56 protein-coding genes, 1 tRNA gene, 1 pseudogene and 1 riboswitch (2 of these 59 cut by a window edge) are annotated in these 54,761 nt (G+C 72.3%); of the genes and pseudogenes, 32 read left to right on the top strand and 26 right to left on the bottom strand.

Going from position 1 to position 54,761, the window contains the following annotated elements; genetic code table 11:
* Both AMK26_RS03800 and AMK26_RS03795 read right to left on the bottom strand, forming a co-directional pair.
* Positions 1 to 642, bottom strand: partial view of a class I SAM-dependent methyltransferase gene (locus AMK26_RS03800; protein ID WP_073751870.1) — the 5' portion only. 99 nt of this gene lie to the left of the window's left edge; the window shows 642 of its 741 coding nt (coding positions 1-642); the start codon lies at positions 640 to 642; its stop codon lies beyond the left edge, outside the window.
* Positions 643 to 688: 46 nt separating this feature from the next.
* A complete protein-coding gene (locus AMK26_RS03795) occupies positions 689 to 1,999 on the bottom strand; it encodes a glycosyltransferase family 4 protein (RefSeq protein ID WP_073751868.1) in 1,311 nt (436 codons plus the stop codon).
* A gap of 224 nt (positions 2,000 to 2,223) precedes the next feature.
* Here AMK26_RS03795 and AMK26_RS03790 point away from each other — a divergent pair, with 224 nt between their 5' ends.
* Positions 2,224 to 2,853 (top strand): TetR family transcriptional regulator, encoded by a 630-nt coding sequence (locus AMK26_RS03790; RefSeq protein WP_073751866.1) that lies wholly within the window; start codon positions 2,224 to 2,226, stop codon positions 2,851 to 2,853.
* 447 nt (positions 2,854 to 3,300) lie between these two features.
* Here AMK26_RS03790 and AMK26_RS03785 read toward each other — a convergent pair whose 3' ends face one another.
* From AMK26_RS03785 to AMK26_RS03775, 3 genes are all read right to left on the bottom strand, one after another.
* A complete protein-coding gene (locus AMK26_RS03785; protein ID WP_073751864.1) occupies positions 3,301 to 3,828 on the bottom strand; it encodes a hypothetical protein in 528 nt (175 codons plus the stop codon).
* A 123-nt stretch (positions 3,829 to 3,951) separates the two neighbouring features.
* Complete coding sequence (locus AMK26_RS03780) at positions 3,952 to 4,188, bottom strand: ferredoxin (protein ID WP_079277432.1); 237 nt, start codon at positions 4,186 to 4,188, stop codon at positions 3,952 to 3,954.
* Entirely contained in the window at positions 4,188 to 5,648 is a 1,461-nt protein-coding gene (locus tag AMK26_RS03775; RefSeq protein ID WP_073751860.1) for an aldehyde dehydrogenase, read from the bottom strand. Before AMK26_RS03775 ends, AMK26_RS03780 begins: the two co-directional genes overlap by 1 nt.
* 99 nt (positions 5,649 to 5,747) lie before the next feature.
* Here AMK26_RS03775 and AMK26_RS03770 point away from each other — a divergent pair, with 99 nt between their 5' ends.
* From AMK26_RS03770 to AMK26_RS03740, 7 genes are all read left to right on the top strand, one after another.
* The gene (locus AMK26_RS03770) at positions 5,748 to 6,782 is read left to right on the top strand and encodes an MBL fold metallo-hydrolase (protein ID WP_073751858.1); all 1,035 of its coding nucleotides are present in this window, start codon (positions 5,748 to 5,750) and stop codon (positions 6,780 to 6,782) included.
* 42 nt (positions 6,783 to 6,824) lie between these two features.
* Positions 6,825 to 6,950: riboswitch (cobalamin riboswitch) on the top strand.
* Positions 6,951 to 7,033: 83 nt separating this feature from the next.
* On the top strand, positions 7,034 to 8,311 hold the full coding sequence (locus AMK26_RS03765) for a prenyltransferase/squalene oxidase repeat-containing protein (RefSeq protein ID WP_073751856.1): 1,278 nt from the start codon (positions 7,034 to 7,036) through the stop codon (positions 8,309 to 8,311).
* On the top strand, positions 8,311 to 8,994 hold the full coding sequence (locus AMK26_RS38665; RefSeq protein WP_073751854.1) for an SCO2322 family protein: 684 nt from the start codon (positions 8,311 to 8,313) through the stop codon (positions 8,992 to 8,994). Before AMK26_RS03765 ends, AMK26_RS38665 begins: the two co-directional genes overlap by 1 nt.
* Complete coding sequence (locus AMK26_RS03755) at positions 8,991 to 10,112, top strand: energy-coupling factor transporter transmembrane component T (RefSeq protein WP_241837809.1); 1,122 nt, start codon at positions 8,991 to 8,993, stop codon at positions 10,110 to 10,112. Before AMK26_RS38665 ends, AMK26_RS03755 begins: the two co-directional genes overlap by 4 nt.
* Complete coding sequence (locus tag AMK26_RS03750) at positions 10,109 to 11,839, top strand: ABC transporter ATP-binding protein (RefSeq protein WP_073751851.1); 1,731 nt, start codon at positions 10,109 to 10,111, stop codon at positions 11,837 to 11,839. Before AMK26_RS03755 ends, AMK26_RS03750 begins: the two co-directional genes overlap by 4 nt.
* A complete protein-coding gene (locus AMK26_RS03745) occupies positions 11,803 to 12,651 on the top strand; it encodes an ECF transporter S component (RefSeq protein ID WP_079277431.1) in 849 nt (282 codons plus the stop codon). Before AMK26_RS03750 ends, AMK26_RS03745 begins: the two co-directional genes overlap by 37 nt.
* Before the next feature lie 324 nt (positions 12,652 to 12,975).
* On the top strand, positions 12,976 to 13,377 hold the full coding sequence (locus tag AMK26_RS03740) for a transglycosylase SLT domain-containing protein (RefSeq protein WP_073751847.1): 402 nt from the start codon (positions 12,976 to 12,978) through the stop codon (positions 13,375 to 13,377).
* A 90-nt stretch (positions 13,378 to 13,467) separates the two neighbouring features.
* Here the strand turns inward: AMK26_RS03740 and AMK26_RS03735 are convergent, their stop codons facing one another.
* Positions 13,468 to 14,637: a steroid 3-ketoacyl-CoA thiolase gene (locus AMK26_RS03735; protein ID WP_073751845.1), complete on the bottom strand. Its 1,170-nt coding sequence runs from the start codon at positions 14,635 to 14,637 to the stop codon at positions 13,468 to 13,470.
* 253 nt (positions 14,638 to 14,890) lie between these two features.
* Here AMK26_RS03735 and AMK26_RS03730 point away from each other — a divergent pair, with 253 nt between their 5' ends.
* From AMK26_RS03730 to AMK26_RS03720, 3 genes are all read left to right on the top strand, one after another.
* Entirely contained in the window at positions 14,891 to 16,156 is a 1,266-nt protein-coding gene (locus tag AMK26_RS03730) for a cytochrome P450 (protein ID WP_073751843.1), read from the top strand.
* Between the two features lie 64 nt (positions 16,157 to 16,220).
* Positions 16,221 to 16,922 carry a pyridoxamine 5'-phosphate oxidase family protein gene (locus tag AMK26_RS03725; protein ID WP_073751841.1) on the top strand — a complete coding sequence of 234 codons (702 nt, stop codon included), beginning with the start codon at positions 16,221 to 16,223 and terminating at the stop codon, positions 16,920 to 16,922.
* 37 nt (positions 16,923 to 16,959) lie between these two features.
* The gene (locus AMK26_RS03720) at positions 16,960 to 17,628 is read left to right on the top strand and encodes an O-methyltransferase (protein ID WP_073751839.1); all 669 of its coding nucleotides are present in this window, start codon (positions 16,960 to 16,962) and stop codon (positions 17,626 to 17,628) included.
* A gap of 7 nt (positions 17,629 to 17,635) precedes the next feature.
* Here AMK26_RS03720 and AMK26_RS03715 read toward each other — a convergent pair whose 3' ends face one another.
* Both AMK26_RS03715 and AMK26_RS03710 read right to left on the bottom strand, forming a co-directional pair.
* Positions 17,636 to 18,418, bottom strand: coding sequence for a hypothetical protein (locus AMK26_RS03715; protein ID WP_073751837.1), 783 nt, complete (start codon positions 18,416 to 18,418; stop codon positions 17,636 to 17,638).
* Positions 18,418 to 19,068, bottom strand: coding sequence for a hypothetical protein (locus tag AMK26_RS03710; RefSeq protein WP_073751835.1), 651 nt, complete (start codon positions 19,066 to 19,068; stop codon positions 18,418 to 18,420). The genes AMK26_RS03715 and AMK26_RS03710 overlap by 1 nt, the downstream gene beginning before the upstream one ends.
* Positions 19,069 to 19,176: 108 nt before the next feature.
* Here AMK26_RS03710 and AMK26_RS03705 point away from each other — a divergent pair, with 108 nt between their 5' ends.
* On the top strand, positions 19,177 to 19,671 hold the full coding sequence (locus AMK26_RS03705) for a GNAT family N-acetyltransferase (RefSeq protein WP_073751833.1): 495 nt from the start codon (positions 19,177 to 19,179) through the stop codon (positions 19,669 to 19,671).
* On the opposite strand, the gene AMK26_RS03700 is transcribed toward AMK26_RS03705, so the two are convergent.
* Entirely contained in the window at positions 19,668 to 21,716 is a 2,049-nt protein-coding gene (locus tag AMK26_RS03700) for an MFS transporter (RefSeq protein ID WP_073751831.1), read from the bottom strand. The genes AMK26_RS03705 and AMK26_RS03700 overlap by 4 nt on opposite strands.
* 486 nt (positions 21,717 to 22,202) lie before the next feature.
* Here AMK26_RS03700 and AMK26_RS03695 point away from each other — a divergent pair, with 486 nt between their 5' ends.
* Positions 22,203 to 22,976 carry a peptidoglycan-binding domain-containing protein gene (locus tag AMK26_RS03695; protein ID WP_073751829.1) on the top strand — a complete coding sequence of 258 codons (774 nt, stop codon included), beginning with the start codon at positions 22,203 to 22,205 and terminating at the stop codon, positions 22,974 to 22,976.
* A 142-nt stretch (positions 22,977 to 23,118) separates the two neighbouring features.
* Positions 23,119 to 23,787, top strand: coding sequence for an HAD-IA family hydrolase (locus AMK26_RS03690; protein ID WP_073751827.1), 669 nt, complete (start codon positions 23,119 to 23,121; stop codon positions 23,785 to 23,787).
* A 6-nt stretch (positions 23,788 to 23,793) separates the two neighbouring features.
* On the opposite strand, the gene AMK26_RS03685 is transcribed toward AMK26_RS03690, so the two are convergent.
* Positions 23,794 to 24,378 carry a TMEM165/GDT1 family protein gene (locus tag AMK26_RS03685; protein ID WP_073751825.1) on the bottom strand — a complete coding sequence of 195 codons (585 nt, stop codon included), beginning with the start codon at positions 24,376 to 24,378 and terminating at the stop codon, positions 23,794 to 23,796.
* Positions 24,379 to 24,638: 260 nt separating this feature from the next.
* Positions 24,639 to 25,382: an ABC transporter permease gene (locus tag AMK26_RS03680; RefSeq protein ID WP_073751823.1), complete on the bottom strand. Its 744-nt coding sequence runs from the start codon at positions 25,380 to 25,382 to the stop codon at positions 24,639 to 24,641.
* A 189-nt stretch (positions 25,383 to 25,571) separates the two neighbouring features.
* Here AMK26_RS03680 and AMK26_RS03675 point away from each other — a divergent pair, with 189 nt between their 5' ends.
* The 5 genes from AMK26_RS03675 (at position 25,572) to AMK26_RS03655 (ending at position 31,551) form a co-directional block, all read left to right on the top strand.
* Positions 25,572 to 26,228: an HNH endonuclease family protein gene (locus AMK26_RS03675; protein ID WP_073751821.1), complete on the top strand. Its 657-nt coding sequence runs from the start codon at positions 25,572 to 25,574 to the stop codon at positions 26,226 to 26,228.
* A gap of 66 nt (positions 26,229 to 26,294) precedes the next feature.
* Positions 26,295 to 28,088, top strand: coding sequence for an alkaline phosphatase D family protein (locus AMK26_RS03670; protein WP_073751819.1), 1,794 nt, complete (start codon positions 26,295 to 26,297; stop codon positions 28,086 to 28,088).
* Between the two features lie 269 nt (positions 28,089 to 28,357).
* Positions 28,358 to 30,217: an FAD/NAD(P)-binding protein gene (locus AMK26_RS03665; RefSeq protein WP_073751817.1), complete on the top strand. Its 1,860-nt coding sequence runs from the start codon at positions 28,358 to 28,360 to the stop codon at positions 30,215 to 30,217.
* A 52-nt stretch (positions 30,218 to 30,269) separates the two neighbouring features.
* A complete protein-coding gene (locus AMK26_RS03660) occupies positions 30,270 to 30,719 on the top strand; it encodes a DoxX family protein (protein ID WP_073751815.1) in 450 nt (149 codons plus the stop codon).
* Positions 30,720 to 30,942: 223 nt separating this feature from the next.
* Positions 30,943 to 31,551: a DedA family protein gene (locus tag AMK26_RS03655; RefSeq protein ID WP_073752998.1), complete on the top strand. Its 609-nt coding sequence runs from the start codon at positions 30,943 to 30,945 to the stop codon at positions 31,549 to 31,551.
* Between the two features lie 68 nt (positions 31,552 to 31,619).
* On the opposite strand, the gene AMK26_RS03650 is transcribed toward AMK26_RS03655, so the two are convergent.
* From AMK26_RS03650 to AMK26_RS37190, 4 genes are all read right to left on the bottom strand, one after another.
* The gene (locus AMK26_RS03650; RefSeq protein ID WP_073751813.1) at positions 31,620 to 32,528 is read right to left on the bottom strand and encodes a GlxA family transcriptional regulator; all 909 of its coding nucleotides are present in this window, start codon (positions 32,526 to 32,528) and stop codon (positions 31,620 to 31,622) included.
* 10 nt (positions 32,529 to 32,538) lie between these two features.
* The gene (locus tag AMK26_RS03645) at positions 32,539 to 33,138 is read right to left on the bottom strand and encodes a cysteine hydrolase family protein (RefSeq protein WP_073751811.1); all 600 of its coding nucleotides are present in this window, start codon (positions 33,136 to 33,138) and stop codon (positions 32,539 to 32,541) included.
* 136 nt (positions 33,139 to 33,274) lie between these two features.
* Positions 33,275 to 33,508: a DUF2277 domain-containing protein gene (locus AMK26_RS03640; RefSeq protein WP_073751809.1), complete on the bottom strand. Its 234-nt coding sequence runs from the start codon at positions 33,506 to 33,508 to the stop codon at positions 33,275 to 33,277.
* A gap of 41 nt (positions 33,509 to 33,549) precedes the next feature.
* Positions 33,550 to 33,726: a hypothetical protein gene (locus tag AMK26_RS37190; RefSeq protein WP_198943983.1), complete on the bottom strand. Its 177-nt coding sequence runs from the start codon at positions 33,724 to 33,726 to the stop codon at positions 33,550 to 33,552.
* A gap of 171 nt (positions 33,727 to 33,897) precedes the next feature.
* On the opposite strand from AMK26_RS37190, the gene AMK26_RS38660 reads away from it, so the two are divergent.
* Together AMK26_RS38660 and AMK26_RS03635 are read left to right on the top strand one after the other, a co-directional pair.
* Complete coding sequence (locus AMK26_RS38660) at positions 33,898 to 33,972, top strand: 50S ribosomal protein bL37 (protein WP_373297613.1); 75 nt, start codon at positions 33,898 to 33,900, stop codon at positions 33,970 to 33,972.
* Positions 33,973 to 34,102: 130 nt separating this feature from the next.
* Positions 34,103 to 34,513 carry a VOC family protein gene (locus AMK26_RS03635; RefSeq protein WP_073751807.1) on the top strand — a complete coding sequence of 137 codons (411 nt, stop codon included), beginning with the start codon at positions 34,103 to 34,105 and terminating at the stop codon, positions 34,511 to 34,513.
* A 244-nt stretch (positions 34,514 to 34,757) separates the two neighbouring features.
* Here AMK26_RS03635 and AMK26_RS03630 read toward each other — a convergent pair whose 3' ends face one another.
* Positions 34,758 to 35,600, bottom strand: coding sequence for an SUKH-4 family immunity protein (locus AMK26_RS03630; RefSeq protein ID WP_241837784.1), 843 nt, complete (start codon positions 35,598 to 35,600; stop codon positions 34,758 to 34,760).
* 79 nt (positions 35,601 to 35,679) lie between these two features.
* Here AMK26_RS03630 and AMK26_RS03625 point away from each other — a divergent pair, with 79 nt between their 5' ends.
* Positions 35,680 to 36,501: an SAM-dependent methyltransferase gene (locus AMK26_RS03625; RefSeq protein WP_073751803.1), complete on the top strand. Its 822-nt coding sequence runs from the start codon at positions 35,680 to 35,682 to the stop codon at positions 36,499 to 36,501.
* Here the strand turns inward: AMK26_RS03625 and AMK26_RS03620 are convergent.
* Positions 36,474 to 37,028 (bottom strand): flavoprotein, encoded by a 555-nt coding sequence (locus AMK26_RS03620; RefSeq protein ID WP_073751801.1) that lies wholly within the window; start codon positions 37,026 to 37,028, stop codon positions 36,474 to 36,476. The two genes, AMK26_RS03625 and AMK26_RS03620, sit on opposite strands and share 28 nt — an antisense overlap.
* A 280-nt stretch (positions 37,029 to 37,308) precedes the next feature.
* Here AMK26_RS03620 and AMK26_RS03615 point away from each other — a divergent pair, with 280 nt between their 5' ends.
* Entirely contained in the window at positions 37,309 to 38,112 is an 804-nt protein-coding gene (locus tag AMK26_RS03615) for a DUF1963 domain-containing protein (protein WP_073751799.1), read from the top strand.
* Between the two features lie 153 nt (positions 38,113 to 38,265).
* Complete coding sequence (locus tag AMK26_RS03610; RefSeq protein WP_073751797.1) at positions 38,266 to 38,661, top strand: DUF6188 family protein; 396 nt, start codon at positions 38,266 to 38,268, stop codon at positions 38,659 to 38,661.
* Between the two features lie 108 nt (positions 38,662 to 38,769).
* Here the strand turns inward: AMK26_RS03610 and AMK26_RS37585 are convergent.
* Positions 38,770 to 39,068 (bottom strand): annotated as a pseudogene (locus AMK26_RS37585) (flavoprotein); the annotation flags it as partial.
* Positions 39,069 to 39,089: 21 nt separating this feature from the next.
* Between AMK26_RS37585 and AMK26_RS03605 the strand changes: the two are divergent.
* The 3 genes from AMK26_RS03605 to AMK26_RS03590 all read left to right on the top strand — a co-directional run bounded on the left by AMK26_RS03605 (position 39,090) and on the right by AMK26_RS03590 (position 41,895).
* On the top strand, positions 39,090 to 39,440 hold the full coding sequence (locus tag AMK26_RS03605; RefSeq protein WP_073751795.1) for a hypothetical protein: 351 nt from the start codon (positions 39,090 to 39,092) through the stop codon (positions 39,438 to 39,440).
* A gap of 965 nt (positions 39,441 to 40,405) precedes the next feature.
* Entirely contained in the window at positions 40,406 to 41,167 is a 762-nt protein-coding gene (locus tag AMK26_RS03595) for a transcriptional regulator (protein ID WP_073751791.1), read from the top strand.
* A gap of 143 nt (positions 41,168 to 41,310) precedes the next feature.
* Positions 41,311 to 41,895 carry a DinB family protein gene (locus tag AMK26_RS03590; RefSeq protein ID WP_073751789.1) on the top strand — a complete coding sequence of 195 codons (585 nt, stop codon included), beginning with the start codon at positions 41,311 to 41,313 and terminating at the stop codon, positions 41,893 to 41,895.
* 411 nt (positions 41,896 to 42,306) lie between these two features.
* Here the strand turns inward: AMK26_RS03590 and AMK26_RS03585 are convergent.
* Positions 42,307 to 42,378 (bottom strand) — tRNA-Val (locus AMK26_RS03585).
* A gap of 183 nt (positions 42,379 to 42,561) precedes the next feature.
* Here AMK26_RS03585 and AMK26_RS03580 point away from each other — a divergent pair.
* The 3 genes from AMK26_RS03580 to AMK26_RS03570 all read left to right on the top strand — a co-directional run bounded on the left by AMK26_RS03580 (position 42,562) and on the right by AMK26_RS03570 (position 44,977).
* Positions 42,562 to 43,320, top strand: a complete 759-nt coding sequence (locus tag AMK26_RS03580; protein ID WP_073751787.1) for a DUF4097 family beta strand repeat-containing protein — start codon at positions 42,562 to 42,564, stop codon at positions 43,318 to 43,320.
* 73 nt (positions 43,321 to 43,393) lie between these two features.
* Positions 43,394 to 44,737 carry a hypothetical protein gene (locus AMK26_RS03575; RefSeq protein WP_073751785.1) on the top strand — a complete coding sequence of 448 codons (1,344 nt, stop codon included), beginning with the start codon at positions 43,394 to 43,396 and terminating at the stop codon, positions 44,735 to 44,737.
* A gap of 21 nt (positions 44,738 to 44,758) precedes the next feature.
* Entirely contained in the window at positions 44,759 to 44,977 is a 219-nt protein-coding gene (locus AMK26_RS03570) for an FmdB family zinc ribbon protein (RefSeq protein ID WP_073751783.1), read from the top strand.
* Between the two features lie 107 nt (positions 44,978 to 45,084).
* Here the strand turns inward: AMK26_RS03570 and AMK26_RS03565 are convergent, their stop codons facing one another.
* The 3 genes from AMK26_RS03565 to AMK26_RS03555 all read right to left on the bottom strand — a co-directional run bounded on the left by AMK26_RS03565 (position 45,085) and on the right by AMK26_RS03555 (position 47,653).
* Positions 45,085 to 45,876, bottom strand: a complete 792-nt coding sequence (locus AMK26_RS03565; RefSeq protein ID WP_198943982.1) for a hypothetical protein — start codon at positions 45,874 to 45,876, stop codon at positions 45,085 to 45,087.
* A 119-nt stretch (positions 45,877 to 45,995) separates the two neighbouring features.
* Entirely contained in the window at positions 45,996 to 46,769 is a 774-nt protein-coding gene (locus AMK26_RS03560) for a hypothetical protein (protein WP_073751779.1), read from the bottom strand.
* On the bottom strand, positions 46,766 to 47,653 hold the full coding sequence (locus AMK26_RS03555) for a hypothetical protein (RefSeq protein ID WP_241837783.1): 888 nt from the start codon (positions 47,651 to 47,653) through the stop codon (positions 46,766 to 46,768). The genes AMK26_RS03560 and AMK26_RS03555 overlap by 4 nt, the downstream gene beginning before the upstream one ends.
* 146 nt (positions 47,654 to 47,799) lie before the next feature.
* Here AMK26_RS03555 and AMK26_RS03550 point away from each other — a divergent pair, with 146 nt between their 5' ends.
* Positions 47,800 to 48,411: a DedA family protein gene (locus tag AMK26_RS03550; protein ID WP_073751777.1), complete on the top strand. Its 612-nt coding sequence runs from the start codon at positions 47,800 to 47,802 to the stop codon at positions 48,409 to 48,411.
* On the opposite strand, the gene AMK26_RS03545 is transcribed toward AMK26_RS03550, so the two are convergent.
* Genes AMK26_RS03545 through AMK26_RS03535 form a run of 3 tightly spaced genes read right to left on the bottom strand, consistent with a single transcriptional unit; the run spans position 48,380 to position 53,120 of the window.
* The gene (locus tag AMK26_RS03545; RefSeq protein WP_073751775.1) at positions 48,380 to 49,201 is read right to left on the bottom strand and encodes an HAD family hydrolase; all 822 of its coding nucleotides are present in this window, start codon (positions 49,199 to 49,201) and stop codon (positions 48,380 to 48,382) included. The two genes, AMK26_RS03550 and AMK26_RS03545, sit on opposite strands and share 32 nt — an antisense overlap.
* Positions 49,198 to 51,942 carry a phosphoribosyltransferase gene (locus tag AMK26_RS03540; protein ID WP_241837782.1) on the bottom strand — a complete coding sequence of 915 codons (2,745 nt, stop codon included), beginning with the start codon at positions 51,940 to 51,942 and terminating at the stop codon, positions 49,198 to 49,200. Before AMK26_RS03540 ends, AMK26_RS03545 begins: the two co-directional genes overlap by 4 nt.
* A gap of 14 nt (positions 51,943 to 51,956) precedes the next feature.
* Positions 51,957 to 53,120 (bottom strand): HpcH/HpaI aldolase/citrate lyase family protein, encoded by a 1,164-nt coding sequence (locus AMK26_RS03535; RefSeq protein ID WP_073751771.1) that lies wholly within the window; start codon positions 53,118 to 53,120, stop codon positions 51,957 to 51,959.
* A 176-nt stretch (positions 53,121 to 53,296) separates the two neighbouring features.
* Here AMK26_RS03535 and AMK26_RS03530 point away from each other — a divergent pair, with 176 nt between their 5' ends.
* Positions 53,297 to 54,214, top strand: coding sequence for a TerD family protein (locus tag AMK26_RS03530; protein WP_073751769.1), 918 nt, complete (start codon positions 53,297 to 53,299; stop codon positions 54,212 to 54,214).
* Between the two features lie 5 nt (positions 54,215 to 54,219).
* On the opposite strand, the gene AMK26_RS03525 is transcribed toward AMK26_RS03530, so the two are convergent.
* Positions 54,220 to 54,761, bottom strand: partial view of a TerD family protein gene (locus AMK26_RS03525; protein WP_073752994.1) — the 3' portion only. The gene runs 199 nt beyond the window's last position; only the last 542 of its 741 coding nucleotides appear in the window; its start codon lies beyond the right edge, outside the window; it ends in the stop codon at positions 54,220 to 54,222.

Here is a 54,761-nt window from a genome sequence, read left to right as displayed (position 1 = left end):
GGTGGCCAGGGGCTTCTTCATGATGTCCCAGACCAGCAGCTTGTGGTACGCGCGCACCGGCAGGGCCTTGTCGTTGTCGACGCCGAACGCGCACTTGAGCCACCAGTACGGCGAGTGCAGCGCGTGCGCGTGGTGGGTGCCGTACGGCTTGAGGCCGGCCTCGCGGATCTTGGCGAGGAGTTCGTCGGCCTTGTAGATACGGATGTGGCCGCCCTCGACCTCGTGGTACGCGTCGGAGAGTGCCCAGCAGACCTTCTCGGGGCCGTAGCGGGGGACGGTGACGGCGATGCGGCCGCCCGGCTTGAGGACGCGGACCATCTCGGCGAGGACGCCCTTGTCGTCCGGGATGTGCTCCATGACCTCGGAGATGATCACGACGTCGAACGACTCGTCGGGGAAGGGCAGGTTGAGCGCGTCGCCCTCCATGGCGGTGGCGGTCGCTCCGGCGGGCGCCTCACCGGCCTCCTTCATGGCGGCGAACCACTTGGCGACCTCGCGGATCTCCTCGCCGTTCTGGTCGAGGGCGACGACCTGGGCTCCGCGCCGGTAGCACTCGAAGGCGTGCCGCCCGGCACCGCAGCCCAGGTCGAGGACGCGGTCGCCGGGGGCGAGCGGGAAGCGGGTGAAGTCGACGGTCAGCACGGGGACGGCCTGCTTTCACGGAGGGGGGAAGGTGTACGGGGGTGGGTCACCGGCGGGCTCCGCGCGCCGCGATCGCCTCGCGGTACAGCTCCGCCGTGCCCTGGGCCGCGCGGGCCCAGGTGAACCTGTCCAGCACCCGGGCGCGGCCGGCCGTGCCGAGGCGGGTGCGCAGTTCGGCGCCGGCGTCGCCGAGGAGTCGGCCGAGGGCCGCCGCGAGGGCGCCGGCGTCGCTGGGCGGGACGGCCAGGCAGGTCTCGCCGTCGGGGCCTGCGACCTCGGGGATCGCGCCGCCCGTGGTGGCGACCAGGGGCGTCCCGGTGGCCATGGCTTCGGCGGCGGGCAGCGAGAACCCCTCGTACAGCGAAGGTACGCACGCCACTTGGGCGCCCCGGTACAGGTCCACGAGCTCGGCGTCCGTGATGCCCTTGACGAACCGGACGGCGCCGTCGAGCCCGTACCGCTCGATGGCCTGGGCGACCGGCCCGTCCTCGGCGCGCTTGCCGACGACGACGAGGTGGGCGTCGGGGTTCTCGGTGCGGAGCTTGGCGAGTGCCTCGACGAGGTGGACGAGGCCCTTGAGCGGGACGTCCGCGCTGGAGGTGGTGACGATCCGGCCGGGCACCTCGGGGACGGCCGGGTCGGGGGACCACAGGTCGGTGTCGGCGCCGATGTGGACGACGCGGATGCGGTCCTGCCGTACGCCGAGGTGCTCGACGATCTCGTCGCGGGAGGTGCCGGAGACGGTGAGTACGGAGGGGAGGCGGCGCGCGACGCGCTTCTGCATGCGCGTGAAGGCGTACCAGCGGCGGACGGAGGCGCGGCGCTTCCAGTCGGGCGCGGCGTCGAGTTCCAGCTGCCGGTCCACCGTGATGGGGTGGTGGATGGTGGTAACGAGCGGGGCGCCGAGGTCGCCGAGGAGGCCGTAGCCGAGGGTCTGGTTGTCGTGGACGACGTCGAAGTCGCCGCGCCGGGCGGCCAGGTGGCGGCGGGCGCGCAGCGAGAAGGTGAGCGGCTCGGGGAAGCCGCCGGTCCACATGGTGGCGACTTCGAGGGCGTCGATCCAGTCGCGGTACTCGTCGCGCTTCGGCGTGCGGAAGGGGTCGGGCTGCCGGTAGAGGTCGAGGCTGGCGAGCTCGGTGAGGGGGACGCCGTCGTCCAGTACGGGGTAGGGCTGGGAGCCGATCACCTCGACGCGGTGCCCGAGGCGGGCGAGTTCGCGGGAGAGGTGACGTACGTAGACGCCTTGTCCGCCGCAGAACGGGTTCCCCTTGTACGTAAGGAGCGCGATGCGCAGCGGGAGGTCGTCGCCCCCGGTGACACCGCCGCGGGGGCCTGCCTCTATGGCCTCAGCGGTCACTCGCGGCCCCCTTCTTGCCTGCGTTTCGCCGGAGCCTAACCGGTCGCGCTAATCTAGAACAAGTTTCAGACTTGATCGTCCAAGGAGCTTCGAATCTACCGGCAGGTAGCGCCGCTGTGAGGGCCGGAACAGGTGATTCACGCCACGACGGGCGCCGCCGGGCGGTACCGGCCCGTGGGCACACCGGTACGCCATGGAACGGAACGAACGACGGAACGGGACAGATGACAGCGGAAGACAGACCGGCGTCGCCGCCGCTCACCGAGCGCCAGGAGGCGCGCCGCCGCCGGATCCTCCACGCCAGCGCGCAGCTGGCCGGCCGGGGCGGCTTCGACGCGGTCCAGATGCGCGAGGTCGCCGAGGCCGCCGGGGTCGCGCTGGGCACGCTGTACCGGTACTTCCCGTCCAAGATCCACCTGCTGGTCGCCACCATGCAGGACCAGCTGGACCACCTGCACACGACGCTGCGCAAGCGCCCGCCGGCCGGGGAGTCCGCCTCCCAGCGGGTGGCCGAGACGCTGATGCGCGCCTTCCGCGCCCTCCAGCGCGAGCCGCACCTCGCGGACGCGATGGTGCGGGCGCTGACGTTCGCGGACCGCAGCGTGAGCCCGGAGGTGGACACGGTGTCCCGGCAGACGACGGCGATCATCCTGGACGCGATGGGTCTGGAGCACCCGACGCCGCAGCAGCTCTCCGCGGTGCGGGTGATCGAGCACACCTGGCACTCGGCGCTGATCACCTGGCTGTCGGGCCGGGCGTCGATCGCCCAGGTGAAGATCGACATCGAGACGGCGTGCCGTCTGATCGACCTGACGACCCCGGACGCCACCCCGGGGCCCGGACCCACAGCCTGACGCCCCGCCCACTTGGGCGGCCCCCGCCGGGATCCCGCCCGCCCGTTGCGGGCGGCTCGCCCCGCACGTCGTGGGCGGCTCGCCCCGCAGGGCGGTGCCTCGACCCGTTGTGGGCAGTCGCCCCCGCAGGGCCCCGCCCTTCCTTCCCGTTGTGGGCAGTCCTTCCGCAAGGCGGAACGGGTGGGCACAACGGAACGGCACGGCGCCCTTTCTCGGTTCCCCCCGGGGCGGTGCGGGTCGGCGGCCTGCCGGGGGGTGGGGGGCGTGGCCCCTCCGGGCTCGTCTCTCCCCCAGAGGGGGCACCCCTCGAGGCCGGCGGCCTTGGGTACGGAACAAGGGAACCCATCAGACGCCGCCAACCTCTGCGGGGACGACCCTGCACGGCCCCGCCCCGGCCGTCGGCCGACTGCGGGGCGGTGGGGGGCACGGCCCCGCACTGGGTGGGTGTTACTGGGTGTTCTTGTTCTTCTCCAGGTCTTCCCGGAAGGCCTTCTCGCACGCCGGGCTGTTGTCCGTGGCGATGAACATCACGGTGACGAAGCCGCCCTGCCCGTGGTGGCTCGCCTTCAGCGTCCAGCCGCTCTTGGCCAGCGACTTGATCACCGAGCCCTTCTGGTCGAAGCTCTGCGACTCCTTCCAGCCGTTCTTGGCGAGGGCCGCGACCGTGTCGTCGTAGGACTTCTTCGTGTCGGTGGCCTTCTCGCCGTCGACCGCCCAGTCGACCATGCAGGACGCGAGGGCCGGCGGGACGTCGTCCGAGGGCTTCTTGGTGAAGCCCGCCGCCGTCGCCGCGTCGCCGATCTCCTTGGTCACCGCCGCCGCGTCCAGGCTGCCGCCCTCCGCCTCCGCGCCCGCACCGGCCGGGGCCGGGGAGCCGGACGTGGGGCCCGTTCCCTTGTCCGTACCACCGCCGCCGCAGCCCGCGACCAGCAGCACCACACCGGCGGCCGCGGCCGCCAACTTCGCCTTGCGCACGAATCTCCCGATCCCGCGTGCACGTGGGCCCCTTGCCCTCGTGATCAAGGGAGAAGTTTCGCATGGTCGTGGTGGGCGGGCCGGGCAACGACGGGCACCGCGCGCCGTTCCTTCGCGGCTCCTTCACTCTTCGTCAGGGGGGAAGACCTGCTCGCCGCCGTCCGCCAGTGCGATCGTGATCGCCTCCACCGGGCAGCCCTCGGCCGCGGCGAGGATCCGCTCGTCGGCGTCGGTCCGGGCGGCCCGTGGGCGGGACTGCCGGGCGGTGTCCAGGGCGAAGCCGTGCGGGGCGTGGTGCGCGCACATGCCGGAGCCGATGCAGACGTTGCGGTCGACCTCCACGTGCCAGCGGTCGCCCATCACCGTGCCTCGTGGCCGGCGGGGAGGTGGATCATCTTGTACTCCAGGTACGCGTCGTAGCCCTCGGGTCCGAACTCCCGGCCCAGGCCCGAGTTCTTGTAGCCGCCGAACGGGCCCAGCATGTCCAGGCTGAAGGTGTTGACGTTGAAGGTGCCGGTGCGGACCTGGCGGGCGAAGTCGATGCCGTGGTCGACGTCGGCGGTCCACACGCTGCCGCTGAGGCCGTACTCCGAGTCGTTGGCGATCTTGAGGGCCTCGGCCTCGTCCCCGTACGGCAGCAGGCAGATCACCGGGCCGAAGATCTCCTCGCGGGCGAGGCGCATGTCGTTGTGGACGTCGCCGAAGAGGGTCGGCTCGACGTACCAGCCGCGCTCGTGGCCGGCCGGGCGGCCACCGCCCGCGAGGATCTTGGCGCCCTCCTCCTGGCCGATGCGGATGTAGTCGAGGGACCGCTGCTGCTGGCGCCGGGCGACGAGCGGGCCGACCTGGGTGGCCGGGTCGAGCGGGTCGCCGACCACCAGGGCGCCGGCCGCCGCGGCGAGGGCTTCGGCGAACTCGTCGTACCGGGAGCGCGGGGCGAGGATCCGCGTCTGGGCCACGCACGCCTGGCCGTTGTTCATCCAGGCGGCCGGGACGATCCCGGCGACGGCGGCCTCCAGGTCGGCGTCCGGCAGGACGACGGCCGCGGACTTGCCGCCCAGCTCCAGGGTGACGCGCGTGAGGTTGCGCGAGGCGACCTCCATCACGCGCTTGCCCGCCGCGACGGAGCCGGTGAAGGACACCTTGTCGACGCCGGGGTGGCCGACCAGGTACTCGCTGACCTCCCGGTCGGCGGGCAGGATCGACAGCACGCCCTCCGGCAGCCCGGCCTCCCGTGCGATGTCGGCCAGGATGTACGCGTCCAGGGGTGTCTCCGGCGACGGCTTGAGCACCACCGTGCAGCCGGCCAGCAATGCCGGGCCCAGCTTCGCCGCGGCTGTGAACTGCGGGACGTTCCACGGCACCACCGCCGCGACCACCCCGACCGGCTCGCGCCGCACCAGGATCGGGCCGAGGACGCCGGCGCGCTCCACTTCGTACGGGTGGTCGCGGGCGACCGTGATCGCCGCGTCCCACACCATCATCGCGCCGAGCGCCTGCGCGAGGACGCTCCACGAGTAGGGGGAGCCGTTCTGCGCGCTGACCGTCCGGGCGATCTCCTCGTGCCGTACGGCGATGGCGTCCTTGATACGGGTGACGACGGCGATCCGCTCGTCCAGGGACATCCGGGGCCAGGGGCCCTCGTCGAAGGCCCGGCGCGCCGCCGCGACCGCGCGGTCGACGTCGGCCCGGGAAGCGTGCGGCACCCGGCCGATGACCTGCTCGGTGTGCGGCGAGGTCACTTCGATGACGTCGTCGCCGAGGGGGTCGGCGAACTCGCCGCCGATGAACAGCTTTCCGTGCTCGACCAGCTCGGTCATGGCGCGCCGCCTCCCGCAGTTTCTGACACTGTCTCAGAACTGATACCAGTTCTAGTTATACTGGGCAATGGCCGTACCGCCGTGGGGAGATGAGGGCTCATGCCACCAGGACCGCAGGTGCACGACCACGGGGGCGGCGTATCGAGCATCGCGGTCACCATCCCGGACAACCCCCTCGGCCACACCCTCGTCCACGTCGTCGACACCGACCGGGGCCCCGTTCTCGTCGACACCGGCTGGGACGACCCCGGCTCCTGGACCGAGCTGTGCGAGGGGCTCACCGCGCTGGGCACCTCCGTCCGGGACGTCCACGGCGTCCTCGTCACCCACCACCACCCCGACCACCACGGCCTGTGCGGCCGGGTCCGGGAGGCGTCCGGCGCCTGGATCGCCATGCACGCCGCCGACATCGCCGTCGTACGCCGCACCCGTGACGCCGAGCCGGGCGCCTGGCTCGACTACCTGCTGGCGAAGCTCACCGCCTCCGGCGCGCCCGACGAGCACACCGCCCCGCTGCGGTCCGCACGCGCCGGTGCCCTCCCTCTGCCGCAGCCCGTCCTGCCCGACCGGGAGATCGCGCCCGGGGAGCTGCTCGACCTGCCGGGGCGGCGGCTGCGCGCCATCTGGACGCCCGGCCACACGCCCGGTCACGTCTGCCTGCACCTGGAGGAGGAGCACCCGGCTCGCCGGCCCGGCCATGGGCGGCTGTTCTCCGGCGACCACCTGCTGCCCGGGATCAGCCCGCACATCGGGCTGTACGAGGACCCCGACGACGCGACCGTGACGGATCCTCTCGGGGACTACCTGGACTCGCTGGAGCGGGTCGGCCGGCTCGGTGTCGCCGAGGTGCTCCCCGCCCACCAGCACGCCTTCACCGGCGCCGAGGAGCGGGTGCGGGAGCTGCTCGCCCACCACGAGGAGCGGCTGACCGGCCTGGCCGGCCTGCTCACCACCCCGCTCACCCCCTGGCAGCTCGCCGAGCGCATGGAGTGGAACCGCCCCTGGGACCGCATCCCGTACGGCTCGCGCACCATCGCCGTCTCGGAGGCGGAGGCGCACCTGCGGCGGCTGGTGAAGCTGGGGCGCGTGGAGCCGGTGCCGGGCAGCGACCCCGTGACGTACCTGGCTGTATGACCCACCGGTAGAGTGAGCGGGTCGTCATCATGCCCGTACGGGGGGAAGCCGGTGCGAATCCGGCGCTGACCCCGCAACCGTGAACCGCCGTCTTCCCGGCGGTGAGCCGGATCGCCCCGTACGCGCACGTGTTCGGCTCGCGTCACCGGGATCGACCGCCCGGTGACCGGCACCGTCGAGGAGTACGGGGCCGGAGCCTGGTGCCTTTCGCGTGCCGGTGCCCGGCTCCCGCAGGAGAGGCCACCGAAGCCATGACCACCGTTCGCGTCCGCCACGGCGCCGCGGCGCTCGCCGCCGCCGTGCTGCTGTCCGGGACCGCGACCCTCGCGTACGCGGCCCCCTCTCCCGCGCCGTCGCCGGTGATCCCCGCCGGCCTGTACGGCACGAAGGACCCCACGTACGACGGGGTGTGGCGGCAGTCGCTCGCCTTCATGGCCCAGCAGGTGTCCGGCGTCGAGCCGAACCGCAAGGCCGTGGACTGGCTGCTGAAGCAGCAGTGCGACAGCGGCGGCTTCGCCTCCTACCGCCCCGACCCGGCCAGGACCTGCGACCCGAAGACGCTGCTGGACACCAACGCCACCGCCGTCGCCGTACAGGCGCTGTCCGGCGTCGACAGGCCCGAGGCGGCGGAGCCCGGGACCGACCCGGTCAGCAAGGCCATGGGCGCGGGCGCGGCCTGGCTGAAGGGCGTCCAGAACGAGGACGGCGGCTGGGGCTACAACCCCGGCGCGCCCAGCGACGCCAATTCCACGTCCCTCGTCGTCAGCGCGCTCGCCGCGACCGGCCACCGGCCCGGCGAGATCCGGTCGAGCGGTGGGAAGACGCCGTACGACGCGCTGCTCGGCTTCGCGATCCCCTGCGACGCCAAGGAGGGCGCGGGCGCCTTCGCCTACCAGCCCGACCCGAAGACCGGCGCGCTCGTCGCGAACGGTGACGCCACCGCCGCCGCCGTGCTCGCCGGGCTGGGCAAGGACCTCCAGACGCGGGGGGCGAGGCCGGAGCAGAAGCCGACCTGCGCCACCGGGGGTAAACCGAGCGTGGAGCGTGCCGCCCGCAACGGCGCCGCCTACCTGGTCAACAGCCTGGCCGGCACCGGCCACCTCGATCTGCCGCCCATGCCCGGCGCCGCCACCACCGCGCCCCAGCCGGACATCGGCAACACGGCCGACGCCGTCATCGCCCTCGGCGCGGCCGGGCACATCGGCATGGCGACCGGTGCCCTGGAATGGCTGAAGCAGAACTCCGCCGCGTGGGCCAGGGAGAACGGCCCCGCCGCCTGGGCCCAGCTGGTCCTCGCCGCCCACACGGTGGGCGCGGACGCCCGTGACTTCGGCGGCGTCGACCTCGTACAGCAGCTCAACGCGACCGGTCCGGCGCCGAAGTCGCTGCCTCTGGAGGAGGGGACGCAACAGCGGGAGACGGAAGAGGAGCCGGGCTTCAACGTCTGGCTCGCCGTCGCCGTCTTCCTGGTCGCCGGCATGGGCATCGGGTTCCTGCTCAGCGGCCGCAAGCGGGACCGGCAGCGGTGATGCGCGCCCGGATCCTGGTCCCGCTGCTCGCCGCCTGTGCCGTGCTGCTCGGCCTCGCCGGACCCGCGCAGGCGGCCGGTTACCGCTACTGGTCGTTCTGGGAGAGCAGCGGGGGTGGTTGGACGTACGCCACGCAGGGTCCGGGCACCGCCCGGCCCGCCGACGGTGACGTGACGGGCTTCCGGTTCGCGGTGAGCCCCGACTCCCAGAACGCGCCCCGGCCGCGCCGGGCGCCCGACTTCGCCGCGATCTGCGGTGCGACGCCCGCCGAGGACGGCACCAAACGGATCGGCCTGGTCATCGACTTCGGTACGCCGGCCGACGCCTCGGAGTACGAGCCAAAGCCGCCGCCCGCGCTGCGCACCGCCTGCGCGCGGGTGCGTACGGACGCGACGACCGCTGACGCGCTCGCGGCGGTCGCCGAGCCGCTGCGGTACAACAACCAGGGCCTGCTGTGCGCGATCGCCGACTATCCCAGGACGGGGTGCGGTGAGCTGGTGTCGTGGAACCCCCGGCCGGAGGCCTCCACGCCGGACCCGGCCCGGTCGCCGTCCGGGTCGCCCGAGTCCCACCCCGTCATGGACCTCGAACCCGGCCCGTCGATCGGACTCGTCGCCGGTCTGGCCGCCGTCGCCGTCCTGGGCGCCGCCGCCGTGTGGCAGGCCCGCCGTCGTCGCCGGTGAACCTCCGCGCACCGGAGGCGAACCGCTCCAACGCGCTGCACGCGGGCGCGTGGTGGCTGTGGGCGCTGGGCCTGGCCGTCGCCGCGTCCCGCACGACCAACCCGCTGCTGCTGGGGCTGCTGGTCGGCGTGGCGGGGTATGTGGTGGCGGCCCGCCGCACCGATGCGCCGTGGGCGCGCTCGTACGGCGCGTTCGTGAAGCTGGGCCTGGCCGTGCTGGTGATCCGGCTGGTGTTCTCGGTGGTCCTCGGTTCGCCCATCCCCGGTACGCGTCTGCTGGTGACGCTCCCCGAAGTGCCGCTGCCCGCCTGGGCGCAGGGCGTGCGGATCGGGGGCCCGGTGACCGCCGAGCAGCTGGTGTTCGCGCTGTACGACGGGGCGAAGCTGGCGACGCTGCTGATCTGCGTGGGCGCCGCGAACGCGCTCGCGAACCCGGCGCGGCTGCTGAAGTCGCTGCCGGGTGCGCTGTACGAGGTGGGAGTGGCCGTGGTCGTCGCGATGACGTTCGCGCCGAACATGGTCGCCGATGTGGTGCGGCTGCGCACCGCGCGGCGGCTGCGGGGGCGGCCGGCGGGCGGGGTGAAGGCGGTGCTCCAGGTGGGGCTGCCGGTGCTGGAGGGTGCTTTGGAGCGGTCGGTGGCGGTCGCCGCGTCGATGGACGCGCGGGGGTACGGGCGGACGGCGCCGGTGCCGCGCGGGGTGCGGCACGCGACGACGGTGCTGACGCTGGGCGGTCTGCTCGGGGTGTGCGTCGGGGCGTACGGGCTGCTGGCGGCTTCCGGGGGCGCGTACGCCGTGCCGCTGGTCGGGGCGGGGGTGGTCATGGTGCTGGCGGGGCTGCGGCTGGGCGGCCGCCGTTCGGTACGTACCCGGTACCGGCCGGACCGGTGGGGTGCGCGGGCCTGGCTGGTGGCGGGGTCGGGGGCGGTGGTGGCGGCGCTGGTGGTCGCCTTCGACGCGGCGGCGCTGCACCCCGGTGTCGTCCCGCTCGCCGCGCCGGAGCTCCCGGTGTGGCCGGCGCTGTCCGTTCTGGTGGGCCTGCTGCCCGCGTTCGTGGCCCCGTTGCCGACCTCGCTGCCGACCTCGCTGCCGACCTCGTTGCCGAAGGAGTCCGTGTGATCCGGTTCGAGAACGTGACGGTGACGTACGCCGACGCCGGCGCGCCCACGCTGGTGGGTGTCGACCTGGCCGTCCCGGAGGGCGAGCTGGTGCTGCTGGTGGGCCCGTCCGGGGTGGGCAAGTCGACGCTGCTGAACGCGGTGTCGGGCCTGGTGCCGCACTTCACGGGCGGCACTCTGCGCGGCCGGGTCACCGTCGACGGCCGTGACACCCGTACCCACAAGCCGCGTGAGCTGGCGGATGTCGTCGGCACGGTGGGCCAGGACCCCCTCGCGCACTTCGTCACCGACACGGTGGAGGACGAGCTGGCGTACGGCATGGAGTCGCTGGGCCTCGCGCCCGAGGTGATGCGGCGCCGGGTGGAGGAGACCCTGGACCTGCTGGGCCTGGCGTCGTTGCGGGACCGGCCGATCGCGACGCTGTCGGGCGGCCAGCGGCAGCGGGTCGCGATCGGCTCCGTGCTGACCCCGCACCCGAAGGTGCTCGTGCTCGACGAGCCGACGTCGGCGCTGGACCCGGCTGCCGCGGAGGAGGTCCTCGCGGTCCTGCAGCGCCTGGTCCACGACCTGGGCACCACGGTGCTGATGGCCGAGCACCGCCTGGAGCGGGTGGTCCAGTACGCCGACCAGGTGGCGCTGCTGGGCGCCCCCGGCGCCCCGGTGGTCCTCGGGCCTCCGGCCGAGGTGATGGCCGTCTCCCCCGTCCACCCCCCGGTGGTCGCCCTCGGCCGCCTGGCGGGCTGGGACCCGCTTGCGCTGTCGGTCCGCGACGCGCGTCGCCGCGCGGGCGGGCTGCGGGAACGGCTGGTGGGGCTTTCCCCGGTACGTGGGGATACGACGGGGTACCCCCAGGCTCCCGCCTCGCGCGAGCGGTCGGCCCCGGAGGCGCCGTCCGGTGTGCGGGCGGTGCTGAGCCGCCTGCTGCGCGGCGACGCGGCCGCCCCCGCCGGGAGCGCCGGGAACGCCGGGAACGCCGGGGGTCCCGTCGCCCAGGTGCGGGGGCTGGACGTGCGGCGCGGGCGGGTCGAGGCGCTGCGGGACGTCGGGCTGGACGTGCGGGCCGGGGAGACCGTGGCGGTCATGGGGCGCAACGGGGCCGGGAAGTCGACCCTGCTCGGGGCGCTGGCCGGGATGGTCGAGCCGGCGGGCGGCAGCGTGCTCGTGGGTGGCCGGGTTCCGCACCGGACGCCACCGAGGGAGCTGGTCCGGCAGGTGGGGCTCGTACCGCAGGAGCCACGTGACCTGCTGTACGCGGACACCGTGGCCGCCGAGTGCGCGGCCGCCGACGCCGACGCGGGTGCCGGGCCGGGGGCCTGCCGGGCCCTGGTGTCGGAGCTGCTGCCGGGCGTGGCCGACGGCACGCATCCCCGGGACCTGTCGGAGGGGCAGCGGCTCGCCCTGGCGCTGGCAGTCGTGCTGACCGCCCGGCCCCCGCTGCTGCTGCTCGACGAACCGACGCGGGGGCTGGACTACGCGGCGAAGGCCCGGCTGGCCGGCGTGCTGAAGGGTCTGGCCGCCGACGGGCACGCCATCGTCATGGCGACGCACGACGTGGAGCTGGCCGCCGAGCTGGCGCACCGGGTGGTCGTCCTGGCCGAGGGGGAGGTCGTCGCGGACGGGCCGACGCATGAGGTCGTCGTCTCCTCGCCCGCCTTCGCCCCGCAGGTGGCGAAAATCCTGGCGCCGCAGCCGTGGCTGACCGTCTCGCAGGTGGAGGCGGCCCTGTGACCGCGCGTCCGGTGCGGCTCGGGCCCCGCTCGGTTGCCGCCCTCGTACTGATCAGCGCCATCGGGGTGGTCGCCTTCGGCTGGCCGCTCCTCGCGGACGGCTCGTCGGTGCTGGCGGGCCGGTCCCAGGACGCGCCGTGGCTGCTGGCCGTGCTGCTGCCGCTGCTGGTGGCCGTGGTGGTGGCGACGATCGCCGACTGCGGGATGGACGCCAAGGCGGTGGCGATGCTGGGGGTGCTGGCGGCGGTCGGCGCGGCGCTGCGCCCGCTGGGCGCGGGCACGGCGGGCCTGGAGCCGATGTTCTTCCTGATGGTGCTGAGCGGCCGTGTCCTCGGCCCGGGGTTCGGTTTCGTGCTGGGCGCGGTGACGATGTTCGCGTCGGCGCTGCTGACCGGCGGGGTGGGCCCGTGGATGCCGTTCCAGATGCTGTCGATGGGCTGGTTCACGATGGGCGCGGGGCTGTTGCCGGGGCCGGCCCGGCTGCGGGGGCGGGGTGAGCTGCTGATGCTGTCGCTGTACGGGGCGGTGGCGGCGTTCGCGTACGGGACCGTGATGAACCTGCAGGGCTGGGTGACGCTGCAGGGGATGGGCAGCGGGATCTCGTTCCATCCCGGTGATCCGGTGCACGAGAACCTGGTCCGGTTCGTGGCGTACTGCGCGGCGACGTCGCTCGGCTGGGACCTGGGGCGGGCGGCGCTCACCGTCGTCCTGGTGCTGACCATCGGATCGACGGTTCTGAAGGCGCTGCGCCGTGCGACACGGCGGGCGGCCTTCGAGGCGCAGGTCACATTCGAAGGCGCCGAGAGGGCCTGAAAGGGTCCTTCGAGGGTGAGCCGCCCCACAGGACCTAGGTCACATACGAGGGACGATAGTGGGGCAGAACGGACAGCCGTCCGGCCCGTATCCTCCCGTGGCGACCTGCACTGATCGCCCTCGGGGGCGGCGAGACCTTCCGCCCCCGAGTCCGGCTTCGCCTAGTAACAGAGGTCCTTGCAGCGGCGGAACCGCCCTGTTTCTCTGGTGATGTCGCCGGGCGCAGCTCGCATCGCAGCGCTCCTGGCAGCCCCGTCCCCCCGCCCCTGGCGTGGTCCGGCATGCCTGTGCGACGTCCCGTGTCCCCGACGTTAGGTCACCCACGTGTTCCGCTCGCTCGTCAGCCGTTTCTCCGCCCGTCCCAAGTCCCTCGCCGCCGGCGCCGCCGTGCTGCTGGGCGCCACCGGCGCCGTGCTGGGCACCACCGCTCCGGCTCAGGCGGCCTCCGCGCAGGACATCGCGAAGAAGATGGTCCCGGCGGGCCAGTACCAGTGCTTCAGCAACATCGTGGAGCACGAGTCCAGCTGGAACCCGACCGCCACGAACTCCTCGTCCGGCGCCTACGGCCTGGTGCAGGCCCTGCCGGCCTCGAAGATGTCGTCGGCCGGTTCGGACTGGAAGACCAACCCCGCCACTCAGATCGAGTGGGGCCTGGACTACATGAACGACCGCTACGGCAGCCCGTGCGGCGCCTGGAACTTCTGGCAGGCCAACGGCTGGTACTGAGCCACACCCGGCAGATGACGACGCAGGCCCCGGTGAACGACGTTCACCGGGGCTTTCCCGTTTCACCGGGGCTTCCCGTTTCCAGGGGCGTCACAGCCGCTGGATGATCGTGCCCGTCGCCAGCCCGCCGCCCGCGCACATCGTGACGAGCGCGAACTCCTGGTCGGCCCGCTCCAGTTCGTGCAGCGCGGTGGTGATGAGCCGCGCGCCCGTCGCGCCCACCGGGTGACCGAGGGCGATGGCTCCGCCGTTGACGTTGACCTTCTCCAGGTCCTGGTCGAAGACCCGCGCCCAGCTGAGCACCACGGACGCGAAGGCCTCGTTGATCTCGACGAGGTCGATGTCCTTGAGCGACATTCCGGCCTTGCCCAGGACCGCGCGGGTGGCGTCGATGGGCCCGTCGAGGTGGAAGTGCGGGTCGGAGCCGACGAGGGCCTGGGCGACGATCCGGGCGCGGGGTTTCAGTTTCAGCGCCCGGGCCATGCGCTTGGACGCCCACATCAGGGCGGCGGCGCCGTCGGATATCTGGGAGGAGTTCCCGGCGGTGTGGACGGCGGTCGGCATGATGGGCTTGAGCCGGGCGAGCGCTTCCATGCTGGTGTCGCGCAGCCCTTCGTCGCGGTCGACGAGCCGCCACATGCCCTGCCCCTCGCGCTGCTCCTCCTCCGTGGTCGGCACCTGGACGGCGAACGTCTCACGCTTGAAGCGCTCCTCCGCCCACGCGGTGGCGGCGCGCGCCTGCGACAGCAGCCCGAGCTCGTCGACGCAGCCGCGCGTCAGGCCCCGGTGGCGGGCGATGCGCTCGGCGGCCTCGAACTGGTTGGGCAGGTCGACGTTCCACTCGTCGGGGAAGGGCTTTCCGGGCCCGTGCTTGGAGCCACTGCCGAGCGGTACGCGGGACATGGCCTCGACGCCGCAGCTGATGCCGACGTCGATGACCCCGCAGGCGATCATGTTGGCGACCATGTGGGAGGCCTGCTGCGAGGAGCCGCACTGGCAGTCGACGGTGGTGGCGGCGGTCTCGTAGGGCAGGCCCATGGCCAGCCAGGCGGTGCGGGCGGGGTTCATGGACTGTTCGCCGGCGTGGGTGACCGTACCGCCGACGATCTGTTCGACGCAGTCGGCGTGGATGCCGGTGCGGCCGAGGAGTTCGCGGTAGGTCTCACCCAGGAGGTAGGCGGGGTGGAGGTTGGCGAGTGCGCCTCCACGCTTCCCGATGGGGGTGCGTACGGCTTCGACGATGACGGGTTCCGCGGCCATGAGCTCGTCCTCTCCTCGCCCGCCCGCGAGGCGTCCCGGCGCCCGCGCGGGGGGCTGTGTGTGGTCGGGGACACCCCCCAGCCCCCGGACTCGAACTAGTACGCGTTCTAGTTCTTCCCTCAGTCTTATGAGGGCTACCGCCGGTACGCAAGGGTCGTGCACACAACGGAAGGCCCCATGGCTCTTGCCACTTGTGGAACCCGTTACTACCTTTCGGACAATTCTGATGGGCCGTCAGACATGGAGATCGCCGATGACCTGCCCCCATCTCCCCCCGCTGCCCCAAGGGTTCGACTTCACCGACCCCGACCTCCTCCAAGCCCGCGTCCCGCTGCCCGAGTTCGCCGAGATGCGGCGGACAGCCCCGGTCTGGTGGTGCGCGCAGCCGCGCGGCATCTCCGGGTTCGACGACGAGGGGTACTGGGCGGTGACCCGGCACGCCGACGTCAAGTACGTATCGACGCACCCGGAGCTGTTCTCGTCGAACACCAACACCGCGATCATCCGGTTCAACGAGAGGATCAGCCGCGACCAGATCGACGCCCAGAAGCTGATCATGATCAACATGGACCCGCCCGAGCACACCCGGGTCCGCCAGATCGTCCAGCGCGGCTTCACGCCCCGCGCGATCCGGTCCCTGGAGACCGCCCTGCGCGACCGGGCCCGCTCCATCGTGGAGACGGCGGTCGCGAACGCGGGCGACGACGGCTCCTTCGACTTCGTCACCAACATCGCCGTCGAACTGCCGCTCCAGGCCATCGCCGAGCTGATCGGCGTGCCCCAGGAGGACCGCGTCAAGATATTCGACTGGTCCAACAAGATGGCGGCGTACGACGACCCCGAGTACGCCATCACCGAGGAGGTCGGCACCGAGGCGGCCATGGAGATCGTCTCGTACGCGATGAACCTGGCCGCCGCGCGCAAGGAGTGTCCGGCCAAGGACATCGTCTCCACGCTGGTCGCGGCGGAGGACGAGGGCAACCTCGCGGGCGACGAGTTCGGCTTCTTCGTCATCCTCCTCGCGGTGGCGGGCAACGAGACCACCCGTAACGCCATCAGCCACGGCATGCACGCCTTCCTCACCCACCCCGAACAGTGGGATCTGTACAAGCGGGAGCGCCCCTCGACGGCGGCCGAGGAGATCGTCCGCTGGGCCACCCCCGTCGTCTCCTTCCAGCGCACCGCCACCCGCGACCTGGAACTCGGCGGCCAGAAGATCAAGGCGGGCGACCGGGTCGGCCTGTTCTACTCCTCCGCCAACAACGACCCCGACGTCTTCGACCACCCCGAACGCTTCGACATCACCCGCGACCCCAACCCCCACATCGGCTTCGGCGGCGGAGGCCCGCACTTCTGCCTCGGCAAGTCGCTCGCCGTCCTGGAGATCGACCTGATCTTCAACGCCATCGCCGACGGTCTGCCCGGCCTCCGCCTCGCCGGCGACCCGCGCCGGCTGCGCGCGGCCTGGCTGAACGGCATCAAGGAGCTCCAGGTCAGCCTCGGCCCCCGTACCTCTTGAGTCCTGCCCATACCCACTGAAAAGGTGGGTGCGACCAGTACGTCGCAACGGGAACGGTGGGCACATGGGTGAGGAACAACTGAATCAGCAGCACGGGGAGTGTCCGGAGCGTCTGGCGGTCACCGAGCGGACCCGGCACCGGAGGCTGCGGGAGAAGGGCAGCACCCTGCGCTCGGACCTCGACGACATCCTGCGCGCCGGATTCGTCTGCCACCTCGCCGTGGTCGTCGACGGGGCACCGCTGGCCGTACCGACCGTCTACGGCGTGGACTTCGAGGCCCGTGTGCTCTACCTGCACGGCTCCGTCGCCAGCCGCAGCCTCGTCCAGTCCCCCGGCGCCCCCGTGTGCGTCACCGTCACCCACGTCGACGGGCTGGTCCTCGCCCGTTCCGTCTTCGAGCACGGCGTCAACTACCGCTGCGCCATGGTCCACGGCACCCCGCGCCGCGTCACCGACCGCGAGGAGCTGCTGCACGGGCTGCGCGTGCTGACCGAGAACTGCGCACCCGGGCAGTGGGAGTACGCGCGTACGCCCAGCAGGAAGGAGCTGGCGGCCACCTCGCTGCTCGCCCTGCCGCTCGACGAGGCGTCGGTGAAGATCGCGGTGGGCCCGCCGGACGACGGGGAGGGCCCGGACGCCGAGCTGGGCCTGTGGGCCGGGGTCGTTCCGTACCGGCCGGTCTTCGGCGCCCCCGAGCCCGACCCGCTGCTGCCCGCCGGCCTGCCGGTACCCGCGCACATCGCGGCCCTCGCCGGGCGTGGATGACCCCGTGGACGTGGTGGTGTGACGTACGTTCGGTTCCATGAGCCTGGAGCGATGGACCGCCGTGGACGACTACCTCACCGACATGCTCGCGCCCGCCGACGAGGCACTGGCCGCCGCGCTCGCCGACAGCGACGCGGCGGGCCTGCCGGCGATCGGCGTGACGCCACCGCAGGGCAAACTGCTGCACCTGCTGGCCCGCACGCAAGGCGCGCGCACGATCCTGGAGATCGGCACGCTCGGCGGCTACAGCACCATGTGGCTGGCCCGCGCGCTGCCGGCGGACGGCAGGCTGATCTCGCTGGAGTACAACCCGGAGCACGCCGGCGTCGCCCGCGCGAACCTCGCCCGGGCGGGGCTGGACAAGGTGGCCGAGGTACGGACGGGCGCGGCCCTCGACACGCTGCCGAAGCTGGCCGAGGAGGGCGCCGGCCCGTTCGACCTGGTCTTCATCGACGCCGACAAGCCCAACAACCCGCGGTACGTGGAGTGGTCGCTGCGGCTGACCCGGCCGGGCAGCCTGATCATCGTCGACAACGTGGTACGCGGCGGCGCGATCACCGACGAGACGTCGGCGGACCCGTCGGTGATCGCGACGCGCGAGATGTTCGACCTCGTCGCCCGCGACCCCCGCCTGGACGCCACGGCGCTCCAGACGGTGGGCGGAAAGGGCTACGACGGAATGCTGCTGGCCCGCGTGGCGGCCTGAGCGGCCGTCACACCCGCAGCAGCCGCTCGGCCATGGCGCGGTAGGCCTGGAGCGTGACGCGCAACTGCTCGGTGTCCGGCTCGTGTTCGCCGTCCCCGTCCCAGTCGGCGCGAAGGGCGCGGCGGTGCTCGGTCAGGGCTTCCGTGAGGCGGTCGGCAGCCGCGTCCAGCACGGCGGCGGCCTCCTCCACGGACCGGTGCGGGCTCTCGACGAAGCCGGTCAGCGCCTGCTGCATGCGCGAGCCGAGCTCGTCCCGTGCCTCGTCCGGCACCAGCGGCGCGGAAACGCCCGCCACGTCCCCCGTCCGACGCGTGGCGCCGGACCCGGACCCGGACCCGGCGCCGGCCGGGGCGTGGGCCGTGTGCGACGTACTGGTCCCTTCGTCGGCGGTGGCCCCTGCGGAGGCTGCCGCTCCGGTCGGAGCGCCGGACGCGGCGGTCCGGTCCGAGGCACCCGCCCCGGTGGGGGCGGCGGGGTCGGTGGGCAGAGCCGACCCGGCGGGAGCGGCCGAACCGACCGGAGCGGCCGAACCGGTGGGGCCGGTGGGGCCGGTGGGTGGCGGGGCGGCGGCACCGTCCCGGGCGGCGGCTTCGTTCAGGGTGCCGACCCGGTACGAGGTACCGGAGCGGTGCGGGGTGTCGGGACCCGCCGGAGCGGTGGGTTCCGGGGGCACACGGGTGCCGGTGCCGGGCAGGTCGCCCGCGGGGGGCGCGGTGCCCGGGGTGTCGGCTCCGTGAGGGGGACGGGCCCCGGCGGGGATGTCGGGTCCGGTCGGCTTCTGCGGGGGCATCAGGCGCCACTCCCCTTCGGCCAGGGCGCGTGGACCCGGTGGCCGCGGGCGGCCGGGCGGCGCGGGGCGTGGCGGGCGTGGTCCTCGGGCTGCGCGGTGACCAGCGCCTCGAACAGCCGCCGCGCGTCGATCATCGCGGCACGCAACTCCTCGGTGCCGGCGCCGGTGCCGGTACCTGTACCGGCGTCCGCTCGGGCGGTGCGGTGCACGCGCCGGTAGCCGTCGACGTGGTGGGCGTGGTGCACGGACAGCGCGGCCACCTGCTCCTCGTACGCGGAGGCCGCCGGGAAGCCGCGGTCCTCCGCCAGCCGGGCCAGCAGCCGGTCCGCCTCGGCGACGGCCTGGCGCGGCGCGTCGACGAACTGCTCCTGGAGGCCCGCCCACAGGGCCACGTACTGTTCGCGGGCCTCACGCGACAGCGGCCGCGGCCGCAGGTCGCCGTGGCGCGTGACGCGCTCGGCGAGTTCGCGTTCGGCGGCCTTGGTGTCGCCGTCGTGCAGGGCGACCGTCCGCTCGTACTCGGGGCCGAACCGCCGCTTCAGCCCGCGGCCGCGCCTGCCGCCCGCCTTGCCGGGGCCCACGTACAGGACCGCGGCGACCACGGCGGCGAAGACGACGACCAGAGCGACGACGATCAGGACAGTGGACATGACTGTCTCCCCTCGATCCGGGGGTCGGGGTTTCTTCATGACTGTTCGACGGGCGTGTTGCCGCTATCCCATTGGCCAAACGGTCCGCCCGTCGGGTAGAGACGCACCATGACGAGCACCAACTGGACCATCCGCCCCGAGCGTTACGACACGCCCGACGCCACCGCGCTGCGCCGCGACTACTACGACGACGTCGCGAGCCGCTACTGGCACCGGCCCGCGACGGCGGCGGAGGTCGAGGAGGGGCTCACCAACGACGGTGTGGAGCACCTCACGCCGCCCACCGGCCAGTTCGTGGTGGGCAGGGCGGACGGCAAGCCCGCGGCCTGCGGCGGGGTGCTCATGCTGGACGCGGAGCGGGCGGAGGTCACCCGCGTGTTCATACGCCACGCCTTCCGCGGCACCGGCGGTGCCGCGCTCCTGATGGACGCCCTGGAGTCGGCCGCCGCCGAGCTGGGCGCCCGGCGCATGGTGCTCAACACCCGGCTGGACCTGGTCGAGGCGCGCGCCCTGTACACCCGGTGCGGCTACCGGGAGATCCCGGCGTACTGCGAGGGCCCGTACAAGGAGATCTGGTACGGCAAGGAGCTGAGCGCCCGCTAGAGCGCGTGGTTGCGGCGGGGTTCGGGGGTCCGTGGCCGTTCCTGGTCGGAGCCGCACAGCTCGGCCGTCAGCTCGTGCACCAACTGGATCAGGTCGGTCGGCCGCTCCGGCCCCCACCAGTCGCCGAGCAGTTCGGCGAGGGACTCCTCGCGGGCGTGCGCGAGCCGGACGGCCACGTCCACGCCTTCGTCGGTCAGCATCAGCTGGAGGCCCTCGCGGCGCACCAGGTGCCGTTCCTCCAGTTGCCGGGCGGCCTCGGTGATGGCCCGGATGGGTACGGGGGTGGTGTCGGCGAGCCGGCCGGGCTCCACGGTGCCGTGGCGGCGGACGCGCAGCAGCAGCCAGCTGGCGGCGGGCAGCAGGTCCAGGCCCGCGCGGGCGGTGATCTTCTCGTAGATGGCCTTGCGGCCCTCGCGGGAGCCGAGCACCGACAGGGCGCGGGCGCACTCGTCGTAGGAGGAGCGTTCGACGGGGTTGGAGGCGACGGTCTGGCTGGGGTCGGGCGCGGTGACCGCGCCGCGCAGCCGGTCCTCCTTCAGCAGCCAGGCGATGAGGAAGGCGAGGGCGACGACGGGCGCGGCGTACAGGAAGACGTCGGTGATGGACGTCGCGTACGCGTGCAGGACGCCGGGGCGCAGGTCGGGTGGCAGTTCGGCGATGGCGCGCGGGTCGGCGGCGAGCTGGTCGGGTCCGGCGCCGGGGGGCAGTTCGCGGCCGGCGAGGGCGTCGGAGAGTTTGCCGGTGAGCCGGTTGGTGAAGATGGTGCCGAAGATGGCGACGCCGAAGGACGCGCCGATGGAGCGGAAGAAGGTGGCTCCGGAGGTGGCGACGCCGAGGTCCTCGTACGGAACGGCGTTCTGCACCACCAGCACCAGGACCTGCATGACCAGGCCGAGTCCGGCGCCGAAGACGAAGAAGTACAGGCTCATCTCCCAGTCGGAGCTGGACACCTTCATCCGGTGCAGCAGCACCAGTCCGACGGCGGTGACGGCGGTGCCGAGGATGGGGAAGACCTTCCAGCGGCCGGTACGGCTGACGATCTGGCCGGAGCCGGTGGAGGTCAGCAGCATGCCGAGCACCATCGGCAGCATGTGCACCCCGGACATGGTGGGAGTGACGCCCCGCACGACCTGGAGGAACGTCGGCAGGTAGGTCATCGCGCCGAACATCGCGAAGCCGACGACGAAGCTGATGACGGAGACGAGCGTGAAGGTGCGGATCCGGAACAGCTTCAGCGGCAGTACGGGTTCGGCGGCGCGCCGCTCGACGTACACGAACCAGACGAGGAGGACGGCGCCGAGGACGGCGAGGCCGATGATCTGCGCCGAGCCCCAGGCCCAGGTGGTGCCGCCGAGGGACGCCACGAGGACGAGGCAGGTGGCGACGGAGGCGATGAGGAAGGTGCCGAGGTAGTCGATGGTGTGGCGGGTGGTGCGCACCGGGATGTGCAGGACGGCGGCGATGACGAAGAGCGCGACGACGCCGATGGGGAGGTTGATGTAGAACACCCAGCGCCAGGAGAGGTGCTCGGTGAACAGGCCGCCCAGGAGCGGTCCGAGGATGCTGGTGGCGCCGAAGACCGCGCCGAAGAGGCCCTGGTACTTGCCGCGTTCGCGCGGTGAGACGAGGTCGCCGACGATGGCCATGGACAGCACCATGAGGCCGCCGCCGCCCAGGCCCTGGACGGCACGGAAGGCGATGAGCTGCGGCATGTTCTGCGCGATGCCGCAGAGCGCCGAGCCGATGAGGAAGATGACGATGGCGGTCTGGAAGAGCTTCTTGCGGCCGTACTGGTCGCCGAGCTTGCCCCAGAGGGGGGTGCCGGCGGTGGCGGCGAGCATGTAGGCGGTGACGACCCACGACAGGTGCTCCATGCCGCCGAGTTCGCTGACGATGGTCGGCAGGGCGGTGGAGACGATGGTCTGGTCGAGCGCCGCCAGCAGCATCCCGAGCAGCAGGGCGCCGATGGCGACCAGGACGGTACGCCGGTTCTGTCCCTGGCCCGGGGCGGGGCTGGTGGCCGGGGTGGTCACTTCCTGCGCCATGGGTTCTCCCTCGTCGTCTCGCGGGCCGTCGTCGTCTTGCGGGCCGTCGTCGTCTTGCGGGCCGTCGTCGTCTCGCGGGCCGTCGTCGTCTCGCGGGTGGGCGGCGGGCCGGACGCGTACCCCCTCCTCCCCCTCCCATCCTGGGCGCTTCGTCCCGATACGGCCCGCCGAGCGGGGGCGGGGGTGCGGTGGGTGGTCCTCCGGGGTGGCCGGCGGGCTGCATAATCGCTCGCAGTTCAAGGGGAGGGGACCACATTGACGGGACAGAACTGTCCTGAGTGCGGTGGTCGCGGCGGCGACTGCGGTTGCGCGTCCACGGAGGACACGCTGGGGATACGTCCGTACGTGAACCTGCGGGCGGAGCCGGAGCCCCAGCCGGGGGCGGGGCCGGCCTTTCCAGGTCCGGACCCGGCTCCGGCTCCGGGTCCTGGTTCCGGTCCGGTACCGCCTCCGTCTCCGGCTCCGCCTCCGCCTCCGCCCGCGACGATGCCGCTGTACGTGCCGCTGGTGCCCGAACTGGTGCCGCTGGAGGGCGCGGGCACGCCGCGCGGCGCGCGCGCCGGTACGCGGGCGCAGGCGCGGGCCCAGGCACGGTCCCGGAGCCGTGCCCGTCGCCCGTACGCCGTGTTCGGCACCGTGGTGGCGGTCGTCGCCGTGCTGGGCGTGGCCGGCTTCGCGGGCGGTCTGTTCGGCGGGGACGGGGAGGCGGACCGGCTGCTGCCCGACCTGTCACCGAGCACGCCCGCCTGGCCGAGCGGGGAGCCCAAGGGGCCGACCTCGTCGGCGTCCGGCTCGGCGTCGCCGTCGGGTTCCCCCTCCGTGTCGGCGTCCGTTTCCGCGTCCGCGTCCGGTTCGGCGTCCGCCTCCGCGTTCGCGTCCGCGTCGGCGACCGCTTCCGCGTCCCTGGCCATCGCCGTGCCGGGTACGGCGTCGGCGGCACCGTCCTCGAACGGCGCGCCGACCGGTCCGGCGACCGTCCCCTCGCCGTCCCCCACCCGCTCCCGGACGCCCGGCCCGGAGCAGTCGGAGGACGAGCCGGTGACCCTGCGGCGCGGCGACCGCGGCCCGGAGGTCACCGAACTCCAATACCGCCTGCGGCAGGCGGGCCTCTACGACGGCCCCATGAACGGCCGCTACAACGAGGACGTGGAGTGGGGCGTGGGCCAGTACCAGGAGGCCCGCGACCTGTCAGGCGACGGGTGGGGCGTGTACGGGCGGGAAACCCGCCGGTGGCTGGAGTCCGAGACGACGGGCCGCTGACCCCGGGGGGTGCCCGGGGCGGGCTGGCGTTCGGCGGGGGGATTTTGTATCGTGGAGGAACAAAGTGGTCCCGCCCGTATACCCTGACCGGCGGGCGGGCCACTTCGTACCTGTTTCTCCCCCCACCCCGTGGAGATCGCCGATGCCGGCCACCCCGTCCCTCCTGACCGCCCGGGCCCTCCTCCTCGACATGGACGGCACGCTCGTCAACTCGGACGCGGTGGTGGAGCGCTGCTGGCGCCGCTGGGCCCTGCGGCACGGGCTCGACCCGGAGGAGGCCCTCAAGGTGGTCCACGGCCGCCAGGGGTACGCCACCATGGCCGTCCTCCTCCCGGACCGCCCGATGGAGGAGAACCACGCCGACAACCGCGTGATGCTCGCCGAGGAGACCGCCGACCTGGACGGCGTCGTGCCGATCGGCGGCGCGCCCGCCTTCATGGCCGCCGTCGCCGCCCTCCCGCACGCCCTGGTCACCTCCGCCGACGCCCCGCTCGCCCGGGCCCGCATGGGCGCGGCCGGGCTGCGGATGCCGGACGTACGCGTGACGGCCGAGTGCGTGGGCGCGAGCAAGCCGGACCCGGAGGGGTTCCTGAAGGGCGCCGCCGAGCTGGGCTTCGACCCGGCGCAGTGCGTGGTGTTCGAGGACTCCGGGGCCGGCATCGAGGCGGGCCGCGCCGCCGGGATGCGGGTGGTGGGCGTCGGCCCGCGCGCCGGCGCGTACGCCCCCGACGTACACGTACCGGATCTGACGCACGTGCGCGTGGAGGCGGACGGCGCCGACGGCACCATCCGCCTCCACATCACCGCGTGACGCGCCCTACGGCGCCAGCGCCTCGTACAGGCTGAAGCCCGCCAGCGCCAGCATCAGACAGGCGGCGACCTTGGTGATCAGGCGCAGCGGTACGTACTTCATGAGCGTCCGCCCGCCCAGGATGCCGATCCCGGCGACCGCCCACAGGGCGAGTACGGCGCCGAGCCCGACGGAGAGCGGGTTGTCGTAGCGGGCGGCGAGGTTCGCGGTCATGATCTGCGTCAGGTCGCCGAACTCCGCCACCAGGATCAGCATGAAACCCGCCCCGGAGACCTTCCAGAAGGACTGGTCGGCCGGGGCCTTGATCTTCTCGTCCTCGTCGTCGCCCTTCTTCAGCAGCAGCACGGCCGCGCCCGCCAGGAACAGCACGCCGACCAGCGCCTGCACCAGCCGGTGCGGCAGCAGGGTCAGGACGCTGCCGGCGGCGACGGCGAGGACGACATGGATGGCGAAGGCGGCGGCGACACCCGCGAAGACGTAGGAGGCGCGGTAGCGGGTGCCCAGCATGAGGCCGGCGAGCGCGGTCTTGTCGGGGAGTTCGGCGAGGAAGACGACGCCGAAGGTGATCGCCATGATCGTGAGGCTGAGCACGGGATGGGATTCCTCAATCGGTCGGGCGGTTCCGCCGGACCGAGAAGAGACCTCTCAGGGTTTCGAGGAGTCGCTCCGGCACGGCGGCACCATGGATACGGGCATGGCACTGCTGTTGCCGAAGGTCTCGCTGGCGCACCCTGAACGGGCCGCCTCCGGGCGCCGGCCGGGCGCGAGGCCCAGCAGTATGTCGACGTTCCGGCGAAGAGCTACTCCCCTTCTGCTCCGTCCAGGGTACGTGATCGTCTTCTGTGCGACCGTCACCCCGACCCCTCCCGGTGCAGCTTCCCCCGGGCCACCAGCTCCAGCCCGGCCGCCACCGCCACGCCCTGCACCGCCATCAGCCCGACCAGCACGAACAGCTGCACCGCCCCCGCCAGCAGCGGTGACGCCCCGCCCAGCAGCATCCCCACGAACGCGCCCGGCAGGGTGACGAGCCCCACCGTCCTGGTCTGGTCGAGCCCCGGCAGCAGCGCGTCAGCCGCCGCCTCCCTGGCCACCTCCAGCCGCGCGTCCCGGGCCGGCAGTCCGAGCGCCAGCCCCGCCTCCACCTCGCCGTGCCGCGTGTCCAGCTCGTCCAGGGCGCGCCGCCCGCCGAGCACCGTCGCGGTGAGCGCCCCGCCGATGAGGATGCCGGTCACGGGGATCAGGGCGATGCCCTTGAGCGGGACGAGCCCGGTCAGCAGCAGCGCGCCGACGACCGGGACGACCCCGGCGGCGATGGGCACGGCCGCCCACCACCAGGTGCCGTTGGACGTGATGCGGCGCCCGGCCGTACGTACGGCGACGGCGTACATGAGCAGCAGGAAGGCGAGCAGCAGCGGTACGGAGCGGACGACCCACCCGATGACCAGCGACACGGCCGCGAGCTGCACCGCGGCCCGTACCCCCGCGGTGACGATCTCGCGTGGCGCCCGGAGGTGGGCGAGCGCGGCGACGGTGGCGGCGACGGCGAGCAGGACGGCGAGAACAGCCGCGAACGTGGCATTGACGGGCAGCAGCACACGTCAACCCTAAAGCCGGACAAGGCAGGTGCCGGGACGTCAGAAACCGGGCACAACCCTTGATGTGACGTGCACATGTCGTCACTCTGTAACCCGGCGCATCCCCCGGGGCAACCTGGCGCCGCCACGATGGCCGAGCCGCCCGACCGGGCGTCCGGCCAACACCCCCACATCCCAAGGGAGTCACCCATGTCCGGTGTCTACGCGCGTCGAATAGCCCGTCGAACCGCCGTCCTCGCCGCGTCCGCCGCCCTCGCCGCCACCGGCGTCCTGGCCACCGCACCCGCCGCCCAGGCCGCCCCGCCCACCCCGATCAGCGCCGACACCGCCCGCACGTACCTGGGCCGGCTCACGGTGAAGGCGGAAGGTTCCTCCAGCGGCTACAGCCGTGACCTGTTCCCGCACTGGATCACCCAGTCGGGCAGTTGCAACACCCGCGAAGTCGTCCTCAAGCGCGACGGCGTGAACGTCGTCCAGGACTCCAGTTGTGCGGCGGTCAGCGGCAGTTGGTACTCCGAGTACGACGGCGCCACCTGGCGCGCGGCATCGGACGTCGACATCGACCACGTCGTCGCCCTCGCCGAGGCGTGGCGCTCCGGCGCCAACGCCTGGACCACCTCGCAGCGCCAGGCCTTCGCCAACGACCTGACCCGCCCGCAGCTCATCGCGGTCACCGACGACGTCAATCAGGCCAAGAGCGACCTCGACCCCGCCGAGTGGCTGCCGCCGCGCACCGCGTACCGCTGCACGTACGCCCGGATGTGGGTGCATGTGAAGCACCACTGGAACCTGAGCGTCGACTCCGCCGAGAAGAGCGCCCTGCAGTCCGTCCTCAACGGCTGCTGACGGACCCGTACCCCTGAGCCTCCGTCGTTCCGTACCGTGGGTGTACGGGCGACGGAGGAGGCCGGGATGGCAGCCGGACTGCGGTTGGGACCACTCCTGCGGTACGTCGACTGGGAGCGCGGCGACCGCGCGACGGTCTGGGTCGAGGCCGACCGGCCCTGCACGGCCCGGGTCCGGTGCGCGGACGGCGCCGGCGGCAGCACCCGGACCTTCCAGATAGCCGGGCACCACTACGCCCTGGTCCCCGTCACCGGCCTGACGCCCGGGACCACGACCGCGTACGAGGTGCTGCTCGACGACCGGCCGGTGTGGCCGCCCACCGGCCCCGACTACCACTACCCGGCCAGTACGATCACCTCGCCCCGGCCGGGCGACGCCGAGTTGCGCGTCTCGTTCGGGTCGTGCCGCTGGGCCGCGCCCCCGGCGGGCGGGAAGGACCCGGTCGGCCCGGACGCCCTCGACACGCTGGCCACCCGGCTGGCCACGGACGCCGGCGCCGTACGCCCCGACGTGCTGCTCCTGCTGGGCGACCAGGTGTACGCGGACGAGACCTCCAAGGCCACCCGCCGCTGGCTGGCCGCCCGCCGGGACCTGCGCGAGGAGCCGGGTGCGCAGGTCGCGGACTACGAGGAGTACACCCACCTCTACTACGAGTCCTGGCTCGACCCCGGCGTGCGCTGGCTGCTGTCCACCGTCCCCAGCTGCATGATCTTCGACGACCACGACGTGATCGACGACTGGAACACCAGCGGCTCCTGGCTGGCCGACATGCGGCGCACCGGGTGGTGGCGGGAACGGATCCTCAGCGGGCTGATGTCGTACTGGGTCCACCAGCACCTGGGCAACCTCTCCCCCGGTGAACTGGACGCCGATCCGCTGTACGCGGCGGTCCGCGCCGTACCGGACGGGACGGAGCTGCTGCGCCGGTTCGCCGCCGAGGCCGACGCCGACCCGGCGCGGGCGCGGTGGAGCTACCGGCGGGACTTCGGCCGTACCCGGCTGGTGATGATCGACACCCGGGCCGGGCGCGTGCTGGACGAGCACAAGCGGGCCATGCACGACGAGGAGGAGGAGCGGTGGCTGGCCGAGCAGATGCTGGCCGACCGGGACCGCTGCGACCACCTGCTGGTCGGGGCCTCCCTGCCGTGGCTCCTGGCGCCGATGATGCACGCCGCGGAGACCTGGAACGCCGCGCTGTGCCGCGGTGAGCGGGGCGCGGCGTGGGCGCGGCTGGCGGAGCGGGTCCGCCGGGGGGCCGACCTGGAGCACTGGTCCGCCTTCCCCGACTCGTTCGAGCGGCTGACCCGGCTGCTGGCGGAGGCGGGCCGCGGCCCGGACGCCCCTGCCACGGTGTGCGTCCTGTCGGGCGACGTCCACCACGCGTACGTGGCGGAGCCGGAGTGGCCGGAAAACCCGGGTTCGGGGGGCGGGGCGGAGGCTGGGGGTGCGTCGGGGGCCGGCGGTGCCTCGGGGGCCAGGGGCGTGCTGGAGGCTGGGGGTGCGTCGGGGGCCGGCGGTGCGTCGGGGGGCCGGGGTGTCCCGGACGCGCGGGTCGTCCAGTTGACGTGCTCGCCCGTGCACAACCGGATCCCGCGTGTACTGAGGGTGGCGTTCCGACTGGGCTGGAGCCGGGCGGGGCGGTGGCTGGGGCACGGGCTGCGGCGGCACGGGCGCAATGAGCGGCCGGTCGTCGACTGGCGCCGTACCGGTGGGCCGTGGTTCGGCAACCAGCTGATGACGCTGACGCTCCGCGGGCGGTCGGCGGGGCTGCGGCTGGAGCAGGCGGCGGCCCGGGGGCGGGACCGGAGCGACGCCGAGCTGAGGACCGTACACGAGCGGACGCTCACGCCCGGGCGGTGAGCGTTCGGGCTGTGAGGCCCCCGGCGGTGTGAAGTCCGCTGTGAACGTCCGGTGAACGTCCGGTTCAGGCCCCTGCCAATCCCACCCATAGCGGATGGTGATCCTCCGGCCAGGGGTTCGGTGAGGGGCGAGGCAACGGCATGATGAGCTTTCGCCCGCCACGAGCGGGCGACGCCAGCTCCGCCCACCGCCCGAACCGCCCGAACCGCGTGAACCGCGTGAACCGCCTGCACCGCCCGCACCGCCCCCCTGCCCCGGGAGTCCGAGTCTTGTCGTCCGAAGTTCCCCATGCCATAGCCCTGGTCGGTGCGGGTCCCCGCGGCACGTCCGTGCTCGAACGGCTCTGCGCCTCCGTCCCGGAACTGGCCGCGGGAACCCCGCTGACCGTCCATGTCATCGACCCGGCCCCGCCGGGAGCGGGCCAGGTGTGGCGCACCGACCAGCCGGCCGAACTGCTGATGAACACGGTGGCGTGCCAGGTGACGGTCTTCACCGACGAGAGCGTGAGCTGCGAGGGCCCGATACGCCGGGGGCCCAGCCTGTACGAGTGGGCCGCCTCCCGCTCGTACCCGCTCGGCCCCGACGACTACCCCACCCGCGCCTGCTACGGCGCCTATCTGGAGTGGGCGTTCGCCCGCGCGGTGCGCGAGGCGCCGCCGGAGGTGACCGTGCGGGTGCACGCGGCACGGGCCGTACGCATGGAGGGTGCCGGCCCGGGGTGCGCCGGCCCGCAGACCCTCACGCTGGAGGACGGCACGGTCCTCACGGACCTGGGCGCGGTCGTCCTGGCCCAGGGCCACCTCCCGGTCGTCCAGGACCCGTCATCGGCTCACCTGGGCGCGTACGCGGCGCGCCACGGGCTGCGCCACTTCCCGCCCGCCAATCCGGCCGACCTCGACCTCACGCCCATCGTCCCGGGGGAGCCGGTGCTGCTGCGGGGCCTGGGCCTGAACTTCTTCGACCACATGGCCCTGCTGACGGAGGGCCGGGGCGGCACGTTCGTACGCGACGGGAGCACGCTCCGGTACATGCCCTCGGGCCGTGAGCCCCGGCTGTACGCCGGTTCCCGGCGCGGCGTCCCGTACCAGGCGCGCGGCGACAACGAGAAGGGCGCGTCGGCGCGGCACGAGCCGCTGCTGCTGACGCCGGACGTCATAGAGACGTTCCGCAAGCGGGCGGACGCGGGCGACCCTCCGGACTTCCTGGGCGAGATCTGGCCGCTGGTGGCCAAGGAGGTCGAGACGACGTACTACGAGGCGCTGCTGAAGCGGCCGCGGGGCTTCCGTACCCGTTTCCTGACCGACCCGGAGGCGGCCCTCGACACCTACGGCGTCCCGCCGCACGAGCGCTGGTGCTGGGAGCGGATCTCCCGCCCCTACGCGGGGGAAACGTTCCGGTCGACGGCCGGTTTCCGCGCCTGGCTGCTGTCGCACCTGCGCCGGGACGCGGCGGAGGCGGCCCGGGGCAATGTGGCCGGGCCGGCGAAGGCCGCGCTGGACGTGCTGCGGGACATCCGCAACGAGCTGCGGCTGATCGTCGACCACGCGGGATTGTCGGGCACCTCGCGCCGCGACCACCTGGACCGCTGGTACACGCCGCTGAACGCCTTCCTGTCGATCGGCCCGCCGCGCCGCCGTATCGAGGAGATGGCGGCCCTGATCGAGGCGGGGGTGCTGGATGTGATCGGCCCCCGTATGCAGATCCGTCCGGAAAAGGGCGTGTTCCTGGCTGAATCTCCCGATGTGCCGGGGTCGGCCGTGACGGCGACCACACTGATCGAGGCCCGGCTGCCGGAGCCGGACGTACGGCGCACCGGTGACGCGCTCCTCGCGGGGCTGCTCCAGTCCGGCCAGTGCCGCACCCATGTCGTCGACGGCTACGACACCGGAGGGCTGGACGTCACACCGTCCCCGTACCGCCTGATCGATCGTCACGGCCGGGCCCACCAGCGGGTTTTCGCGCTCGGCGTGCCGACGGAGGGAGTGCACTGGGTGACGGCGGCGGGCGCCCGGCCGGGTGTCGACTCGGTGACGCTCTCGGACACGGACGCGGTGGCCCGGGCCGCCCTGCGCGCCTGCTCCGGCACCAGCGCCGAACGGCTGAATGTTGAACTTGCAAGTATTGATTAGGACTCCCTAACCTGGAGGCTCGTCGGTTCCGTCCCCAACCGAAGGACCCCCCATGCCCAACCTCACCACGCGCCTCGATCAGTCCCGCCCTTACGCGCTCGGCCTGTTCCGGATAGTCGTCGGCCTGCTGTTCCTGTGCCATGGCGCCGCCTCGCTCTTCGGCGTCCTGGGCGGCGCGGGCGGCTCCGGCGGCACCGTCCCGGCCGGCACCTGGCCCGGCTGGTACGCGGCCGTCATCCAGCTCGTCGGCGGCGGACTGGTGCTGCTGGGCCTCGGCACCCGTACCGCGGCGTTCATCGCCTCGGGCTCGATGGCGTACGCGTACTTCAAGGTCCACCAGCCGATGGCCCTGTTCCCGATGGAGAACGGCGGCGAGGCGTCGGCCATGTTCTGCTGGGCGCTGCTCCTGCTGGTCTTCACGGGCCCGGGCGCGCTCGCCCTGGACGGCCTCTTCTCGTCCTCGCGGGCGGACGACCGCGAGCGCGAGCCGGTCGCCGCGTAAGCGCGGCGGGTACGCCGCGCTTACGCAGCCGCAGCGCACCCTTCCGACGCTGTACGCACCCTTCCGCACCCTCCCGCACCCAGGCGTGGGGCACCGGCCTCGCACAGTTCCCCTCGGTCCCCCGCCCGGGTGATCGCCGACCCGCCTTCCGGCGTACGCTTTCCGCCTGTCCAGCCGCGCCGCCCGCCTCACGGGACCGGCTTCACGGGACCGGGGAGTGAAGGTGCTCGAAAGCGTGGCCGCCGGCCCATGGATCTATACGGCCGTCGCCGTATCCGTCCTGCTGGACGTGTTCCTGCCGGTCCTGCCGAGCGGCATCCTGGTGATCACCGCCGCGACGGTCGCCGCGACGGGGAGTGGCTCGCTCCTCGCGCTGACGCTGTGCGCGGCCACCGCCTCCCTGCTGGGCGACCTCGTCGCGTACCGCCTCGCGTGGCGCGGGCGGTCCCGCCTGCACCGGGCGATCGCCCGGTCGCGCCGGCTGACCAGCGCGCAGGAACGTCTCGGCGCCGCTCTGGCGCGGGGCGGCGGCGTCCTCGTCGTCATCGCGCGGTTCGCCCCGGCCGGGCGCTCGGTGGTCTCGCTGGGCGCGGGCGCGGCGCGCCGCAAGGCCAGCCAGTTCCTGCCCTGGTCCGCCCTGGCGGGTGTGGTCTGGGCGTCGTACAGCGTGGGCCTCGGCTACTTCGGCGGGCAGTGGCTGGGCGCGACGTGGACGGGCGTCGCGGTATCGGTGCTCGCGCTGTTCCTGGCGGGCGCCCTCGCCGCCTACGTCATACGCCGCCCGCCGGCCCCGGCCCCGTCCCCGTCAGCGTCCCCGTCAGCGGCCTCTTAGCGGCTCCACCACGGAGGTGGGCACGGGAGTCAGTTGCGTACCCGGGGGCGTTCGATGGCGTGACGCGGTCAGGCCGTGCGGGCGCGGAGGCGGCGCAGCATGCGTGGATCCTGGAAACCGACTGAGCGGGCGGCAGCGTCGATCGTCGCGCCGTGGCTGATGAAGTGCTGGGCGCGTTCGAGGCGGAGGGTCTGCTGGTAGCGCAGTGGGGTGAGCCCGGTGGCGCGGCTGAAGAGGCGGGTGAGGGTGCGTTCGCTCACGCCGACGGCCGAGGCCAGGGTGGGTAGCGGGAGCGATTGGTCGAAGCGGGCGTCGATGAGGTCCTGGGCGCGGTGCACCGTGTCGTCGAGGTGGGACCGGTGCCGGAGCATCGCGCTGGACTGCGGCTCCTGACCGTTGCGGCGAGCGTAGACGACCATGTCCCGGGCCACCTGGGCGGCGACGGCCGGGCCGTGCCGGGTCGCGACCAGGTGCAGGGCCAGATCGATGCCGCTGGCGATGCCGGCCGAGGTGATCACCCGGTCGTCGGCGGTGAACAGTACGTCGCGGACGACCACCGCCCTGGGGTGGCGCAGGGCCAGCTCGTCCTGCACGTCGTGGTGGGTGGTGCAGTGGCGGCCGTCGAGCAGGCCGGCCTGGCCGAGCGCCTCGGCTCCGGCGCAGACGCTGGCCACAGTCCCGCCCCTGGCGTGGTGGTCGCGGAGGACCCGCAACGAGGCGGCGCCGATGGCTGGGGCGTCAGCCAGGGTGACTGCCCGCCAGCCGGGCACCACGATCAGATCCTCGGGCTGCAGCTCGGGCCAGTCGAGTCCGGCCACCAGCGGCAGCCCCTGGGCGGTGGAGACCTGTGGCTGCTCGGCGACGTAAGAGAGCGTGTAGGGGTGCCCGAAGTCGGCGGCCGTGGAAAAGACCTGCGCGGGGCCGGCCAGGTCCAGCAAGTGGACTCCGGGCACCAGGAAGAAGACGATGTGAGTCACGATTCGGTCATCATGACGGAAGTCCCGCGGCGGCCTCCAGCTGAGCGACCGTCGCGATGGTGGCGAAGCGTCCGGCGAGGGCGTACTCGGTGCGCCTGATGACCTCTTCGGCAGGCAGCGTGCGGGGGTCGGCCAGCAGCTCGGCGACGCTCTGGTCGGCGGGAGCGTCGCGGTGCGGGATGGGATTGGTCGCGGTCGCGTCGACGGCAAAGGTGACCCGGTAGCCGAGGTCGCTGGCGACGCGGATGGTGGTCTCCACGCACTGCTCGGTGCGGATGCCGCAGACGGTGAGTTCGCGGACGCCGCGCTCGGTGAGGAGCTGTTGCAGGTTGGTGGTGGTGAACGCGTTGTGCGAGGTCTTGTGGATCAACGGCTCCCCATCCGCTGGTTCCAGCTCCTCCATCAGCCGGACATGGCCGAGGGCCGGGTCGAAGACATCGCCGGTGCCGGGCTCGGAGTGCAGTACCCACACCACCAGGTCCCCGGCTCGGCGGGAGAGCCGGACCAGTCGGTTCACCTGGTCGGCGATCTTCGGGTCGGAGGTGGTTGCCCAGAGCGGACGGGCGCGGAAGGACTCCTGGACATCGATGACGATCAGTGCTCGGGTCATGTCCCAAGCCTGAGCCGCCGGGCGTGGGCGGCAACAGGCCGCATCGGGTCCGGCAGCGGACCGATCCGGTCAGCAGGAGGGAATCCCGTGCTCGGGCGAACCGTGTCTGCCCTGCTGCCGCCACCCAGTTCAACACCTACGGGCGGACGCTCTTGGCGGCGGCGCCCCGCACTTCGATGCCGTCGAGCAGCCGCCGGGTCGCCTCGGCGACCTCGTCCACGGCCCGCTCGAACACCTCCCGGTTGTGCGCGGCGGGCGCCCGGAACCCGGACACCTTGCGTACGTACTGCAGGGCTGCGGCGCGGATGTCCTCCTCGGTGGCCTCGGTGGGGAGTACGGGCGGGCGGAGGGTCTTGATACTGCGGCACATGGCTCCAGTGTGCGCCCCCGCGGCCCGCCCGAGCCCCGGTATCAGCGCTTCCGTCGCTTGCGTTCCCGGTCGCGTTCCCGTTCCCGTTCCCGGTCGATGGTGTAGGTCGCCCAGTCCCCGCGGTGCAGGTTGCACCGCGAGGCCCCCACCATCGCGAGCCGCTGACAGCGCCCACCGTGCTTGGTGCGCGCGCCGCACTTGGACTGCGTACGAGCCATGTCGCCTCCTGGTCCCTCCGCCGGCTTCCCCCACGGCAGAGTCGCTCTCCCCCGACCCGGGAGGGCAGGGCGCACGGCGGTCCCACGAAGGTGCGCTCCGTCGCACGCGCGGTTCGGCACCCGATGCGCGACGTACGGACCGAACCTAAACTGGCGATGGAGGTACGCACCATGTCCAAGCGAGGAAACAAGCGCCGCGCCCGTAAGAAGAAGGGCGCCAACCACGGCAAGCGTCCCAACGCCTGACACCTGATCCGGCCCTCCGCCGCGCCGCGACCGTATCGGGCGGCATCGGGCGGCGCAGGCGGCACAGGCGGCCGGATCGGCCAGGAATCGGGACGTGCCCGGTCACGGAACCGCACCTAGCATCGTCGTCATGGACATCACCATTCACACCAGCTTCCTCCCGCATGTCGACCCGGACGCCTCCCTGGCCTTCTACCGTGACTTCCTCGGCTTCGAGGTCCGCAGCGACGTCGGACAGGGCACGATGCGCTGGATCACGGTCGGCCCCGTCGGCCAGCCCGGCACGTCCATCCTGCTGGCGCCGCCGGCCGCGGACCCCGGGGTCACCGAGGACGAGCGCCGCACCATCCTCGAGATGATGGCCAAGGGCACCTACGGCTGGATCCTGCTGGCCACCCGGGACCTCGACGGCACCTTCGAGAAGCTGCGGGCCGGCGACGCCGAGGTCGTCCAGGAGCCGACCGAGCAGCCGTACGGTATCCGCGACTGCGCCTTCCGCGATCCGGCGGGCAACCTGGTCCGCATCCAGCAGCTCCGCTGACCCCTCGGCCCGGCACCCGGCACCGCCGCCCACGGCCCGTCCCGAACCACCCACCCCCCCACCGACGGGACTCACCGCCCGTCCCGGACCGCCCACCCCGCACCGACGGGACTCACCGCCCGTCCCGGACCACCCGCCCCGCACCGACGCGCACCGCACCGCACCGCACCGCACCGCACCACGCCCCACCACCCCACCCCGCCCTCGCCCCGCCCGATATCCGACTGCCGGTTCGGGCGACCGGTCACAGCACAGCCCCCGCCTCGTCGTGAAACACCTCCGGCCAGTAGCGGTAGTCGTCCGGACCGGCCGCGGGGAGGCAGGCGACGGGGTCGACCGAGGCGAGGGTGGCGATCATGGTGTTGGCGAGCTGGTGGTAGAAGTCGTTGGTCAGGCCGTGCTCCTTGTTGAGTTTCTGCTCGCGGCTGTGCATCCACACCGTGAAGGCGAGGGTCGAGATGTCGGCGTTCACCGGGGTCAGTGCGTCGGCGCCGCACTCGAGGTGGTGGACCGCGCCGGTGCGCCCGTCGAGCACGACGTCGAAGTCGTGCATCAGCCCACCCAGGACCAGCAGCCGGTCGGCGTCGTCCGGCAACTCGTCACCGACCCACAAGCGCCACAACTCCGAGTCCCTGCCGAGGCGTTCACGCTCCTCCCTCAACGTACTGAGCAGGGTGTCGTGATCGTCCAGCCAGAACATCAAGCCGTCCTTGGGCAGCCCGACCTCGGCGAGGAACCGCCGCGTCGGCCCGTGTTCCAGGCCCGCGGGCAGGTCCGCCGGGTCCAGCCTCACAATCTCCCCGGCCCCGAACTCGTCCTCCAGGAGCCCAACCGGCAGATCGAGCCGCAGTCCCCTGCCCGGTCGGGCGATCAGCGCCATCGGCCGTATCAGCGCGGCGATGCGCCAGAACACCGGGACCTCCTCCACCCAACCCGCCCCCTCCTCGGCGAACACGGCGAGCAGCCGCTCGGAGGCGGCCGCGACCACCTCGGCCCCACTCCCCCCCGCCAGATCGGCGAACCGCCCGCGCAGCGCCCCGAGGTCGTCGACCGCCGCCCCCCGCGACCACTGACAACGCGGCCGCACGCCCCAAACCCCCACCGACTCCCCGCTGTTCGATTAGTTTGGAGCCTCATCGACGACCCACGTGCCCCAGGAGGCTCTTGTGCCGGACCGCGACCCCGCGCCCCTCTCCGCCGCGGAGATTCACGCCCGGATCGACACCAGCAAGCCGCACTCGGCCCGCTTCTGGAACTACTTCGTGGGCGGCAAGGACTACTACGAGGTGGACCGCGAGCTCGGCGACCAGATCAAGGCGATCTTCCCCGGCCTCGTCGACGTGGCCCGCACGAGCCGCCACTTCCTCGGCCGCGCGGTCCGGTACCTGGCCGGTGAAGCGGGTGTCCGCCAGTTCCTCGACATCGGCACGGGCCTCCCGACCGGCGACAACACCCACCAGGTCGCCCAACACGTCGCCCCGGACAGCCGGATCGTGTACGTCGACAACGACCCCCTGGTCCTGGCCCACGCCCGTGCGCTCCTCACCAGCACCCCTGAGGGCCGCACCGCGTACATCGACGCGGACCTCTACGCCCCCGACACCATCCTGGAAGCCGCGTCGGCCACCCTGGACCTCTCCCGGCCGGTGGCCCTGATGATCCTCAACACCCTGGGCCACGTCGCCGACCACGACCGGGCCCGGTCCTTGATCAACGACCTCATGGCGGGCCTCCCCTCGGGCAGCTACCTCACGATCTGCGACGGTACGGCCACCAGCGAGGGCATGATCGCCGCCTCCGAGGCCTACAACAAGAGCGACGCCGTCCCGTACTACGTGCGCAGCGTCGAGGAGATCGCCGGCTACTTCTACGGCCTCGACCTCGTCGCCCCCGGAATCGTCCCGGTCACCGACTGGCGCCCCGCCCCGGACACCCCGAAGCCCACCGACCCGGTCGACGCCTACGGCGGCGTGGGCCGCAAGCCGTAGGCCCCCTCCAGGGCGTTCAACGCCACGCCCCACGGATACCCGCCGGGCAGCTCCTGGCCCGGCGGGTTCGCCACGTACGCACCCTCGCCGTACAGCACCGTCACCCCGGCCGCCCCAAGCGTCGCCACCGAAGTGCCGAACGCCGGATGCCGCAGATGGGCCTCGTTCACGCACGGCATCATCATGGTGGGGATGCCCTTGCCGACCCCCTGGGCCGCCACGCTCACGACGAACTTCGCCGTCAGCCCCAACGCCCACTCGTTCATCGAGCCGAACGTCGCCGGAGCGAACAGAATGACATCCGCCTCGGGCCACACATCCGGTTGCCCGGGCAGGTCGTACGCGAACCGCACAGGATGCCCCGTGAGCGCCGCCAGACCGTCCAGACTGTGCTCCAGCCACCGGGCAGCGGTCGGCGTCAGACCGAGGCACACGTCCCAGCCCCGGCTCTGAGCGTCCTCGATCACCCGGGCGACATCGAACACGGGCGGCGCGGCTGAGCAGAACAGATACAAGGTCCTCGTCATGCCCCCATCCGATCACACCCAACCACAGCCACTCGGCGAGGGCTTGAGGCGGCGTGAGGCACCCGCCGCCGATGCGGGTATCGCACCCTGACGGCAAAGGCCTCCAGCCGTAGTCGGGTCCTCAGCGCCGACCGCATCCGCGAGGAGCAGCGCCGTCGAGGTCATGCAGACCTATGGAAAAGGCACCCTTCGGTGGAATGAGTCTGTATGGGGGTTGTCGGTGGCACGTACTAACGTGCCCGCAGCATTCCGTCGATCTTCGTACGCTTGAGGAGCCACGATGCCCGGAGACACCCCCGAGCTGCCGAAGGATCTGCGCACCCTGATACCGGAGTACGCGGGCCTTGCCCGGGAAACCACCCTCCTCAACCCGGAGCCCGGTGAACCTGGTGTGCGGGAGAGCTCGCTGGGAGGGCAGCTGCTGTGGCCCGCGGACGAGCCGTGGCCGTACTGCGCGCAGGAAGACCACTGGACGTACGGGTCCGACTGGCGCAGCCGCACCCGAATCGTCCCGGGCGCGGTGCCGATGGTGCCGATCCTCCAGCTGTTCGCCCACGATGTGCCGGGGTTGCAGTTCCCGGAGGGGAAGGACCTGCTGCAGCTGGTGTGGTGCGCGCTGATACATGAGCAGGATCCCGGCCCGGTGATGCCGCGGCTGTACTGGCGCAACGAGGCGGAGGTCGTGGCTGGAGGGCTGCTGTCCGAGGTCCCCGGGGTGAGCGAGGGGGAGTACGACGAGGACCACATGCCGGAACCCTCCACGTTGTCCCCGACTACCGCGGAGGACTGTCCGAGGTGGCTTGATCTGCCCAAGGAGATGTGGGAGACCTGGGAACCTCGTCTCCGGTCGCCGACGGGCGGCTCCATGTGGCCGCCCGACTCCAACGTCATCGGGACGAAGGTCGGCGGCTGGCCCGCCTGGACGCAGCCTGCCGACTGGCCGAACTGCGAGAGCGGACACCGCATGGAGCACCTTCTGACCATCACCGGCGACATACAGCTGGGCGACTGCGGCGGCGTCTACTTCTTCCTTTGCCGCCAGTGCCCCGGTCTCCCGTGGGACTGGCGCTTCGACTGCCACTGACAGCTGAGGCCGGTGGGCGGCTTGGCAGTGGCGTGCCCGGGCTGGGGTCGCGCATGATCAGGGGCCGTACGCTTGCCGGCTGCTCGGGCAGGCCCTCAACTACCCTGGAGCTGCCGTGCGAGCGAACACGGCAGAACTACGACAGGGGGAGCGGTGAAAGCACCCGCGGAGCTGGTCGGCACCCGTGTCACGCGTACGGCCTTCGACCACCAGGTCCGGATAAGCTTCACCGATCACGCCCCAGACGGCCGCATCCGCGTCGATGGCGAGCTCGTCATCGAGACACCGTTCACCTTCACTGACTCCTCGGGCCACCAGGCCCTTCTGACGCCGGCCACTGGACCGTCCTTGGCGCCCCTCCTCGGCCTGTTCGCCAGGTCCGTCACCGACAGCAAGGTCACCGGGCTGGGAGCGCTGTCCCTCACCTTCGATGACGGCACTCGGCTCAGCGTCGAGCCAGACTCCGACTACGAGTTGTGGAGCATCACCGGCTCAGGAATCGATCCCGTCCTGGTAGGCCCGGGCGGCGAAACCGACTGGCAACACTGACCACCGCCGCAGCCGACGCCACTGCGGCACTCCGCCAGTGTTGCGACCGCTGGAATCCGCCCCTATGGGCCGGGGCAGGGGGCGCTTTCGTCCGTCTGGAGGCCTGCCTCAGGCAGGCCCTGCCGCACAGCGCTCGACAGCCTCCAGGACCAGCGCCCACGGGTACCCTTCCGGGCGCCCTTGGCCGGCTGGTTCGCACCGATCCGCCCTCGCCGTACAGAACCGTCACACCCGTCGACCGGAGTGTCTCCACCGACTGGCCGAGGGCCGTGCTGGGCGTAGGCCGCGCTCACGCACGGCATCATCACGGTGGGGATGCGCTTCCCGATGCCCTCCGCCACCACGCCCACGACAAAATTCGACGTCAGCCCGAGTGCCCACTCGTTGATGGAGTCGAAGCCCGCCGGCACGGCTGTCCATACGGATACATGAACGTCGCGCCCCACGAGATGGGCGCCTCCATCACCATAAAGCAGTTCGACGAGGCGCTGAAGCAGGTACGGAAGCAGAAGCTGCCCCCGTCAACGCTCACCTCAAGGCGTCCGCGCTTCCTCGTCGATCGCGCTGTGGTGGAGATGGAGACCGGCCACGCCGACACGGCACTGCGGCATCTTGTCGAGGCGCGGCGTGCCGCGCCGGAGCAGACCCGGTACCTCCCCGGAACGCGGGAGGCCATCACCGGGCTCCTGCACACCGCTCGGCGGACGCCTGACTCCCTCAGCCGCATGGCGGCACGGATCGGCCTGCAGGAGACACTCACAGCGCTCACAGAACTGTGAGCATTCAGGCCCTGCCACCCCGCCACTCTGTCCTCGTGCCTGAACGGACGGACGGCCTGCTGGTGGGGCCGGGCACGGCTCGCCAGGGCGTGGGCACACCACGAGAGACCGTGGCCATGAGCTTAGTGGCTCGCCCCATGGTGGCTGCCTAAAGCCGTGGAGTCGACCGCCCCAACCCCAGCGGGTTTCCCGCTCTTCGCCCGCAGCACGCGGCGCGCCGCCTGGCGCAGCCAGGCCGGGCGAAGACAGTGGCCGGGCCGCGCCGTCGAGGCGGCGCGCGCCCGCACCGTGCGCGGGCCTTGATGAAGTAGGGAAAGTTCTACCGCGCTGGTACCGAGTCCGGCCGTCGCAAGTGTCCTCGGCGCCTCGGCCGTTGACGGCCGCAGGTTCACTCATGGAGCGCGGCGGTCATGTGGCCTCGCTTCCAGGGACTCGGCGAGTCGTTGTGCGGTGTCCGCGTTCATGAGGCCGATGTAGACGTAGGGCGTTCCGGTGCCGGAGACAACGGGGCGGATGTGGGCGGTAGTGGCGTTCGTGGATGCCCAGTCTCGCGAGGGCGTCCTTCAGCGCGGTGCTCGCGGCGTCGGCGGCTGCGCGGCCGACGCGCCACTGGGGCACGCTCAGATCTGTCATAGGGCATCCCGGGTGGCATGGGGGTGGGTGCGGATTTCCACGGACGCGTCCGTGGCCAGCGAGTAGTCGCCTTTCGCTCTGGCGGCGAGCCGTTGTGTCGCGCACGTGGCGCAGGTTTCGCACCCCTCCACGGGGACAGGTGGTGTTGGAGGGAGCGGCAGGTCGATGGGGGCTTCCATCCACGTCTTCGGGTGGCTCATGGGCGTGAGGATGCAGGCCCCTTATGGACGTATCTCCAGTTGGTCCGGCGACAGTTGGGCGGTATGCCGCTACGGTGCGAGAAGGCCCAAATGTCGTAGGGGGAAGTCCTGAACCTCGCTTTACGATCCGCTATGGCGGACGCACAGCTGAGTCCCCGCAAGCTCGCCGCGCGTATTGGCGTGACGCCCAAGACGGTGGAGCGGTGGTTGGCCGACGCTGAGCTGGTACCCCATGCAAAGAACCGTGTCGACGCCTGTCAGGCATTGAGGGTGGACGAAGAGATGATCTGGCCGAAGGCCGTGCAGGACCGTGTGAAGTCGGGTCACGACCGCGAGGTCGTCCACGCGTACCCGTACAGGTCCGCCTGCCCGTCGACGGTGTGGAGCGAGCTGATCGATGGCGCCAGCGAGCAGATCTTCATGGCGGGGTACACGAACTACTTCGTGTGGCTGGAGCAGCCGGCCTTCGGAGAGACCCTGCGGCGCAAGCTCGACGAGGGATGCCGGGTGCGATTCATGCTCGGGGACCCGGCGGGTGAGGTGACGCGCCAGCGGGAGGTCATCGAGAATGTCGCCCTGAGCGTGTCCACGCGGATCAGGATCACTCTGGAGCACCTCGAACGCCTCGGGCCCCTCCCGGGTCTGGAAACCAGGATCAGCTGCGCCGAGGATGCTGTGAACCACGTGTCGCTGTCTGTGTTCCGCTTCGATGAGGATGTCCTCGTCACGCCGCACCTCGCTCGCCTCGTGGGCCATGACTCGCCGCTGCTCCATCTGCGCCGCCAAGGGGCGGGCGGGATGTTCGACAGGTTCGCCGAGCACGCGGAAGAGCTCTGGAGCAGGGCCACGCCGATCAGCCCGTCACGTGGTGCGGACCTGGTGCGCGACACCTAAGAGGTCGTCTCACGTGGCAAGTTCTGCGAGCTTCTTGCGGCAGCTCAGGACAGTGGCCATGACCGGGCTTCGGCTCTTCCGGTCGTTGCGGTCCACGTACGGGATCTTGAGGCCGCGAGTAGTCCATGACAGGCTCATGCCGCATGATCGATGAATTCGCCAAGGACACCCTGCACGGGAGACTGCGGCGGGACCGCGAGGCGCTGCTCTGGAAGCTTGACGGCTTGTCCGAATACGACGCCCGCCGACCATTGACAGCGACCGGGACCAACCTCCTCGGCCTGGTCAAACACGTGGCCAGCGTCGAGGCCAGGTACTTCGGCGAGGTCTTCGACCGCTCTTCCCCGGAACCGCTGCCTCGGTGGCAGGATCACAACGGCAGCGATCTGTGGGCGACTGCGGACGAGAACCGCGATCAGATTATCGAGTTCTACCGGCGCACGTGGGAACACTCGGACGCGACGATCAACGAGCTTCCCCTCGACGCCCCCGGCCACGTGCCGTGGTGGCTGGAGCCTTATCCCAACACGAACCTGTTCGCCATCATGGTCCACGTCCTCGGCGAGACCAACCGGCATGCCGGGCACGCCGACATCCTGCGCGAAGACGTCGATGGCCGAACCGGGATGCGGCCCGAACACGAGATGCAGATCGATGAGGAAGCCCGCGACGCCTACTGCGCGAAGATCGAGCAGGCCGCCAGATCGGCCGCATCGGTCAAGGCATAGAAGGCTGTGCCACGTGACTTGATGTCGAGGCGTTGATCAACTCACGGCAACCTACCGCCACAGGTCGGTGGAGCGGCTTTGGACTGGAGCTGTCACGGGTCGTATGTCCGCTGGCCCTACGTTTCGTCTGCCGTCGACCCCCACACCGTGGAGCGGGTGCGGTCTGCTCGGCTTCTCCTGGGACCCGATGGCGGACGGGACGGGAGTTCCCCGCCTCAGCCCACCACGGCCGGCACTCGCGTGATCCGGACTTGGATGGTGGTGGAGATCCCTGGGCCCAGCCGGATCGCGCTGATGGTCACATGGACCGGCTGCTCAAGAGGCGTCCCGACCGCCGGTGACCACGGCCGTTGATGTCGGGTACGGATGTCGAAGGCCCCCAGCCATGATCGGCTGGGGGCCTTCGTCCTGTGGGCGCGGACGGTTTCGAACCGCCGACATCTGCTTTGTAAGAGCAGCGCTCTACCCCTGAGCTACGCACCCGTGGATTGAGTGAACAGGGTACATGGCGCATGGGTGGATCCTGCAAACCCGGCCTCCCGGGCTCCCGGGGCGGTGGGGCCGGGGGGTAGCCCTACTTGCGGGAGGGTGGGTGGCCGGATCGTGGTGGAGCCGGGTGGATACGTAGCGTGAGGGGGACAGGTAGGAACGAGCGGGGGAGGCGTCGTGGGTGTGCGTCGGATCTGGGTGGTTGGTGTTGTCGGCGGGGTCGTGCTGGGGCTCGGGGGGTGTGGGGGTGCCGGTGTGGAGGGGGCGCCGGTGGAGCGGAAGGCGTTCGCGTTCCGGGGCGAGACGCTGGTGGTGGATTCGGACGACTCGGAGCTGGTGCTGGTGCCGGCGGATGTGAAGGACGTGGAGGTGACCCGGCAGGTCGACGGGTGGGCGGTGCTCGGGGACGGGCCCGCGCCGGTGTGGAAGCTGGAGGGCGGCCGGCTGACGTTGCGGGTGGAGTGCGACGCGGTGGTGAGTGACTGCGAGGCGCGGCATGAGGTGCGGGTGCCGCGTGGGGTGGCGGTGACGGTGGAGGGCGACAACGGGGATGTGACGGCCGAGGGGTTCGACACGGCGCTCAAGGTCACGTCGGACAACGGAACGGTGACCGTGCGGGACGCGGGCGGTCCGTTGGAATTGCGGAGCGACAACGGGGACGTACGGGTGGAGGGGGCGACCTCGAAGAGCGTGGTGGCGCGGGCGGGGAACGGGGAGATACGGCTGGCGCTCGGGGCCGTGCCGGACCGGGTGGAGGCCGTGAACGACAACGGTGACATCGCCGTCGAACTGCCGGGCGGGGACACGCGGTACGCCGTGGAGGCGGGGAGCGCCAACGGGGAGGTGGAGGTGGGGGTGCCGGCCGACGACCGCAGCGGGCACGTGGTCGAGGCGCGCAGCGACAACGGGCAAGTCACCGTGCGAAGCGCGAACTAAACGGCCAGTGTGTTCGTCCTTACTGGTGGGAGAATGAACCGGTCAGCGGCGGACACACGGCACGGGAGCGGATGTGACGGCGACACACGCGCGGCGGTACGTGAAGGATGTGCTCGCGTTGATGTTGTTGCCGGTGCCGTTGGTGGTCGCCGCGCTGCCGGGGGCCTTCGCCGGGGGCGGTACGCGGCGCTGGTTCGGCGGGCGCGGGGAGAGCCAGCGGGCGGACGCGCAGGCGGCGAAGGACGCGGCCGCGGCGGCGTTCTACGAGCTGGACACCGCCCAGCGGGACTTGCGGATCTCGATCGAGACGATCACGGCGGTGGACGCGTCACCGGGGGCGCGCCGGGCGGTGGACGAGTTCGCCGCGCTGGGGCGGCGGATCGACGAGGTGAGCCATGCGTACATCACCGCCGTCGACGCCTACGACCTCGACCGGGACGATCTGGAGGCCTCCGTCGCCTCGCGGGCGCGCGGTGAGCTGCACCGGGCCAAGGACGACCTCGTACGGGTGAAGGGGGAGCTGGAGAGGTTCGAGCAGGGGCTCGGGCCGCTGCTCGACAAGGCGGAGACCCAGCTGGCGCGGCTGGCGCCGGCCGTCGAGCGGGCGAGAGCGGCGCTCCTTTCCGCGAGTAATGCTCTCGACACGGTGCGCGGCTCCGGGCTGCGCGCCGATGATCTCGCGGCGCGGCTCGCCGCCCTCGCCCCGGAGCTGACCAAGCTCAACCAGGGCGCCGGGCAGCACGGTGTCGCCGAGACGCTGCAGCGGGCCGACCGGGTGCTGCGGGACGCCGAAGCGGTGCGCACGGAGGCGGAACGGCTGCCCGAGCGGGCCGCCGAGACCGACAAGCGGCTGGTGTCGCTCCGGACGCGCGCCCAGGCCCTTGCCAACCGCGCCGCCTCCGTCGAGCCCGTCCTCAGCGAGCTGCGGCGCCGCTTCAGCGCCGCCTGCTGGCAGGACCTCCAGCCCGTCCCCGAGCAGGCCGCCAGGAGCGTCCGCCAGGCCGAGGAGAAGCTCCACGAGGCGGCCAAGGCCCGCGAGGAGCAGCGCTGGGCCGACGCGACGGCCCTGCTCTCGACCGTACGGGCCCTGCTGAACAGCGCCGACGAGGCCGTTTCGGCCGCGGGTGACCGGCTGAACCGGCTGAACGCCGTCTCCAAGGACCCGCAGGCCGAGATCCAGCGCACCCGCTTCGCCATCCGGGACGCCCAGCGGCTCGCCATGGCGGGCCGGCACACCCCCGATCCCCGGCACGCCCGCCCCCTGGACGATGCGGTGGCCCGGCTGGAGCGGGCCATCGGCGGGCTGGAGGGCCGCCACCCCGACTACTGGCACTTCCTGACCGAAACCGCCGCGGTGCGGGCGGCGGTGGCGCGGGTGGTCGAAATGATTCGGGAAGAGCGGGGCAGCGGGCACTGACCGCGCGGTTAATCTGGGGCCATGCCTCGCTACGAGTACCGCTGCCGCACCTGCGGAGACACCTTCGAACTGAACCGCCCCATGGCCCAGTCGTCGGCCCCCGCCGCCTGCCCCGCCGGGCACGACGACACCGTCAAGCTGCTGTCCGCCGTCGCGGTCGGCGGCACGGCCAAGGGCGGCGCCCCCGCGCCGTCCCAGGGCGGGGGCGGCGGATGCTGCGGCGGCGGGTGCTGCGGCTGATCCGCCCCCAGCCGCTCAGGGCCTGTCCGGGCGATCTCGGATGGCTCGGCACTGGCGCCGATCGCGTGGTCGGTGGGGGCCTGGCGCGTGAGGGCCCGGACAGGTCTTCAGGTCAGCAGTTGTGTCTGCAGGATCATCGACTGGTGGAACGGGACCGCCGCCGCACCGCCCTGCTTCTCGTGGACGAGGAACGCGACGGTGTCGCCGACCGGCAAGTATGCGTGGCGGGTCTGCTCCGCGCCGTACGGCGGACGTTCCGTGAAGGCGTACTGCTGTACGTCGTCGGGTGCGCCCGAGCTGTCCCAGTCGCCGTCGATTCCGCTGTCGCGTGCCCTGTTCAACGGTGCGGTCTGGTATTGGCCGCTCATCAGCTTCAGCCCGTCCTTGACGAAGCGATCGGCGTGGTGGCGCGTGGTGAAGCGCAGCAGGTAGACCCGGGCGTTGGTGCCGTCGGGCATCGTCCAGCCCCGGGCGGCGATGTGCCGCAGCGTGGAGTCGGTCAGGTGCTGCCGCAGGGACGCACGCCACGTCGTGTCGTACTCCGCCGCGTACCGCTCGATGCTCGTCCACCCTCCATTGAGCTTCGTGTCGGGCGTCGCGCCGGCGGGCGCCGGGAGGAGCAGCGCGCGCAGATCGGCGTGGTGGATGCCGGCCTCGTTCTCCTCGGCGAGAGGCAGGGGTGATCCGGAGGGCAGAGCAGGGAGAGTCAGCCGCGGGTAGTCCCATCGTCCGTCGCTCGTGGTGGCGAGGCCGGGCACGTCGGACCGGTCGAGGGCGATGAGGGGAAGCGCCGTCGCGGCGGCCGCCCCCGCGAGAACCATGACGGCGGCGGTCCACCGGGCAAGAGCCCGCAGGGCGCGACGGTCGGTGCGCTGCGGGGCGGCGGCTTGCTGTCCCACGGGCAGCGGCGGTTCCTGTCCGGTGGTGGGTGCCATCGGCGCCGGTCGGTCCGGAACGGCGTCTGCGGCGTCTGTGGCAGGTGCGTCCGGGGCCTGCCGGCTCTCCGTGGTGGGCTCGGTCATGCGGTCACCGCCGGGTACGCGATGTGGCCGAGCTGTTCTTCGAGCAGCTTGACGGCCGTGGTGGTGGCCAAGGGCTTCGAGCCGTACGCGCGCATGTTGAGCAGCAGCTCACCATGGACGGCGACGCAGGTCATGCTGTCGAGCTTGAAACCCTTGTCCTCCGGTCGCAGGTAGCAGGCGGCTGTGTGCCGGCCGTCCACCTTCGGTCCGGCGCGGAAGATGCCGAGGGCTTCGTAGAGCCCGGTCTGGAGCGCGTATGTTTCCTGCACGGCCTTCTTGTCGCCCATGCGGATGATCATGGTTTCCATGACGAGGTCGTTGGTGTCGTTCGCGTAGGAACGCACGGCGATCCCCTTGAGCCGCAGCTTCCCGTAGTACTCGTCGCGTTCGCGGCGCTCCGCGCCGGTCAGACCCTCCCCCGCCCTCTCCCTGAGCAGCGCGGTGGCCTGTACGCCACTGAGGGCAGTGTCATTGCCGTGCTCGCCGATGTCCGGTCCGAGTCGGTAGCCGTCGGGCACGGGGAGGAGCATCCGGCTGAGTTCGGTATCGGTCCGCCCAACCGGCCGGTCACCGCCTGGTGGTTCCGTACTCGCTGTCGGAGTGGCGCTCTCGGCGGGCCAGTAGGCCGTGGCAGCGGTCCGGTCCGCTCCGTCGACGATGAGGTGGGTACAGACCAGTCCGCCGCCGGTCACCGCGAGGGCGAGAACGACGGGAAGGTATCTGGTGAGCTTGCGTCCGAGCCGGTGCGGTGTCCCCCTGTCGCCGTTCACAGTCGCTCCAGTTGACGTTCGGCGAGCGACCGGATGGCCGTCTCGTTGATCGGGTCCGCGTCGAAGATGTGGATGTCGAACATGACGTCACCGCGGTAGCCGAGCGCACGTGCGTGGTGGCTCCCACCACGAGACCCACCCTCCGTGGAGAAGACGAAGTAGCGCCCGTTCGAGCTGCCCTTGATGGGGCGCCCGGGGTTGCCCGCGCCCCTGGACTTCGGCATGTACGCCAATTGGGACTCCGCGTACCAGTCCGCGCCACCGAACGCGCCCGGCCGGAACTGCACCAGCCGGATCGCCACCTGCTCGTCGGACCCGCCGCCCACCCAGTCGGCGGCGGCGACCCGTCGGATGTCCCGCCGGACGTAGTACTGGAACATTGAGCCCTCGTCGACGTATTCACGCGCGTAGCCGTCCGGGGACAGCCAGCCGTCGGACGGCAGAACACCCTTACGGAACGTGGGCACCACGGCGTTCCTCGCCCCCTTCGGCTTGCCGATCAGCAGCTTCCGCAGGTCCCCGTCGGTCCTCCGGCTCCGGTCCTCCGCGACGGAGAGCGGCCGCGGTTCCTTGCCCTTCGGCAAGGGGGCGGCCGGATGGGTCACATCCGGCTGGGCCAGCGGAGGCAAGGGGGTCGGCGCGCGCTGTGCCTGCACGCCGTACCCGACGACCACGCCCGCGACGAGGCCGATCACGGCGGCCGTTGCCCACAGAACGACGGCCCTGCCCCGGCGCGCGGGCCCGGCCGCACCCGGACCCGCGTCCCCGTCCCCGTCTCCACCCGCGCCCTCGTCTCCGTCCGGCGGGAGGTCAGGCGTCTTCCTGCGGGCTTCGGGCGCCAGCGGTGACATCGCCCCGGGCACCTCGTCGTGTTGCTCTTCCATGAGCCCCCCAGGACCATGTACATGATTGTCTTCGGCATCCCAGACTCACGAGCCCCAGCTGCGGTTGTACGCCCCGTCCGACCCGCGCCCGCGGCCTGCAGGAAACCTTCAGGAAGCCTTCAGCTCCGCTTCCCTAGCGTGGCCCCATGGAACGCTGGATCAACAGCCTCATGGACACCCTCGGCGCGCCCGGCGCCGGACTCGCCATCGCCCTGGAGAACCTCTTCCCGCCGCTGCCCAGCGAGGTGATCCTGCCGATGGCCGGGTTCGCCTCCGCGACCGGGCGGATCGGCCTGGTCGCCGCGCTGCTGTGGACGACGGCCGGCTCGGTCATGGGCGCGCTGGCGCTGTACGGAGTGGGGGCGCTGCTCGGCCGGGAGCGGACGATCGCCGTGGCGAGCAGGCTGCCGCTGGTCAAGGCCGCCGACGTCGAGCGTACGGAGGCGTGGTTCGCGCGGCACGGCACCAAGGCGGTGTTCTTCGGGCGGATGATCCCGGTCTTCCGCAGCCTCATATCCGTCCCGGCCGGCATCGAGCGCATGCCGCTGCCGGTGTTCCTGGGGCTGACGACGCTCGGCAGTGCGATCTGGAACACCGCGTTCGTCCTCGCCGGTTACGCGCTGGGCGACAACTGGGAGCAGGTCACCCACTACGTGTCGCTGTACTCGAAGGCGGTCCTGGTGGTGGCGGTGGCCGCGGTGGTGGCGTTCGTGGGAGTCCGGGTCCTCAGGCCGGGGACGGGCGTACGGCGGAGCTGAACCGGCGCAGGATCTCCTCCCCCGCCACCACGCCGCGCTCCTCCAGTACGTCCACGTGGCCGGCGCTCCAGCCACTCTCGGCGAGTTCCCCGTGGCCGGGCCGCCAGCCCCGGTCGGCGGCGAGCAGCAGGTCGGCGTCGAGCAGCGAGTCGCCGGCGGCCAGCACACGGTCCGCCCCGGCGCGGCGGGCGACCTCGCGGACGGCGGCGCTCTTGGTGAGCGGCTGGGGGACGGCGTACACCTTGCGTCCCTGGAGGGAGACGGCCCAGCCGCGTGGCCCTGCCCAGGCGGCCAGTTCCTTCATCCAGCCGTCGGGCAGCAGGGCGCGCTCGATGACCAGATAGGCGAAGAGGTCCTCCGCGACGCGTTCCTTCAGCAGCCAGGCCGGGTCGGCGACGGCCAGCAGGTGGGCGCGGACCTCGTCGAGCGTGGCGCACTCGTCGGCGAGGCGGGCGCCGACCGTGCGCCGCCAGTCGGGGTCGGAGACGCCGTCGACCAGCAGGTGCCCGCCGTTGGCGCAGATCGCGAACCGCGGTGGCGGTCCGGGGAGCCGGATGCGGTGGTACTGCTCGCGGGTGCGGGTGGTGGTCGGTACGAAGACGGCGTGGCGCGGCAGTTCGGTCAGCAGCGCGGCGGCGGTCTCCGTCACGTACGACAGCGGCTTGTGCTGGTACGTCTCGACGCACAGCAGGCGTGGCGCCTCGGCGTCCGGCATGGTCAGGCCGAGGGCGGCGGCGGAGTAGATGAGGGTGCGGTCGAGGTCGCTGGCGATGAGGGTGGTCACGGTCATCGGTGCGCCACCGCCTTGCCGTCGGCGCCTGTCGCGCCCCGGGTGTACTTCGGGTGGATCAGTCCGACGCAGGTGTAGTGCAGGTCGTCGGCCTCCTCGACCGGGACGCCGCGCTGTTCGGCCAGCAGCCGTACGTGGTCGAGGTCGGCGCCCGCGCCGCGCTGCGCGAGGATCTTCCAGGGGACGCGGCGCAGCAGGACGCGGGTGGTCTCGCCGACACCGGGCTTGACCAGGTTGACGTCGTGGATGCCGTACTCCTCGCTGATCCGCTCGACGGCGGCCCAGCCCGCCCAGGTGGGGGTGCGGTCGGTGGCGAGGAGTTCCTTGACGTCGGCGTCGACGGCGGTCGCGACCTCGTCGAAGTGGGAGGTGATGGTGGTCAGGAAGCTGTTGGACACGTCGGCGCCGGCGAGGTCGCGGTAGAACTTCGCGCCGTGGAAGTCGTGCGGCCCGACGAGGTCGGCGCGCAGCACGGTGCGCGATATCAGGCCGGAGACGGTGGAGTTGAGGCAGGCGGACGGGATGAGGAAGTCCTCGCGGGTGCCGTAGGTGCGCACGCACGAGCCGGGGTCGGCGAGGACGGCGATCTCGGGGTCGAAGCCGGGGAAATCCGCCAGGGCGGCGGCCAGCTCGCGGGTGATGGCGCCCTTGCCGGTCCAGCCGTCGACGAACACGACGTCGGCGGGGTCGTGGTGCTGCTGGAGCCAGCGCAGCGCGTTGGCGTCGATGCCCCGGCCGCGCACGATGGACACGGCGTAGTGGGGCAGGTCGAGGCCGTGGCGGTGAAGGGCCCAGCGGCGCATGAGTACGCCGACGGGGGTGCCGGCGCGGGCCAGCGACACGAGCACGGGGCGCGGTGACCGCTCGGCGAGGACCGTCTCGGTGACGGTGCCGACGGCGCGGGCGATGCGGGCGGCGGAGGTGTCGAGGGCTGTGTGGAAGAGGGCCTGGTAGCGGTCGCTGGGCTGGTATTCGACGGGCAGCGACTCGGCGTAGTGGGCGCCGCCACTCTGGATCGCCTCCTCGCGCTCCTCGGTCGGCGCCTCCAGCTCGACGTCCGAGAGGTCCTGGAGGAGCCAGCCGACCTCCTCGGGGGCGTAGGAGGAGAAGGCGGGGCCTCGGAGAGGCTCGGGCAGCATGGGGGCCCTTTCGGCGGGGACGGGGGCGGGCGCATGGGCGAGGGCGGGGGCGTAGGACGGTACGACGGCGAGCAGTACGTGCGGTATGTGCGCGGCGAGCTGGGCCAGGAGGCCGTCCGGGGCGTGGAGCGCGGGGGTGTCGGCGGCCGAGTCGACGACGGCGACGACCGCGTCGAAGGCGGCGCCCGCGACGTTGTAGGCGTACCGGTCGCCGGGGCCGTCGGCGGGTGCGTCGTGGGCGGGGAAGACGAGCCGGGTGCGTATCGCGTAGCCGGGGTCGTCGACGGCGAGGACGGGCGAGCGGGTGGTGGTCGAGAACCGGACGTCGGCGCGGCCGAGCTTTTCGAGTGCGACGCCCAGCGCGAGCGGCGCGTACATCAGCTCCTCGCACCCGAGCACCAGCACGCGCGGCAGATCACCCTCGCCGTGGGGCGCGGGGTCCGCTGTCTCCCGGGCGGCGTCCTGGGTGCCCGGCGTGAGGCCCAGCGCGTCGGCGACGCGGGCGGCCATGGCGGGGAGCGCGGCGTTCAGGCGGGCGCGGTGGGCAGGCGTGAAACCGTGCCGGCCGCCGTCCGGTACGCCGTCGGGCCACCCGAGCTCGACGCGCCGCACGGAGGTGGTACGACCCCCGCCGGGCGCGGCCCCATCGCCGGGACGCTCACCGCCCGGCGAACCAGCCGCACCGCCCGCCACGTCGGTACCGCCCGCGCCGGTCGCCGCATCCGCCGGCCGGCCACCGCCGCCCGCCACCGCGGCCACGTCGACCGCGCCCGCCACACCCGCCGCCCGCGCCACACCGGCCCCGCCCGCCGCTGATGCCACACCCGCCGCGCCCGCCACCCGCGCCGCGCCCACCGCCGACGCCACACCCGCCGCGCCCGCCGCCCGCGCCGCGCCCGGCGCCTCGTGCTGAGCCACCAGCGCCTGGCCGCGTTCCAGGACACCGTCCGGGAGCCGGACCGTTCCCGCCGCCAGGGTCACCAGGTCCACGCGCGCGCCGATCTCGGCGGCGAAGTCCGCGAGCCGGTCCCGGTCGGCGGCCGAGCGCATGTCGACGAGCGCGACGACCACGTACCGCTCGCGCGGGTAGCGCGCGTGGAGGGCCCGTACCGTGTTGAGCACCGTGTTGCCGGTGGAGAACTCGTCGTCGACCAGCACCAGCGGTCCTGGTCCCGCCAGCAGCGCCGGGTCCTCGGGCAGGAGGAGGTGCGAGGTGGCGTGCGAGTGGGCCTCCTCGAAGCCGCCCGCCCGCTCCACCCCGGGCACCGGGCGGCGCGTGGAGTGCAGGTACGGGGCGGTGCCCAGGCCGTCGGCGACCGAGTGGCCGAGGCCGGTCGCCGTCTCCGCGTACCCGAGCACCACCGCCCGCGCGGAGTCGTCGGGCCCGAGCAGCTCCCGTACCCGTACGCCCAGGTCGTAACCCGACCGCCACACCACGCCCGGGCTCTGCGGGACGTGCTTGCCGAGCACGTTGGAGACGAGCAGGTGCGCCCGCTTCGGGTTGCGCCGCAGCGCCAGGCCCAGCAGCTCACGCAACCGCTGGTCGCCGGTCAGCTCGATCCCGAGCCGCTCCGACACCCACGTACCCGACCAGACCGCCACGTTCCCGTTCTCCCTCACTTGACCAGCCCCGCGGTGAGCAGCTCCACGAAGCCGACGTCCTCCTTCGCCACGCCGAAGACCTCCGCCCGCTGAAGGGTCCGCTCGGCCCACGCACGGTGGGGCTTCACTTCATTCATCTTGTTCGTGTACGCGCTGCGCAGCACCCCGCCGCCGCCCCGTTCCGGCCGCAGGATGTCCTGGGCGTCGCTGTACTCCTCGTGGCTGACGACGGACAGCGCGTGCACCGGCAGCACGTGGGAGGGGTGGATACAGGTCTTGCCCAGCAGCCCGTTGGCCCGGTCCAGCTCGATCTCCCGCAGCAGCCCGTCCAGGTCGTGTTCGATCAGCGCGGTGCGCAGCTCGTCGGCGCGCTGCTCCATGAAGGGGCTGCGCCGCAGCTGTGGCTTGAAGATGCGCTCCTGGAGGCGGAAGTACTCCCACACCGGGCCGGTGATCGTGAAGCCGGTGCCGTCGGATCGGCCCAGCACGTTGACGACGTCCGCGATGACGCCGGCGACGATCTGCACGTCGTACGCCGTCATGTCGGGCGAGCGGCGCAGCCCGTACGCGGAGCAGAAGTCGGTGACGCCGAGGCGCAGTGCGAGGACCCGGTCCCGGTACTTGTCGACGATCCTGCCGATACCGGCGAGCGTCTCGTGCCGGGTCTCCAGGTGGAGCAGCTCGGGCGACTCCAGTACGGGCATGGCGAAAAGCCGCCGCCCGCAGAGATTCTCGGCCACGGTAAGCGCCTCCATGAAGGGCCCGCCGCGCTCCTCGGTGAACTTGGGCAGCACGAATCCGGACAGCAGCGGTGCGGCCGGCCCGAGCCGCCGCACCAGGTCGGCCATCTGTTCGGCCTGCCGGACGCGGATGAAGAGCAGAGGCGGTTCACCGTCCCGTTCGTATAGGTCGGTGAACTGGCGTACGAGGTTCTCCTCCGCCCCGGCGACCTCGCCGTCCTCGATGGAGTCCTCCAGGCACAGCACCATCGACACGACGCCCCGGCTCACCTGCTTCATCACGTCGTCGGCGAGCCGTGGCCGGGTGGCGGGGCTGTAGAGCGTGGCACCGAGGGCGGCGGCGAGGACGCGCGCCGGCGAGTCCGCGCCGAACTCGCACGGCTCCCGGTGGAAGAGCCCGGCCCGGGCAGTGGCCGGGATGTGCCCGAAATGACGCATGAGTATCCCCCGTACTGCCTTGACGGCCCTGACGACATGTGGCCGGTAATAGTACGTAGGGACCGGTGTCACGGGTTCCCCCCGGGCATGAACTTCAGGTAACTCGTCCGCTTCTCGCCCCTGCCGCGCGGCCCCCGCGTTGTCCGCGGCGTGGGCGGCCAGGCAGGATGTCGGACATGACGCACGCCATGCTGAAGGGCTCGAACGTCCCGCTCGATGCCGCGGCCGTACGGGCCGTACTGTGCTGGACCCCCGGACCCGGAGTGCCGGACGTGGACGCTTCCGCCCTGCTGCTCGGCACCGACGGGCAGGTGCGTTCGGACGAGGACTTCGTCTTCTACAACCAGCCACGCCACCCGTCCGGGCTGGTGCGGCGGCTGCCGAAGAAGCGGGTCCCGGAGGGGCTGACCGACACGGTCGAGGCCGACCTGACGGCGCTGGATCCGTCGGTGGACCAGGTGGTGCTGGCGGCGTCGTCGGACGGGGACACCTTCGACCGCGTACGGGATCTGCGGATCCTGCTGTACGACGCGGGCTCGGGCGCCACGGAGCCGCTGGCCGTCTTCGAGGTGAAGCCGGAGACCGGCGAGGAGACGGCCATGATCTGCGGCGAGCTGTACCGGCGCGGGGAGGGCTGGAAGTTCCGTGCGGTGGGGCAGGGGTATCCGACGGGGCTGATCGGCCTGGCCACGGCGTTCGGGATCTCGGTGGACGAGGCCGAGGAGGGCGAGGGGGCCGAGGAGGCCGAGGGGTCCGGCGGGGCGGGAGAGGCCCGGGAGGCGGACGGGCAGGCGGCGCGGGACGGCGCGGCGGCAGCGACGGACGCGTCGGCGACCGCGCCCACCACCACGGTGCCCGCCGCCCCCACGACACCTCCGACACCTCCGGCACCGCCCGCGTCGCCCCCGCCTCCGGCTCCGGCTCCGGCGTACGGCTATCCCCAGGCCGGTTCACCGCAGCCCGCGTACGGCTACCCGCAGGCCGGTTCGGCGCAGCCCGCGTACGGCTATCCGCAGCCCGCCGCGGCCGCCGCGCCCGCGCCGGATCCGAACTTCCGGCTGCCGCCGATGGGCCCGCAGTTCGTCCGTTCGTAACGGCTTCAGACCTTGCCGGCCTTGAAGCCGCGCCCCCACTGCAGGCCCCACCCGTAGAGCCGGTCCAGTTCGGCCTGGAAGCCGTACACGAACCGCACCTCCCGCCGTACCACCAGCTCCCCCTTGACGTTCTCCAGCATGAACACCGCGCACGAACGGGCTTGCGGCGCGCGCTCGTCGAGCTCTATCTCGATGCGCGGGCCGTTGCTCGGGTAGAGCGTCATCGTGGCGTGCGTACGGTCAAACGCCGGTGTCTGGTCGTAGATGTAGACGAAGAACAGCAGGCGCTTGATCGCGTCGCGATGGTCGAGGTTGACGAAGATCGTCTCGCCGGACGGTGCGCCGAACCGGTCGTCGCCGCTGAGCTTCACGTACGGCGGTGAGTTGAGGTCCCCGAAGAAGCTGCCGAGCGGCTGGACCACGCCCTTGGTGCCGTCCTTCAGCTCGTACAGACAGCCGATGTCCAGGTCCACATTGACCACGCCCTGGGTGTGGGCCTGGACCACATCGGGCTTGAAGAGTTTGAGGGGGTGCCGCAGCAGCCGGC

This window comes from Streptomyces sp. CB03234, assembly GCF_001905885.1.
Classification (GTDB): Bacteria; Actinomycetota; Actinomycetes; order Streptomycetales; family Streptomycetaceae; genus Streptomyces.
Note: the sequence above shows the minus strand (reverse complement) of the source record. Positions and strands in the feature narration are given on the sequence as shown.

Bases quoted from the DNA above. Each gene is read 5' to 3' on its own strand.
- AMK26_RS03720 (WP_073751839.1), top strand. From the start codon at position 16,960: ATGAGCCTGGAGCGATGGACCGCCGTGGACGACTACCTCACCGACATG.
- AMK26_RS03700 (WP_073751831.1), bottom strand. From the start codon at position 21,716: ATGGCGCAGGAAGTGACCACCCCGGCCACCAGCCCCGCCCCGGGCCAG.
- AMK26_RS03615 (WP_073751799.1), top strand. From the start codon at position 37,309: ATGCCCGGAGACACCCCCGAGCTGCCGAAGGATCTGCGCACCCTGATA.
- AMK26_RS03535 (WP_073751771.1), bottom strand. From the start codon at position 53,120: ATGCGTCATTTCGGGCACATCCCGGCCACTGCCCGGGCCGGGCTCTTC.
- AMK26_RS03735 (WP_073751845.1), bottom strand. From the start codon at position 14,637: ATGGCCGCGGAACCCGTCATCGTCGAAGCCGTACGCACCCCCATCGGG.
- AMK26_RS03715 (WP_073751837.1), bottom strand. From the start codon at position 18,418: ATGCCCCCGCAGAAGCCGACCGGACCCGACATCCCCGCCGGGGCCCGT.
- AMK26_RS03660 (WP_073751815.1), top strand. From the start codon at position 30,270: ATGCCCAACCTCACCACGCGCCTCGATCAGTCCCGCCCTTACGCGCTC.
- AMK26_RS03725 (WP_073751841.1), top strand. From the start codon at position 16,221: ATGGGTGAGGAACAACTGAATCAGCAGCACGGGGAGTGTCCGGAGCGT.
- AMK26_RS03790 (WP_073751866.1), top strand. From the start codon at position 2,224: ATGACAGCGGAAGACAGACCGGCGTCGCCGCCGCTCACCGAGCGCCAG.
- AMK26_RS03595 (WP_073751791.1), top strand. From the start codon at position 40,406: ATGGCGGACGCACAGCTGAGTCCCCGCAAGCTCGCCGCGCGTATTGGC.
- AMK26_RS03695 (WP_073751829.1), top strand. From the start codon at position 22,203: ATGCCGCTGTACGTGCCGCTGGTGCCCGAACTGGTGCCGCTGGAGGGC.
- AMK26_RS03780 (WP_079277432.1), bottom strand. From the start codon at position 4,188: ATGGGCGACCGCTGGCACGTGGAGGTCGACCGCAACGTCTGCATCGGC.
- AMK26_RS03705 (WP_073751833.1), top strand. From the start codon at position 19,177: ATGACGAGCACCAACTGGACCATCCGCCCCGAGCGTTACGACACGCCC.
- AMK26_RS03730 (WP_073751843.1), top strand. From the start codon at position 14,891: ATGACCTGCCCCCATCTCCCCCCGCTGCCCCAAGGGTTCGACTTCACC.
- AMK26_RS38665 (WP_073751854.1), top strand. From the start codon at position 8,311: ATGCGCGCCCGGATCCTGGTCCCGCTGCTCGCCGCCTGTGCCGTGCTG.
- AMK26_RS37190 (WP_198943983.1), bottom strand. From the start codon at position 33,726: ATGGCTCGTACGCAGTCCAAGTGCGGCGCGCGCACCAAGCACGGTGGG.
- AMK26_RS03555 (WP_241837783.1), bottom strand. From the start codon at position 47,653: ATGGAAGAGCAACACGACGAGGTGCCCGGGGCGATGTCACCGCTGGCG.
- AMK26_RS03530 (WP_073751769.1), top strand. From the start codon at position 53,297: ATGACGCACGCCATGCTGAAGGGCTCGAACGTCCCGCTCGATGCCGCG.
- AMK26_RS03770 (WP_073751858.1), top strand. From the start codon at position 5,748: ATGCCACCAGGACCGCAGGTGCACGACCACGGGGGCGGCGTATCGAGC.
- AMK26_RS03775 (WP_073751860.1), bottom strand. From the start codon at position 5,648: ATGACCGAGCTGGTCGAGCACGGAAAGCTGTTCATCGGCGGCGAGTTC.
- AMK26_RS03605 (WP_073751795.1), top strand. From the start codon at position 39,090: ATGAACGTCGCGCCCCACGAGATGGGCGCCTCCATCACCATAAAGCAG.
- AMK26_RS03645 (WP_073751811.1), bottom strand. From the start codon at position 33,138: ATGACCCGAGCACTGATCGTCATCGATGTCCAGGAGTCCTTCCGCGCC.
- AMK26_RS03640 (WP_073751809.1), bottom strand. From the start codon at position 33,508: ATGTGCCGCAGTATCAAGACCCTCCGCCCGCCCGTACTCCCCACCGAG.
- AMK26_RS03620 (WP_073751801.1), bottom strand. From the start codon at position 37,028: ATGACGAGGACCTTGTATCTGTTCTGCTCAGCCGCGCCGCCCGTGTTC.
- AMK26_RS03690 (WP_073751827.1), top strand. From the start codon at position 23,119: ATGCCGGCCACCCCGTCCCTCCTGACCGCCCGGGCCCTCCTCCTCGAC.
- AMK26_RS03570 (WP_073751783.1), top strand. From the start codon at position 44,759: ATGCCTCGCTACGAGTACCGCTGCCGCACCTGCGGAGACACCTTCGAA.
- AMK26_RS03710 (WP_073751835.1), bottom strand. From the start codon at position 19,068: ATGTCCACTGTCCTGATCGTCGTCGCTCTGGTCGTCGTCTTCGCCGCC.
- AMK26_RS03590 (WP_073751789.1), top strand. From the start codon at position 41,311: ATGATCGATGAATTCGCCAAGGACACCCTGCACGGGAGACTGCGGCGG.
- AMK26_RS03670 (WP_073751819.1), top strand. From the start codon at position 26,295: ATGGCAGCCGGACTGCGGTTGGGACCACTCCTGCGGTACGTCGACTGG.
- AMK26_RS03545 (WP_073751775.1), bottom strand. From the start codon at position 49,201: ATGACCGTGACCACCCTCATCGCCAGCGACCTCGACCGCACCCTCATC.
- AMK26_RS03635 (WP_073751807.1), top strand. From the start codon at position 34,103: ATGGACATCACCATTCACACCAGCTTCCTCCCGCATGTCGACCCGGAC.
- AMK26_RS03675 (WP_073751821.1), top strand. From the start codon at position 25,572: ATGTCCGGTGTCTACGCGCGTCGAATAGCCCGTCGAACCGCCGTCCTC.
- AMK26_RS03550 (WP_073751777.1), top strand. From the start codon at position 47,800: ATGGAACGCTGGATCAACAGCCTCATGGACACCCTCGGCGCGCCCGGC.
- AMK26_RS03765 (WP_073751856.1), top strand. From the start codon at position 7,034: ATGACCACCGTTCGCGTCCGCCACGGCGCCGCGGCGCTCGCCGCCGCC.